The 57,671-nt window shown below is 61.2% G+C and carries 52 protein-coding genes (2 of these 52 cut by a window edge); 31 read left to right on the forward strand and 21 right to left on the reverse strand.

The genetic code is table 11. From position 1 onward, the window contains the following. Positions 1-122: the 3' end of a hypothetical protein gene (locus tag NAV33_RS13205; RefSeq protein WP_255980724.1), read on the forward strand. 457 nt of this gene lie to the left of the window's left edge; the window shows 122 of its 579 coding nt (coding positions 458-579); the start codon falls outside the window, past its left edge; the stop codon is at positions 120-122. A 161-nt stretch (positions 123-283) separates the two neighbouring features. Here NAV33_RS13205 and NAV33_RS13210 read toward each other — a convergent pair whose 3' ends face one another. After that, positions 284-1,135, reverse strand: coding sequence for a CAP domain-containing protein (locus tag NAV33_RS13210; protein ID WP_255980726.1), 852 nt, complete (start codon positions 1,133-1,135; stop codon positions 284-286). A 170-nt stretch (positions 1,136-1,305) separates the two neighbouring features. Between NAV33_RS13210 and NAV33_RS13215 the strand changes: the two genes are divergently transcribed. The 7 genes from NAV33_RS13215 (at position 1,306) to NAV33_RS13245 (ending at position 8,795) form a co-directional block, all read left to right on the forward strand. After that, complete coding sequence (locus tag NAV33_RS13215) at positions 1,306-2,007, forward strand: response regulator transcription factor (protein WP_255980728.1); 702 nt, start codon at positions 1,306-1,308, stop codon at positions 2,005-2,007. Continuing rightward, the gene (locus NAV33_RS13220; RefSeq protein ID WP_255980730.1) at positions 2,007-3,338 is read left to right on the forward strand and encodes a sensor histidine kinase; all 1,332 of its coding nucleotides are present in this window, start codon (positions 2,007-2,009) and stop codon (positions 3,336-3,338) included. Before NAV33_RS13215 ends, NAV33_RS13220 begins: the two co-directional genes overlap by 1 nt. Positions 3,339-3,476: 138 nt before the next feature. Then, the gene (locus NAV33_RS13225; protein ID WP_255980732.1) at positions 3,477-5,525 is read left to right on the forward strand and encodes a TonB-dependent receptor domain-containing protein; all 2,049 of its coding nucleotides are present in this window, start codon (positions 3,477-3,479) and stop codon (positions 5,523-5,525) included. A gap of 119 nt (positions 5,526-5,644) precedes the next feature. Beyond that, positions 5,645-5,947, forward strand: a complete 303-nt coding sequence (locus tag NAV33_RS13230) for an iron transporter (protein WP_255980734.1) — start codon at positions 5,645-5,647, stop codon at positions 5,945-5,947. Next, positions 5,944-7,509: a PepSY-associated TM helix domain-containing protein gene (locus tag NAV33_RS13235; RefSeq protein ID WP_255980736.1), complete on the forward strand. Its 1,566-nt coding sequence runs from the start codon at positions 5,944-5,946 to the stop codon at positions 7,507-7,509. Before NAV33_RS13230 ends, NAV33_RS13235 begins: the two co-directional genes overlap by 4 nt. Continuing rightward, complete coding sequence (locus NAV33_RS13240) at positions 7,506-7,841, forward strand: DUF3325 domain-containing protein (protein ID WP_255980738.1); 336 nt, start codon at positions 7,506-7,508, stop codon at positions 7,839-7,841. Before NAV33_RS13235 ends, NAV33_RS13240 begins: the two co-directional genes overlap by 4 nt. 165 nt (positions 7,842-8,006) lie before the next feature. After that, positions 8,007-8,795, forward strand: a complete 789-nt coding sequence (locus NAV33_RS13245; RefSeq protein ID WP_255981055.1) for an ion transporter — start codon at positions 8,007-8,009, stop codon at positions 8,793-8,795. A gap of 240 nt (positions 8,796-9,035) precedes the next feature. Here NAV33_RS13245 and NAV33_RS13250 read toward each other — a convergent pair whose 3' ends face one another. Then, positions 9,036-11,177 (reverse strand): TonB-dependent siderophore receptor, encoded by a 2,142-nt coding sequence (locus NAV33_RS13250; protein WP_255980740.1) that lies wholly within the window; start codon positions 11,175-11,177, stop codon positions 9,036-9,038. A 417-nt stretch (positions 11,178-11,594) separates the two neighbouring features. Here NAV33_RS13250 and NAV33_RS13255 point away from each other — a divergent pair, with 417 nt between their 5' ends. From NAV33_RS13255 to NAV33_RS13270, 4 genes are all read left to right on the forward strand, one after another. Further along, entirely contained in the window at positions 11,595-13,595 is a 2,001-nt protein-coding gene (locus NAV33_RS13255) for a peptidase U32 family protein (RefSeq protein WP_255980742.1), read from the forward strand. A 185-nt stretch (positions 13,596-13,780) separates the two neighbouring features. Further along, positions 13,781-14,560 carry a transporter substrate-binding domain-containing protein gene (locus NAV33_RS13260; protein WP_255980744.1) on the forward strand — a complete coding sequence of 260 codons (780 nt, stop codon included), beginning with the start codon at positions 13,781-13,783 and terminating at the stop codon, positions 14,558-14,560. A 155-nt stretch (positions 14,561-14,715) separates the two neighbouring features. Next, complete coding sequence (locus NAV33_RS13265; RefSeq protein WP_255980746.1) at positions 14,716-15,135, forward strand: septal ring lytic transglycosylase RlpA family protein; 420 nt, start codon at positions 14,716-14,718, stop codon at positions 15,133-15,135. A 209-nt stretch (positions 15,136-15,344) separates the two neighbouring features. Beyond that, positions 15,345-16,658, forward strand: a complete 1,314-nt coding sequence (locus tag NAV33_RS13270) for a methyl-accepting chemotaxis protein (RefSeq protein ID WP_255980748.1) — start codon at positions 15,345-15,347, stop codon at positions 16,656-16,658. Between the two features lie 69 nt (positions 16,659-16,727). Here the strand turns inward: NAV33_RS13270 and NAV33_RS13275 are convergent, their stop codons facing one another. The 3 genes from NAV33_RS13275 to mepA form a co-directional block, all read right to left on the reverse strand. Further along, positions 16,728-17,918: a sugar transporter gene (locus NAV33_RS13275; protein ID WP_255981057.1), complete on the reverse strand. Its 1,191-nt coding sequence runs from the start codon at positions 17,916-17,918 to the stop codon at positions 16,728-16,730. 411 nt (positions 17,919-18,329) lie between these two features. After that, positions 18,330-19,070, reverse strand: a complete 741-nt coding sequence (locus tag NAV33_RS13280; RefSeq protein WP_255980750.1) for a DUF72 domain-containing protein — start codon at positions 19,068-19,070, stop codon at positions 18,330-18,332. Positions 19,071-19,112: 42 nt separating this feature from the next. Beyond that, positions 19,113-19,943 carry a penicillin-insensitive murein endopeptidase gene (gene mepA / locus NAV33_RS13285; protein ID WP_255980752.1) on the reverse strand — a complete coding sequence of 277 codons (831 nt, stop codon included), beginning with the start codon at positions 19,941-19,943 and terminating at the stop codon, positions 19,113-19,115. Positions 19,944-20,198: 255 nt separating this feature from the next. Between mepA and NAV33_RS13290 the strand changes: the two genes are divergently transcribed. Then, complete coding sequence (locus tag NAV33_RS13290; protein ID WP_255980754.1) at positions 20,199-22,685, forward strand: helicase-related protein; 2,487 nt, start codon at positions 20,199-20,201, stop codon at positions 22,683-22,685. A gap of 78 nt (positions 22,686-22,763) precedes the next feature. Here NAV33_RS13290 and NAV33_RS13295 read toward each other — a convergent pair whose 3' ends face one another. After that, positions 22,764-23,072, reverse strand: a complete 309-nt coding sequence (locus NAV33_RS13295) for a hypothetical protein (protein WP_255980756.1) — start codon at positions 23,070-23,072, stop codon at positions 22,764-22,766. Between the two features lie 165 nt (positions 23,073-23,237). Here NAV33_RS13295 and NAV33_RS13300 point away from each other — a divergent pair, with 165 nt between their 5' ends. From NAV33_RS13300 to NAV33_RS13330, 7 genes are all read left to right on the forward strand, one after another. Next, positions 23,238-23,663, forward strand: a complete 426-nt coding sequence (locus tag NAV33_RS13300; RefSeq protein WP_255980758.1) for a DUF1810 domain-containing protein — start codon at positions 23,238-23,240, stop codon at positions 23,661-23,663. 98 nt (positions 23,664-23,761) lie between these two features. Continuing rightward, positions 23,762-25,417, forward strand: a complete 1,656-nt coding sequence (locus NAV33_RS13305) for an FMN-binding glutamate synthase family protein (protein ID WP_255980760.1) — start codon at positions 23,762-23,764, stop codon at positions 25,415-25,417. Between the two features lie 199 nt (positions 25,418-25,616). Next, positions 25,617-27,128 (forward strand): glycerol kinase GlpK, encoded by a 1,512-nt coding sequence (gene glpK, locus NAV33_RS13310; RefSeq protein ID WP_255980762.1) that lies wholly within the window; start codon positions 25,617-25,619, stop codon positions 27,126-27,128. Positions 27,129-27,268: 140 nt separating this feature from the next. After that, positions 27,269-28,027, forward strand: coding sequence for a DeoR/GlpR family transcriptional regulator (locus tag NAV33_RS13315; protein WP_255980764.1), 759 nt, complete (start codon positions 27,269-27,271; stop codon positions 28,025-28,027). A gap of 324 nt (positions 28,028-28,351) precedes the next feature. Further along, positions 28,352-29,887, forward strand: a complete 1,536-nt coding sequence (gene glpD, locus NAV33_RS13320) for a glycerol-3-phosphate dehydrogenase (RefSeq protein ID WP_255980766.1) — start codon at positions 28,352-28,354, stop codon at positions 29,885-29,887. A 104-nt stretch (positions 29,888-29,991) separates the two neighbouring features. After that, entirely contained in the window at positions 29,992-30,273 is a 282-nt protein-coding gene (locus NAV33_RS13325) for a peptidylprolyl isomerase (protein WP_025242533.1), read from the forward strand. A gap of 182 nt (positions 30,274-30,455) precedes the next feature. After that, entirely contained in the window at positions 30,456-30,827 is a 372-nt protein-coding gene (locus tag NAV33_RS13330) for an STAS/SEC14 domain-containing protein (protein ID WP_255980769.1), read from the forward strand. On the opposite strand, the gene NAV33_RS13335 is transcribed toward NAV33_RS13330, so the two are convergent. Beyond that, positions 30,824-31,597 carry a CAP domain-containing protein gene (locus NAV33_RS13335; protein WP_255980771.1) on the reverse strand — a complete coding sequence of 258 codons (774 nt, stop codon included), beginning with the start codon at positions 31,595-31,597 and terminating at the stop codon, positions 30,824-30,826. The genes NAV33_RS13330 and NAV33_RS13335 overlap by 4 nt on opposite strands. A 329-nt stretch (positions 31,598-31,926) precedes the next feature. Between NAV33_RS13335 and NAV33_RS13340 the strand changes: the two genes are divergently transcribed. From NAV33_RS13340 to NAV33_RS13365, 6 genes are all read left to right on the forward strand, one after another. Beyond that, the gene (locus NAV33_RS13340; protein ID WP_255980772.1) at positions 31,927-32,661 is read left to right on the forward strand and encodes a sulfite exporter TauE/SafE family protein; all 735 of its coding nucleotides are present in this window, start codon (positions 31,927-31,929) and stop codon (positions 32,659-32,661) included. Between the two features lie 360 nt (positions 32,662-33,021). Continuing rightward, complete coding sequence (locus tag NAV33_RS13345; RefSeq protein ID WP_255980774.1) at positions 33,022-34,305, forward strand: mechanosensitive ion channel family protein; 1,284 nt, start codon at positions 33,022-33,024, stop codon at positions 34,303-34,305. Positions 34,306-34,452: 147 nt separating this feature from the next. After that, complete coding sequence (locus NAV33_RS13350; RefSeq protein ID WP_255980776.1) at positions 34,453-35,625, forward strand: efflux RND transporter periplasmic adaptor subunit; 1,173 nt, start codon at positions 34,453-34,455, stop codon at positions 35,623-35,625. Then, positions 35,622-38,783 carry a multidrug efflux RND transporter permease subunit gene (locus tag NAV33_RS13355; RefSeq protein WP_255980778.1) on the forward strand — a complete coding sequence of 1,054 codons (3,162 nt, stop codon included), beginning with the start codon at positions 35,622-35,624 and terminating at the stop codon, positions 38,781-38,783. The genes NAV33_RS13350 and NAV33_RS13355 overlap by 4 nt, the downstream gene beginning before the upstream one ends. Continuing rightward, positions 38,776-40,245: an efflux transporter outer membrane subunit gene (locus NAV33_RS13360; protein WP_255980780.1), complete on the forward strand. Its 1,470-nt coding sequence runs from the start codon at positions 38,776-38,778 to the stop codon at positions 40,243-40,245. The genes NAV33_RS13355 and NAV33_RS13360 overlap by 8 nt, the downstream gene beginning before the upstream one ends. A gap of 113 nt (positions 40,246-40,358) precedes the next feature. Further along, a complete protein-coding gene (locus tag NAV33_RS13365) occupies positions 40,359-40,826 on the forward strand; it encodes a DUF3597 domain-containing protein (protein ID WP_255980782.1) in 468 nt (155 codons plus the stop codon). 158 nt (positions 40,827-40,984) lie between these two features. Here NAV33_RS13365 and NAV33_RS13370 read toward each other — a convergent pair whose 3' ends face one another. The 6 genes from NAV33_RS13370 to NAV33_RS13395 form a co-directional block, all read right to left on the reverse strand. Then, complete coding sequence (locus NAV33_RS13370; RefSeq protein ID WP_255980784.1) at positions 40,985-41,797, reverse strand: inositol monophosphatase family protein; 813 nt, start codon at positions 41,795-41,797, stop codon at positions 40,985-40,987. Positions 41,798-41,993: 196 nt separating this feature from the next. Continuing rightward, on the reverse strand, positions 41,994-42,245 hold the full coding sequence (locus tag NAV33_RS13375; RefSeq protein WP_255980786.1) for a DUF2789 domain-containing protein: 252 nt from the start codon (positions 42,243-42,245) through the stop codon (positions 41,994-41,996). Between the two features lie 201 nt (positions 42,246-42,446). Continuing rightward, positions 42,447-42,707: a hypothetical protein gene (locus tag NAV33_RS13380; RefSeq protein WP_255980788.1), complete on the reverse strand. Its 261-nt coding sequence runs from the start codon at positions 42,705-42,707 to the stop codon at positions 42,447-42,449. 317 nt (positions 42,708-43,024) lie between these two features. Then, a complete protein-coding gene (locus tag NAV33_RS13385; RefSeq protein ID WP_255980790.1) occupies positions 43,025-43,444 on the reverse strand; it encodes an HPF/RaiA family ribosome-associated protein in 420 nt (139 codons plus the stop codon). Between the two features lie 154 nt (positions 43,445-43,598). After that, entirely contained in the window at positions 43,599-44,384 is a 786-nt protein-coding gene (locus NAV33_RS13390; RefSeq protein WP_255980792.1) for a class I SAM-dependent methyltransferase, read from the reverse strand. A gap of 55 nt (positions 44,385-44,439) precedes the next feature. Continuing rightward, the gene (locus tag NAV33_RS13395) at positions 44,440-45,132 is read right to left on the reverse strand and encodes an extensin family protein (protein WP_255980794.1); all 693 of its coding nucleotides are present in this window, start codon (positions 45,130-45,132) and stop codon (positions 44,440-44,442) included. A gap of 495 nt (positions 45,133-45,627) precedes the next feature. Between NAV33_RS13395 and NAV33_RS13400 the strand changes: the two genes are divergently transcribed. Next, a complete protein-coding gene (locus NAV33_RS13400) occupies positions 45,628-46,236 on the forward strand; it encodes a ZIP family metal transporter (RefSeq protein ID WP_255980796.1) in 609 nt (202 codons plus the stop codon). Between the two features lie 56 nt (positions 46,237-46,292). Here NAV33_RS13400 and NAV33_RS13405 read toward each other — a convergent pair whose 3' ends face one another. From NAV33_RS13405 to ppc, 5 genes are all read right to left on the reverse strand, one after another. Next, entirely contained in the window at positions 46,293-47,162 is an 870-nt protein-coding gene (locus tag NAV33_RS13405; protein WP_272887346.1) for a DUF72 domain-containing protein, read from the reverse strand. A gap of 16 nt (positions 47,163-47,178) precedes the next feature. Continuing rightward, positions 47,179-47,469 (reverse strand): hypothetical protein, encoded by a 291-nt coding sequence (locus NAV33_RS13410; RefSeq protein WP_255980798.1) that lies wholly within the window; start codon positions 47,467-47,469, stop codon positions 47,179-47,181. A gap of 132 nt (positions 47,470-47,601) precedes the next feature. Continuing rightward, complete coding sequence (gene tsaB / locus NAV33_RS13415) at positions 47,602-48,279, reverse strand: tRNA (adenosine(37)-N6)-threonylcarbamoyltransferase complex dimerization subunit type 1 TsaB (protein WP_255980800.1); 678 nt, start codon at positions 48,277-48,279, stop codon at positions 47,602-47,604. A 142-nt stretch (positions 48,280-48,421) separates the two neighbouring features. Then, a complete protein-coding gene (adk, locus tag NAV33_RS13420; RefSeq protein ID WP_255980802.1) occupies positions 48,422-49,069 on the reverse strand; it encodes an adenylate kinase in 648 nt (215 codons plus the stop codon). 252 nt (positions 49,070-49,321) lie between these two features. Next, complete coding sequence (gene ppc, locus NAV33_RS13425) at positions 49,322-51,958, reverse strand: phosphoenolpyruvate carboxylase (protein WP_255980804.1); 2,637 nt, start codon at positions 51,956-51,958, stop codon at positions 49,322-49,324. 199 nt (positions 51,959-52,157) lie between these two features. On the opposite strand from ppc, the gene NAV33_RS13430 reads away from it, so the two are divergent. The 3 genes from NAV33_RS13430 to NAV33_RS13440 all read left to right on the forward strand — a co-directional run bounded on the left by NAV33_RS13430 (position 52,158) and on the right by NAV33_RS13440 (position 54,009). Then, positions 52,158-52,499, forward strand: a complete 342-nt coding sequence (locus NAV33_RS13430) for a pilin assembly protein (protein ID WP_255980806.1) — start codon at positions 52,158-52,160, stop codon at positions 52,497-52,499. A gap of 265 nt (positions 52,500-52,764) precedes the next feature. Continuing rightward, the gene (locus NAV33_RS13435) at positions 52,765-53,160 is read left to right on the forward strand and encodes a DUF4398 domain-containing protein (protein ID WP_423836668.1); all 396 of its coding nucleotides are present in this window, start codon (positions 52,765-52,767) and stop codon (positions 53,158-53,160) included. A 45-nt stretch (positions 53,161-53,205) separates the two neighbouring features. Continuing rightward, entirely contained in the window at positions 53,206-54,009 is an 804-nt protein-coding gene (locus NAV33_RS13440) for an OmpA family protein (RefSeq protein ID WP_255980808.1), read from the forward strand. A gap of 101 nt (positions 54,010-54,110) precedes the next feature. On the opposite strand, the gene NAV33_RS13445 is transcribed toward NAV33_RS13440, so the two are convergent. Continuing rightward, complete coding sequence (locus tag NAV33_RS13445) at positions 54,111-54,449, reverse strand: hypothetical protein (RefSeq protein ID WP_255980810.1); 339 nt, start codon at positions 54,447-54,449, stop codon at positions 54,111-54,113. A gap of 287 nt (positions 54,450-54,736) precedes the next feature. On the opposite strand from NAV33_RS13445, the gene NAV33_RS13450 reads away from it, so the two are divergent. Then, positions 54,737-56,302 (forward strand): class I adenylate-forming enzyme family protein, encoded by a 1,566-nt coding sequence (locus NAV33_RS13450; protein ID WP_255980812.1) that lies wholly within the window; start codon positions 54,737-54,739, stop codon positions 56,300-56,302. A gap of 81 nt (positions 56,303-56,383) precedes the next feature. Here the strand turns inward: NAV33_RS13450 and NAV33_RS13455 are convergent, their stop codons facing one another. Both NAV33_RS13455 and NAV33_RS13460 read right to left on the reverse strand, forming a co-directional pair. Beyond that, positions 56,384-57,313 (reverse strand): 2-hydroxyacid dehydrogenase, encoded by a 930-nt coding sequence (locus NAV33_RS13455; RefSeq protein WP_255980814.1) that lies wholly within the window; start codon positions 57,311-57,313, stop codon positions 56,384-56,386. 80 nt (positions 57,314-57,393) lie between these two features. Further along, positions 57,394-57,671, reverse strand: the 3' portion of a protein-coding gene (locus NAV33_RS13460; protein WP_255980816.1) for a class II aldolase/adducin family protein. It continues 469 nt past the right edge of the window; the window shows 278 of its 747 coding nt (coding positions 470-747); its start codon lies beyond the right edge, outside the window — the gene reads right to left on this strand; it ends in the stop codon at positions 57,394-57,396.

Here is a 57,671-nt window from a genome sequence, read left to right on the forward strand (position 1 = left end):
TGACGACGTGGATGCACTTGTTGCTGGTTTTTGCACTGCCGTTCAACGAGTCGGGCGATGCGCTGCTAAACGACCTCACCAAGAGCAATCTGGAAGAAGCGGCGAAGAAGAAGCTGATCTAGCCAGGTCCCGGTGACGATACGGTTGTCATGTATGTTTAAGCGTTCCCACGCCCCCGTGGGAACGCTTCCTTACCGGTTATCAGCAGGAACCTTGAATAGCGGCGCGGCGCATGCCCGTTCTCAACCGCTAACTCGAAACACTCCGCCTTTCGCTCCACTCGTCACGGTTCTCCAAATAGCCCCACCCAATAGATCCCCGCATCGCTCTGCGGGTCGACCGCATAAGCCGCGCCCAGCTCGCTGGACCGCGGATTCATCACGTTGGTGCAATGCCCGGGGCTGGCTAGCCAGCCCTCGACCACCCTGCTCGGCCGGTCCACCGCTGCAGCGATGTTTTGCCCTACCTGGGTGCCGCTATAACCCGCCAACTCCGCCCGATCTCCGGGCGTGCGGCCATCCTTGTCGAGCGGGCTGAAGAAATTGCCGTTGGCCATGGCCCGGCTGTGGGTTTCAGCGACGCTGGCGAGGGTCGCGTTCCAGGCCAGCGGTTTCGCACTAGCGAAAGGCTTGCCGCCACATTGCCGCGCTTGTCCGCGGGCACGGTTGATTTCATCGAGCAGCATCTGCCCTTCCGCCTGCCAGTCCTTTAAATGCCCGCCGAGCAGCGGTCGCGCGACGACGATTCGCCAGTCGCGGCCCTCTCGGCTGATGCCGATGTCGGCGTACTGTGGATCGAGCAACACGCGACAGAAGCTTTCCTGCAGCGCCTGCATGGCCGCTTGCGCATCGCGCGGGCCGGACAGGCTGATGGCTTGCACGTTGACCATCGGATAACCCGCGCGAGCAAGCGAGCCCTGTAGATCGCCGGCGCCAGTCGCCTGCAATACCAGACGTGGATCAGGCGAAAGCGGCGCTAGCTCCTCGCTCGCCTCGCTGTCGCAATGCTGCAATGCACTGCGATAGGCGTTGATCGATTCGACCAGCTGCGCCTCTTGGCTGCCGTTTGCCGCGACAGCGAGGCTGTTGCCGCTCAGTAGCACAGCCAAAAGCAGGGAGGATGAAAGGACGCGCATGAAATCTCCGAAAGCCCAAGTTGTGAGTAGTTTGACGATGCACCGAGAGCGCATCTCAAGTCGAGCCGCCGATGACAGTACGCCAGCGCAACCTTCTCAACTGTCGATGCCTATTGCCGCACCGGCACACCAGCAATCTATAATCATTCTTATTTGCACCGGTTCCTGTAATGCTCCCTTCCGCAGCCCGCCAGATTCTTGCAATCGAAGACGACCCGATTCTCGGTGCCCATTTGAAAACATCCCTGGAGAGCCGCGGCTTTCAGGTCACCCTTGCCGACGAAGGCCCGAGCGGGCTGGCGCTGGCCAGCGAGACAGATTACGACCTCATCCTTCTCGACGTGCTGTTGCCGGGCCTCAGCGGCCTGGAGCTGCTTACCCAACTGCGCACGAACTGCCGCACGCCGGTGCTGATGATGTCCGCGCTGGGCAACGAGGCGCATCGCATCCAGGGTTTCGACAGCGGCGCCGACGACTATCTGCCCAAGCCGTTCAGCATCGAAGAACTGCAGGTGCGTATCGCCGCCATCCTGCGCCGCGTCGCCTACGAGCGTAGCGTGCCACCGGCTGCGAATGACGACCTGCTGAGGTTCGACGATCAGCGCAGCGATCTACGTTACGAGAACCGCTGGACCGGCCTCACCGCCACCGAGTACCGATTGCTGAAGGTCCTTCACGATGCAGCTGGCGAGGTGCTGAGCAAGCCGTTCCTCTATCAACAGGCGCTGCGCCGTGGCTACTCGCAACACGACCGCAGCCTGGACATGCACATCAGTAATATTCGCCGCAAACTCGCACGCGAGCAGGTCGTCGCGCTGCGCCTGGAGTCGGTATGGGGCAAGGGTTACGTGCTGGAACTGCAGGCCGACTGATGCCCAACCGTCATTCGCTGTTCTGGCGCCTGGTGCTACTGGTCGCCGGTTTTTGCCTGTCGATGATCTGGGTCAGCGGCTATGTCGGTCGACAGATCGACCGGAACAATTCCTACCTGTCAGAGGACGCGCGCGAGGTCCTCTCCGGTTACGCCAAGGACGCTTACACCGCGTTGCAAGCGGGGCCGGAAGATCTGGGCCGTTGGCTCAGGACTATGCGGCAACGCGAGTCGAGCTGGATGGTGGTAGTGGACCAGCACCTGCAGCCGCTCGGCGGTCAGACATTGAGCGTCGAGGAGCGTCAGATGCTCACCTTCGTGAGGGATTATGAGTGGCCGATGAGCCGTCGCAACGCGGGCCTGCCGCTCGTCTCGATCCCGCTGAGTGAGGCGGGCGAGAAGCTGATCATGCGCCTACCCGAGCGTTTTCGCCCCTGGCGCAACCATGCGCTGCTCACGGCCGGCGCGGTGTATTTGCCTCCGGTACTGCTGTCAGTACTATTCTGCTGGCTACTCTATCGCCTGCTGGTGTCGCCATTGGATAGTTTGCGCCGGCAGGCCAATGCGCTGCGGGGCAATCGTCTCGACTCGCTGCTGCCCATGTCGATCGCCCGTCGCAGCGATGAGCTCGGTGAATTGGGCCGCTCACTCGAATATCTCACCCAACGCCTGCGCGACTCCATCACCCAGCAGCGACAGTTGCTACGCGACCTTTCCCATGAACTGCGCACGCCCCTTAGTCGCCTGCGCGTGGCCTGCGAAAGTGAGCTGAGCGTACAAGAGATGCGTTGCCGTACCGACCGCGAAGTCGTCTGTATGCAGCAACTGGTGGACAGCACGCTGGAGTTCGCCTGGCTGGACAGCGAGCAGCCGCGCTTCGAGTGCGAGCCGGTGGATGTCGAGGCCTTATGGGATGTGCTCTGCGAAAACGCCTGCTTCGAGGCGGGCTGGCCGCGCGAGCGTATTTGCACACGGGTGCCGGAGGGCTGCCAGGTGCTCGGCAATCTGAACGCGCTGGCGCAGGCGATGGAGAATATCTTGCGCAACGCCATCCGCTACTCCCCTGCAGAAGGTGCCATTTGCCTATCAGCCCACCGTGAGCCTGATTGCTGGCGTCTGTGCATTGAAGATCAAGGACCGGGCGTCCCACGGGAGCAACTGCCAGTCATCTTTCGCCCCTTCGCCCGCCTCAGTGCAGCGCGGCCCGGAGGCGATGGGTTCGGCCTTGGATTGGCCATCGCCCGCGGCATGGTGTTGATGCAGGGCGGCGATATCTGGGCCGAGAACGGCGCGCCCGGTTTGCGGATGAACATCCGCCTGCGAAGTGTATAGATTGTAAATGCGCTTTACTCTCAAATGAGAATACATAGCATTACGACCGACACGGCAGCCAGTAACACTGCTGCGCCAGGCACGCGGTTACCCAACGGACCGCAGACGACGTAACGCTTCTCAGGGAGACTGCTGTAAATGGTGATTTTCAATCGACACCGGCTGGCTTGCGCAATCGCTGTGGCAACCTGGATGAGCACACCGGCACATGCCGAAGAGCCCCTCGAGCTGCAGCCCACGACTGTGGTGACCGCTGCCGGTTATGAGCAGAACATCGCCAAGGCCCCGGCGAGCATTTCGGTGATCACCCGCGAGCAGCTGGAAAAGCAGTCGTACACCAACGTCGTCGATGCGATGAAAAACATACCCGGCGTCTACGTTACGGGCGGCGGCAACATGCAGGACATCAGCATTCGAGGCATGAGTTCGTCCTACACCCTGTATCTCGTCGATGGCCGCCCCGTTTCCGCTGGCCGTTCGGTGAATACCAACGGCAGCGACGGCGGCAAGCAGATCGGTCTGCCGCCGCTGGCGATGATCGAACGTATCGAAGTGATCCGCGGGCCGATGTCTTCGCTGTATGGCTCCGAGGCCATGGGCGGCGTGATCAACATCATCACCCGCAAAGGCGGCGATGCCTGGGCCGGTACCATTTCCGCCGAATACGGCCACTCGCTGAACGACATCAACGAAGACGAAGCGACCACCAACTTCTACCTGGGCGGCGCGCTGGTGCCTGGCTTGCTTGGCGCCCGGCTCAACGGCAGCTACACCCGGGCGGATGAAAGCGACTACATCGGCGGCGGCGACGGTGCCGCCAGCATGCCGGACAGCCAGCGCAAGCAAGGCGGCGTCGAACTCTATCTGACCCCCGACGAGCACAATCGCTTCTCGCTCAGTTACCAGGCCGCGCGCTTGAACGAAACCCATCACCCGGGCCAGAGCGTCGACATCACCGCGACGAAAAACACCACTGACTACGAAAAAGACATCTACGTGCTGGCCCATGACGGCCACTACGCCGATTGGCAGGTTAGCAGCTATCTGCAACACGACGAATCGGAGCGTGTCCAGGACCTGACCAAGCGTGAGGAGATCACTACGCTCAACACCCAGGCCAGCTATTTCTGGGGCTCGCATGTGTTTACCGTTGGCGGCCAGTACAAGTACGAAGACTTCGTCGACGAATCCAACGGCTTGCTGACCTCCAACGTGCCGGGCGCCGTGGCGAGCGTCGATCGCTGGCTGGCGGCTGTCTTCGCTGAAGCGGAATGGGGCGTGACCGAAGATCTGGCGGTCACCACTGGCCTGCGTTACAACGACGACGAGCTGTTCGGCGGCTACCTGTCGCCGCGCCTCTACGGCGTGTACCAATCCACACCGAACCTGACGCTCAAGGGCGGCATTTCCACCGGTTACAAGCAACCCGGTCTCGCCGATGCCACCGAAGGTTTCGGTCGGGGTACTGGCGGCGGCGGTTCGCCCGCGCCCTACCCGCGCGGGCTGATCATCGGTAACCCGGAACTTGATCCGGAAACCAGCACCAACTACGAGCTGGGCTTCAACTACGACAACCCGGAGCTGGGCTTCGCCACCAGCGTCATGGCTTTCTATACCCAGTACAAGGACAAGATCACCGAAGACCGTATTTGCGAAACCGACACCGACGGCTCCAGTACCAACCGGAACAACGTGGCGGCCTGGTCCTGCGATTTCGGCGGCAACAACTTCTACTTTCTCAGCACCCGGATGAACGTCGACGAAGCCGTCATGCAGGGCGTCGAATGGACCTTGGATTACGATTTTCTGCCGAACCTACATCTGAGCACCAGCTACACCTTCACCGACTCCGAGCAGAAGACCGGCGAATTCAAGGGCGATCCGCTGAACAAGCAGCCCAAGCACATGGCCAACGCCCTGCTCGACTGGCAGGCGACTTCCCGCCTCAACGCCTGGCTGCAAGGTAACTACCGCAGCGAAACCAGCACCTATCTCAGCCGCACCAGCATGTCCGACGGCACGCCCGGCTACGGTTTCTTCGACGCTGGCGTGGTGTACCAGTTGACTCAGAGCGTCGATGTGAAGGCCGGGGTGTACAACATCGCCAACAAGGAAGTCACCAATGACGACTACGAAGTGGTACTGGACGGACGCCGGCTGGTCGTGGGTATGACGGTCGATTTTTAAACGCGATGCGGCGCGGCCTGGCCTTCGCGGCTTGCCACACCCGCCTCGAACAGACTGCCCGCTGGCTTGCCTGGCGGATTTTTTGTATGACTTCAGCTGTTTCCCACCGGGAGCCTGTCGTGACTCGTTCCGTATCGCAATCGCGAAGTGCATGGCCTGACATTGCGGCGCGTACCGCCCTCGCCGTCCTCGGCGGCTATGCCTTCACCTATGCAGCCACGGCCGCCCTGGCACGACTGCTACCGATGGATCGCGTCGATGCCCTTGCGACGGCCTCGCTGCTGTCGTTCGTGGTTTATCTGGGGTTCATTCTCTGGGCTTTCACCGCAACCTCGGTGCGTCGTGTGCTGGCCGGCGTGAGCGGCGCCCTGCCCTTGGCAGCCATCGGCTTCTGGCCACAGCTGTTGGAGGCGTTGCAATGAAAGGCAGCCTGACGCAATCCATGTCCTGGCTGCATACCTGGTGCGGGCTTTTGCTCGGCTGGGTGCTGTTCGCCATATTCCTCACCGGAACCCTGGCGGTATTCGACAAGGAAATCAGCTGGTGGATGCAGCCGGAACTGACCGATCAGGCGCAATCGCCCGCTAAGGCCGCCAACGTCGCGCAGCGCTGGCTGATGGAGCATCACGTCGATGAGACGAACTGGAACATCAGCCTGCCGACCGAGCGTTCGCCGGACCTCGGCGTGTCGGTCGGGGAGCGGCGGCGTGGTGGTAGTGGTGGCACGCATCTGGACCCGCTCACTGGCGAGACCGTCGAGGCGCGGGAAACCATCGGCGGCAACTTCTTCTTCCATTTCCACTACACGCTGCATATGCCACGGCTGCTCGGCATCTGGGTGGTGGGGTTCGCGGCGATGGCGATGCTGGTGGCGCTGATCAGCGGGATCATTACCCACAAGAAGATCTTCAAGGAATTCTTCACCTTTCGCCCGGCCAAAGGGCAGCGCTCCTGGCTCGACGGCCACAATGCCAGCGCCGTCCTGCTGTTGCCGTTCCACCTGATGATTACCTACACAGGACTGGCGATTTTCTTCGTGCTCTATATGCCGGCAGCAGTCGATGCACTGTACGACGGCGATCGCCAGGCCTATTTCCGCGAGGCGCAACCGGCCCGTGCCGCCGCGCAGGTGTCGCGCGGCGAGGACCGCGGCAGCAAACCCGTGCAAGCGCAGGCCGCGCCGCTGCTTCCGCTAAGCGAGATAGTTACCCATGCCGAGGCGCACTACGGCGCGGGCATGATTGGCGGTCTGGCCGTGAGCAACCCGGGAAGGGCGAATGCCCAGGTCACGGCGCGACCGGTACTGGGTAATCGCATCGAGCTGACCAAGGGCGAAGGCATGGTCTTCAACGGTGTCACCGGTGAGCTGATCCAGGCGCCGGAGCCGTCGCGCACCAGCCAGCTGACCCAACGCGTGATGGCCGGCCTGCACTTCGCCCAGTTCGGCGGCTACCCGATGCGCTGGCTGTACTTCATCTGTGGCTTGGTCAGCTGCGCCATGATTGCCACTGGGCTGGTTCTTTACACCGTCAAGCAACGCAAGCAGGCCAAAGCCAACGCGCAGTTCCTGCGGATGGTGGAAAGCCTCAACGTGGCCGTGGTGGCCGGGCTTTCCCTGGCCTGCGTCGCGCTCTTGTGGAGCAATCGCCTGCTGCCGGCTGAGTTGGCCAATCGGCAGGATTGGGAGTTGCGCCTGTTCTTCGGCATCTGGGCCCTGAGCTGGCTACATGCCCGGGCTCGCAAGCCGTTACTTGCATGGCGCGAGCAACTCTTCGCCGCCGCGGCGTTGGCGATGACACTGCCGCTGCTGGACCTGATGACAATCAACGCAGCCCTGGACGGCATCCGGCTGTCCGTTCTCGCAGCCGTGTTTGCGATGGGCCTGCTGTCGGGCTGGACCGCCTGGAAAATTCCGGCGGTCGTCGCCGCCAGGAAATCGCGCCAAGCTTCCCTCAACCACCCGGTTCCGGGAGTCTCGTCATGAACGGTTCGGCCCTGCTCGCCAGTCTGCTGCTGGCCTACGCCGGTATGCTCGGCTTCTGCCTGGGCAAGGAACGCCACTGGAAACAACTGGCCCACCCACACGTTCCCGCTCGGCTACGCCGTCTCTGCGTACCGGTAGGCGCCCTTCTGCTCGGCCTCGCCGTGTATACCGCTACCCGCGTATGGCCCGGCGGCATGGCGCTGGTCGGCTGGTTCGGTCTGATCTCGCTTACCGGCTTCGCTCTGCTTCTGCTGATCCCCTACGCCCCGCGTTTGGCGACGGGGTTACCCTTGTTAGGCGGGATGATTTGGGCGGTTTGCGTACTGATTTGAGCGAAGCGACACCTCATCGAAGTACTGCTGAGAACCTGAAGAAAATTATTTCAGGCTCAATCCCCCCAACCGAGCTCGCCTGTCAACGAAGGCGGATGCGGTGTGTAAGGGAGCCGCCGCATGCCTTAAGCTGCGGCCCATCTCACGCCCATGCTTGCCATTACCATGACCAACCGCCCTGTTTCGCCCTTCCAGCTTTTCATTCTTGTGCTCTCGTTGTATGTCGTGGGGGCGCTGATCGCCGACCTGCTGCTCGACCTGCCGCCCGATGTGTCCGAGCTTCTGGGTTACATCGACAACATCGTCTGCGTGTTCTTTTTCATCGACTTCGTCAGACGTCTGCAAATGGCCGAAGACAAATGGCGGTTCATGCGTTGGGGCTGGATCGACCTGTTGGCCAGCGTGCCGGCGGGAGGCCTGCAGGCGGCGAAATTGGTGCGTGTCGTGCAGGTTCTGCGTGCGCTGCGCGCGATCAAGTCAACGCAGATCATATGGCGCCTGCTGTTTCGCAACCGGGCTGAAAGCATTGTCGCGTCTGTCGCCACAGCCACGCTGCTGCTGGTCGCGTTCGGAGCAATTACGATGTTGCTGGTCGAGGCGCCTAACCCGCAAAGCGCTATCAATACGCCGGAAGAAGCGCTCTGGTGGGCAATCGTGACCGTCACGACCGTCGGCTATGGCGACTACTACCCGGTCACGACCGAGGGTCGCATCGTAGCGGTGCTGCTGATGGTGTCCGGTGTCGGGCTGTTCGGTAGCTTCGCGGCTTACGTTGGCTCGCTGTTCACCGCTGACAAGAGCGATGAGAGTGCCAAACAACAGGAAGCCGACCGGGCAGTGATGCAAAGCCTGCTGAAACAGGTCGAACAGCTGAACCACGAGGTTCAGGGGTTACGCGCGCAGTTGGGCGCTCAGGAACGGCTGTCAAAGGAAGGGACCGAGCCCTCCTCTTAAGCAGCATTTAGCCGACAGGGTCGGTAAGAGGCGAAGCCGTACGTCGACTTGGAGCCTCGCTGTGCTGCGCAGTAGCGAGGCGGCAGATGGCAAGTCGGAATCATCGTTTGCGCGGAGATGGGCATCGCCGGCCAAGCAACCCGACCGGCAAATTCCACAATTTTGCAGAGGCAGAACCTGCTTCCGCTGTCTTGCCTCGGAGAAGCGAGACAGCGAGATTTGAACCGCAGACCGGCCTGTTTACCAGTTGTAGCTAACCTTTGCCGTGATCTCACGGCCGGGGTTGTAGTAGTCCGCAGTACCAGAGCCGACCACGTGCTGCTCATCCAGCAGGTTGCTGACGTTAACGGCCAGCTCGGTGTCTTTGAGGATCTGGTAGTTGAAGGCGGCATCGAAGAGCGTGGTGGCATCGCTTTCGGCGGTATTGGCGGCATCGAACTGGTAGGAGCCGGTGTAACGGGCGCCTAAACCGATGCTCATGTCGTCGCCCGGCAAGCTGTAGTAAGTCCATAACGAAGCGGAATGCTTTGGCGCCGCAACGAAATCATTACCCTTGATTGAGCTGCCGTCGAACAACGTACCGCGCTGAACCTCTGAATCCATATAGGAGTAGCCACCGACCACGCTCACATTCTCGGTGACTTCCGCCTTGGCTTCCAAATCAAGGCCACGCGCACGCGACTCGCCAACGACTTGTTGATCGATTCCGCTGCCATCGGGTCGCACAACGGCGATGGTGATGTTTTCCTGGGTCAGGTCATAAACGGCTGCCGAGAAAAGCGCATTCATTCCCATAGGCGCATATTTCACACCCACTTCGTACTGCCTGCCGGTCTTGGGCGTTACGCCAACTTCGGGTGGCGACACGGACTCCACCATGCTGACATAGGTGGATACTTCGTCAGAGACGATATAGGTCAACGCACCGCGGTAAGAGGTTTCGGAGATATCGTCACTCTCATCAATCGGCCCGCCATCAAAATCGTTGAAGCCCTTGCTGGACAGTTCCATGAAGTCCCTGCGCGCACCGGCAGTGACGATGAAGCGCTCGTAGAACGAGAGGTTCTGCTGGAGGAACACGGACGCGGTTGTGGCGTCGTTTTTCAGAACGCTATAGGGCGTGGCTCCGCTCGCGACGCCAGTAAACACCGGGTTGGCTATGTCGATAGAGGACGCACCGGTATATATGGAACTGGCTTCGGTCGAAGAGTCGAGATACTCGATCCCCACCAAGGAGCTGCTGTCGATATTCTCGAAGCGGTGATCGTATTGCAGCATCACGTTGCCGTTGAGCTGATCGGCGTCACTGTCTGTGCCGAATTGAACACGGGGAATAGTGGTTCCAGTACGACCGGCAAAATCGCTCAGATAAACGTAGCCAAAATCATCAGTGAGCTCGCTGTACCGTAGGTTGCTGCGCAGCACAAAGCCGTTGTCGAAATCATGAGTGAAATTGCCGCTTAGGCTGGTGCGCTCGACATCGTGAAAGTTGTAGCTAGGCTCGCCAAAGAAATCGTCGCGATCATATTCCTGGTCCAGCGGATAACCACCGCTGTTAGGCGAACTTTCAGTTTTCAGGTAATCCAGAATAACGGTGGCCGAGGTGAAGTCCGTCGGCGCCCAGGTCAGACCACCCATTACCAATTGCGCGTCATCCTGCGAATGGTCGTATTCGCGCTCACTATCTTGCGTCTTGGCGGTGAAGCGGCCGGCCAGCGTTTTGCTGTCATTGAGCGCATCGCCCACATCGATGCCGACTTCCTTATGATCGAAGGAGCCATAGGCTACATAGCCTTGGCCAAACGAATTGAAGCGCGGCTGTTTGCTTACAAAGTTCACCGAGCCACCTGGGTCAGCCGGGCCAAACAGCGTGGAGTTGGCCCCACGCAGAATCTCGATGCGCTCGTAGGCGAACGGGTCTTCGCGCACACCGCGCATCGAACTTAGCGTCAACCCGTCACGGTAAGTGGTGGCCTGGAAGCCGCGAATCTTGAAGTAATCGTTGCGGTCATCGGTACCGTAAAAATCGGTGATGACGCCGGGGGTGTATTGCAGCACCTCCTCTGTGGTGCTGGCGCTGCGTTGCTCGATTTCCTTCTGGGTAATCACGGACACCGAGGCGGGCGTGTTGAGGATGCTGGTGGGCACCTTGCCGCCAACCCAGAGCTCCTGAGCAACGACGGTGCTTGCGTCGTCACCCGCAGATGCGTTGGCGTTGACGATGATAGGTGCAAGGCGATATGGCTCCTCGCCCTCCTTGCGGCTCGACTCCTGCGCGTTACCGCTCAGGGGTGCAATCAACGGCGCACAGCACAAGAACGCGGTGGTGGTGCGTCGCCAAGATGCCTGCGCTTTGTCAAGCCCGGCCTTGCTACCAGTCATACGTGAATTCCTCATTGTTGTGGGTGGATGTCAGCCGCGCGCCTGATGGGTCTTTTTTTTGCAAGCACGCCATGTTTCGGTCGAGATAATAATCAATCTCAAATAAGATACTTAATCATTTTAACAGCAATAGCAAAATCTTCGGCGAGCAAGCTAGCGCATGGACTTGCCGGGCGTTCTGGCCTCTCTGTTGATACAGGCTCACCGAGGACGGTTTTCGAACGGTGTGTCAGAAAGCTTTTTGCAAAGGCACTTGAAGTCGGCTAAACGGGCCTCGCCAAGCACAAGCGTTCGGGGAACGTGGCTCTCGGTCATCTACAGTGCAGGATCAACTGGCTGACACGCCCAGCGGCCAACCCAAAACAGGCCGCAAGCCATTACAATGCGCGACTTTCGATTCACAGCCGGTCCGCGCTCATGTCCCTACCCCAGCACCACCTCGAACTGCTCAGCCCCGCGCGGGATGTGTCCATTGCCAGGGAGGCCATCCTGCATGGCGCCGATGCGGTGTACATCGGCGGGCCGAGTTTCGGCGCGCGGCACAATGCCGAGAACAGCGTGGCGGACATTGCCGAGCTGGTGACCTTCGCTCACCTGTTCCATGCGCGGATATTCGTCACGATCAACACCATTCTTCATGACGACGAGCTGGAAGCTGCGCGCGCGCTGATCTGGCAGCTGTACGAGATCGGCGTCGATGCGCTGATCGTGCAGGACATGGGCGTAATGGAAATGGACATCCCGCCGATCGAACTGCACGCCAGTACCCAGACCGACATTCGTACCCTGGAACGGGCCAAGTTCCTCGACAAGGCAGGCTTCTCGCAGCTGGTGCTGGCGCGCGAGTTGAACCTGCAGGAAATCCGTGCGATCGCCGATGAGACCGATGCCGCCATTGAATTTTTCATCCACGGTGCGCTGTGTGTCGCCTTTTCCGGGCAGTGCAATATTTCCCATGCGCAGACCGGACGCAGCGCTAACCGCGGCGATTGCTCCCAGGCGTGCCGCCTGCCCTACACGCTGAAGGACGACCAGGGCCGCGTGGTCGCCTTTGATAAACACCTGCTGTCGATGAAGGACAACAACCAGAGCGCCAATCTGCGCGCGCTGGTCGATGCCGGCGTGCGCTCGTTCAAGATCGAGGGGCGCTACAAGGATGTGAGCTACGTGAAGAACATCACCGCTTACTACCGCCAGCGCCTGGACGAGATTCTCGAAGAGCGCACCGACCTGGCCCGTGCTTCCAGCGGTCGCACCGATCACTTCTTCGTGCCGGACCCGGACAAGACCTTCCATCGCGGCAGCACCGACTATTTCGTCACCGACCGCAAGATCGACATCGGCGCGTTCGATTCGCCGACCTTCACCGGCCTCGCCGTGGGTGAAGTGCTCAAGGTCGGCAAGCACGACCTGACCGTCCAGACGCGCGAACCGCTGTCCAACGGTGACGGCCTCAATGTGCTGATCAAGCGTGAAGTGGTGGGTTTCCGCGCCAGCGTGGTCGAGCCGCTGGGGCAGTTTGAAGAGGACGGCCAGCAGCTCTTGCAGTACCGCGTCGAGCCGAACGAGATGCCAGCGGCGCTGCGCCAGTTGCGTCCGAACCATCCGCTGAACCGCAACCTGGACCACAACTGGCAGCAAGCACTGCTGAAGACATCCGCCGAGCGCCGTGTTGGTGTGCGCTGGTTGGCCAAGCTGCGGGCGGACGACTTGGAGCTGCACGTGACCAGCGAAGAAGGCGCCTATGTCACGGTTTCGCTGTCAGGCCCGTTCGGCGAAGCGAAGAAGCCTGAGCAAGTACCCGGTCAGATCGCCGACCTGCTGAGCCAGCTGGGCACCACGATCTACCACGCCGAAGAAGTTGACGTAGACGCTCCTCAGGCGTTCTTCATCCCCAACTCGCAACTCAAGGCCCTGCGCCGCGAAGCCATCGAGGCGCTGACCGAGGCCCGTGAGGCGATTCGTCCGCTGGGCGCGCGCAAGGCCGTCAGCGTACCGCCGCCGGTCTATCCGGAGTCGCATCTAAGCTTCCTCGCCAACGTCTACAACGAGAAGGCACGCGCCTTCTATCAGCGCTACGGCGTGGAGCTGATCGATGCGGCCTACGAGGCCCACGAGGAAACCGGCGAAGTGCCAGTGATGATCACCAAGCATTGCCTGCGTTTCTCCTTCAATCTCTGCCCGAAACAGGCCAAGGGCGTCACCGGCGTGCGCACCAAGGTTGCGCCGATGCAGCTTGTACACGGTGACGAGGTGCTGACCTTGAAGTTCGACTGCAAGCCCTGCGAGATGCACGTGATCGGCAAGATCAAGGGCAACATCCTCAACCTGCCACAGCCGGGCAGCGCCGGTAGCGTGGTCGGGCACATCACGCCAGCCGACCTGATGAAGACCATCCGCAACAAGCCGCACGCCTGAGTAGCATGCCACGTGCGATATGAGCCGGACGCCGTCATGGCGTCCGCAGCTCAACCAGCCGCTGATTCGTTTCGTAAAAACCTTGTGAGCCGAGGCCGCCGTCCGGTACGTTCGATACGCCCGCCCGTCAGGCGGCTAGAACAACAACCGCGGCCTCTCCAGGCATGCCCTTGTAAGGAACAACCATGAGATATCTGATTGCGGCCGGTGTCTTGCTGGCCAGCGGCGCCAGTTTCGCTGCGCCCTCGACTTCACTGCTCGACAACGTTCAGCAGCGCGGCACCCTTAAGGTCTGCACCACCGGCGACTACAAGCCCTACACCTTCCTGCGCGACGACAAGCAGTACGAAGGCATCGACATTGCCCTGGCCGAGTCGCTGGCCAAAACCCTTAACGTGAAGATCGAGTGGGTGCCGACCACCTGGAAGACGCTGATGCCTGACTTCCTTGCCGGCAACTGCGATATGGGCGTGGGCGGAATCTCGATCTCTCTCGAACGGCAAAAGAAAGCCTTCTTCAGCGACCCGATCACAGTGGACGGCAAGATTCCCTTCGTCCGCTGCGATGAGGTCGAGAAGTACCAAACCATAGCCCAGCTCAATCAGCCCTCGGTGCGTCTGATCGAGCCGCCGGGTGGCACCAACGAAGCCTTCGTTCACCGCGAATTGCCCAAAGCGCAATTGGAGCTGTTTCACGACAACACGGTGATCTTCCAGTCCGTCGCCGATAACAAGGCCGACGTGATGATCACCGATGCCTCCGAGGCGCTGTACCAGCAACGCAACTACCCGACGCTATGCGCGGTCAATGCCGACAAGCCGTTGCAGTACAGCGAGAAAGCCTTCCTGTTGCCGCGCGACGACGTTGCCTTCAAGGCATACGTCGATCAATGGCTGCATCTGGCCAAGGCCACCGGCGAGTACCAACGCATCGCCGATACCTGGCTGGCCAAGCCAAGCAAGTAAGGATCTTCGCGCGGGACGAACGCTTAGGCGCCCTAGCGCTGTGCCATCTGGGGAACCTCGGGCGATTCGTCCACTAACCCAAACAGCTTCAACGGGTTGCCGCTGACCATCCATCAGCGGCCGCGTGGCTTCTTCAATTGCAGACAAGGATCAATATGCGTCATAGACCAACCCACTGGAACTGGATCATTGCCCTGTCGTTGGCCGCTGTGCTTGCCGGTTGCTCGACGGCCCCGTCCATAGAGCCAACACCCAGCCAGCAACCGCCCGCCGTGACGGGCGAGCATATCGGCTCGGGAAAGGCTTCGTACTACGGCAGCCAACATCACAACAAGCTGACCGCCAGCGGCGAGCGATTCGATCAAGGCTCGCTCACCGCCGCCCATCGCACCCTGCCTTTCGGCACGCGAGTGAAGGTCATCAATACCCGCAACGGCAAGAGCGTGGTGGTGCGCATCAATGACCGTGGGCCGTTCGTGCGCGGCAGAATCATCGATCTGTCCAAGTCCGCCTTCGAGCGTATCGGCAGCACGCGCTCGGGGGTGATCCCGGTGCGGCTCGAAAAAGCTGAGTGATTGATTGGAAAACGTGCAGAAACAGGCGTCTCGCAACTGCTGAAACCGAGCCCGCACAGCCGTGTAATTCGCGAGTGCGCCAGTGTCGGTCAACCGCCTTCACGAGCCAGACCAATGGCCGTCAAAACACCGAAAAAAGTAACCAGACACTTCAAGAAGCCGCTAGTGGAGCCGATATCGAATCCAAGCAAACCCACCTTGGTGCAACCATGTTCAACAGCGGCCTGAAAAAACAACTCCAAGAGCAAACCGCAGAACTGTCCACCCTGCGCCAGCTGCATGACCACATGAACGCCACGATGCTCGCCATCACCCTCGACCCGGAATTCAGGATGGCGACGGTCAATCAGAAATTCGCCCAGACGCTCGGCTACAGCCCCGAGCAGCTACAGGGCCGTGCCATGGCCGATATCGTTCCGGCTTACGTGAAAAACCTGCCCTGCTTTCATAATTTCAGAGCTGCCATTTCCAAGTTTGAACCGATTAGCGATGACTATCGCTACTTGCGCGCCGACGGCAGCCTCGCGTGGCTGCGCATCGACTGGTATCCGATCAAGAATGAGAGCGGCGGACTGCTGCATATCAGCGGTTACGCGCGGGAAGTCACCAAGCAATTGCAGCTGGCGAAGGAGAACGAGGCATTTATCAATGCATTGCTTCGCTCGACGGCGGTAATCCAATTCCGCCTGGACGGCACAGTCGTCACCGCCAACGACCAGTTCCTGCAGGCGATGGGTTATTCACTCAACCAGATCGTCGGCAAACACCACAGAATGTTCTGCACGACGACAGAGGCGGCGTCCCCGCAGTACAAATCCTTCTGGCAGACGCTCAACCGTGGTGAGTTTATCGCTGATCGCTTCAAGCGCGTCGACAGCCGCGGCCGCGAAGTATGGTTGGAAGCAAGCTACAACCCGGTGCACGACACCGAGGGCAAACTCTGCCAGATAGTCAAGTTCGCCAGCGTCGTCAGCGACCAGGTCGCTCGTGAAGGAGACGTCAGGGAAGCCGCCAGCATCGCCTTTGAAATTTCCCGGCACACCGACGCCAGCGCCGAACGCGGCGCCGCGGTGGTCAAGGACACCGTTAAAACCATGCAGCGCATCGCCGAGGACGTCGAATCGGCTACCAAGGGAATCGAAGCGCTAGGCCAACAGTCACTGCTGATCAGCTCGATCGTCCAAACCATCGGCGGTATCGCCGCGCAGACCAACCTGCTGGCGCTCAACGCGGCCATCGAAGCGGCACGCGCCGGCGAGCAAGGTCGGGGATTCGCGGTCGTGGCGGACGAAGTGCGGCAGCTCGCGGGCCGTACCAGTGCCGCTACGGAAGAGATCGTCAACGTGGTGCAGCAGAACCAGACGCTGGTTGAAGCGGCTGTCCGCGAGATGGCCAACAGCCGCGAGCAGGCCGCTCAGGGTCTTGCACTCGCCAAGCAGGCCGGCGAAGTGATCGTCGAAATTCAGGACGGCGCCAAGCAGGTGGTGGGCGCGGTTGGCCGCTTCGCCAGCGAACTCAAGTAAAGCCGCTGGATCAAGCAGATCGGCGGATGGTAGCCCATCCGCCACACACCGCTCCGCCAAAGCGCGCCCTCAAAGCGCCGTGCTGCCGACCGGCCGGGCGAACCGATAAGTCGCGAAGCAGCACAGCACCAGCCCGCTTAGTGCGAGCAACCCACCGATTATCCCAACATCGCTCAAGCCAAGGTGGACGGTGACCAGACTGCCAAGCAAAGCACCGCCGCCAATCCCGATGTTGTAGATGCCGGAGAACATGGCCATGGCAACGTCCGTCGCATCGGACGCCAGGTTCAATACCTTTGACTGCAGCGCAAGGCCGAAGCACATCCCGGCAATACCCCAGACCACAACCAGCGCGCCGAGCAGCGATGCGTTGCGCGAGGCCGGCAACAGCAACAGCAGGCACAGCGACATGGTGGCGATGGCGACGATCAGGAAGCCTTTCGGATAACGGCCGCTATAACGGCTGAAGAGAATCGAGCCCAGGAGACCGGCGCCACCGAACATCAATAGCAGCACGGTGGTCATGCCGCCGCTCAGATGGGCGATGGTCTGCGCGAAGGGCTCGATATAGGTATAGGCAGTAAATTGCGCGGTAATCACCAGCGCGGTCAGCACATAGGCAGCGATCAATGCCGGACGTTTGAATAGCACCGGCAGGCTTCTGAGCGATCCGGAATTCTGGCTGGGCAGCAGCGGGAGCGTCTTCGCCAGGCAAACGACGGCCAGGGTTGCGATGGCTGCAATCGACAAAAAGGTAGTGCGCCAGCCTAGCGCTTCGCCCACCACTCGCCCGAGGGGAATGCCCAGCACCATGGCCAGCGCACTGCCGGTCGCCAGCAGACTCAGGGCCTGCGCCTGCTTGCCTTGTGGCGCCACGCGCACGGCCAGCGATGCGGTAATCGACCAGAACACCGCGTGCGCCAGGGCAATACCGATGCGGCTGAGCATCAGCATGCCGAAGCTCGACGCCACGCTGGAGACCAGATGGCTGCCGACGAACACCGCGAAAACCACCATGAGCAAGGTGCGCCGCTCGATATTGCGCGTCAGTAGCATCATCGGCAGCGACATCAGCGCCACCACCCAAGCATAGATAGTCAGCATCAGCCCGACCTGCGAAGGCGGCATTTCAAACGAGCTGCCGATATCGCTGAGCAAGGCCACCGGCACGAACTCGGTGGTGTTGAAGATAAAGGCAGCCATGGCCAGTGCGACGACACTGAGCCAGCTCCCGGCGCGGGTAGTTTCCGATTCGTTCATGTAGGCGATGTCTGGTGTGCGATTCATCCACCAATGCGTCATGCCAGGACGGCGTAACGGGCAGGTGAATGATGAAGAAAATGAGAGGCCGACCTGAGCCTGACAATGCCGTCGCCTCCACGGCTTCGAAGAAGCGCGGGATTCAACCGGAAGAAGCAGTAAATAGTCAGGCGGCACGGGCCAAGCGGCGCGGATTCTACGCCTGCGCCATGCCTCTGTCAGGCGCGGAATGCAATCTGCGACCAGCGGCCAACGCTTCGCCAGCAAGCTCGCTCCTACAAAAAGCGAAACCGAGCCAAGTCTGCAGGAGCGAGCTTGCTCGCGAATGCTTTCACGCGATCAATGAGCTATTGGGCGTCGGCAACCACCATCTTTAGAGGCGGCGATGCGGTATCAGCTCCCGTAGCCAATTCAAGCCTGATGGAGGCGCTTCTGTAGATCCAGCGCGTTGGCCGTCGCGGCACCGCTGGCGGTGTTGTCGAAAATGCACCAGCTGACGCCCTGCTGCCGATCTTCCATCAGCCGCGCGGCAAGCCTGTCGAGCCAGCCGTCGTCATAGGAGGAGTAATAAATACGCGGCGAGCCGTGCAGCCTGTAGTAACGAAACCCTGACCAACCGCCCGGCTTGGCGGCTTCGGGGAATGGCGCCGGATCTGCCGCGACGCGGGCGATTCGCTGCTGCTTTAGCAACGGCTCGGCTTCGAGCCAGCTTCGATGCCGTGGTTCGATGGCGACGAAGCCGTTATAGCGAGCCCGTAACGCCGCGAAAAAAGACGTTGCGCTGGTCGTGTCGAATGCAAGCGATGGCGGCAATTGGACCAGCAAGCAACCGAGCTTGTCGCCCAGATGACCGCATTCATGAAGGAAGCGATCAAGTCCCTCGTCGCAATCAACCAGACGGGCTTCGTGGGTAAGCTGTTTGGGCACTTTGACGCAAAAGCGAAACGCCTCCGGTACGCTCTGCGCCCATTTGGCATAGGTCGCGGGCCGGTGCGGGCGATAGAACGAGCTGTTGATTTCCACCGCACCGAAGCGGCCCGCGTAGCGCTGCAGATGAGTGCCGTCCGACGGGAATGCAGGCCACCGTTCACGCGGCAGGCTCCAGCCGGCACAGCCTAGAAAGATCGGTTCGCTACTCGCAATGACGTTCATGCAAACCAACCTCCCAGCGGCTTCATCGAAATAGCTTTCCGCTTACTGGCCGAATACCGCCTCGCAGGCGGCTGGCAGTGGCCGAGGGGGACTCGCCGTCGTGATCGTGCGCGGTGTCGGAACAATGCCCTCGCACCCTTCTCCCGGTGGTGGCGGAGACTGGTCGATACAATCGGACAAGTCCGCCGGGCAGCGCAGCCGCACATGAAAATGTTCGTCATGGAATGGCCAGGGTCGAATGCGCTGCAGCCAGGATCGGTCCTTCCATTGCCGCTCGCAGAGGTCGCGCTTGATCGCACCGTCGACGAATATCCGCGTCACGCGTGGATCTAGCGCGGCGAGGCGAACGAGTTCGACCTGCTGGTCGGTCCAGCGCGCTCTGTCGAGCTCGCCTGTCTGCGCACTCACCAGAATTGGCTGCTCGATGTCCTTGCGCTCGCTGCGCTCCAGCGGTGGCAGATCCAGTCGAAACCAGATATCCACATCCAGCCCTGTCTGATGACTTGCATGGCCATAAGGCATGGGACCGCCGCGCGGTTGAGCCATGTCACCCACCAGCATCGGACCGAAGCCTGCCTGATCGACGCGACGGCCCAACGCCTGGATGTAATCGACCAGATCGGGATGACCATAATGGCGGTTGCGTTGCAGCTCCACTGCCTGATAGCCGATGCCTTCGGGTGCTAGCGGCTCGGCACCGATCAGACAGCCAGCAGCATGCTGCCCGAGGATTTGCGGTGGGCCTGGTAATGGCTCGGCAAAATCTGACCAGTCTTGATGAGCGATGCACGCTGTAAGTGTCGCGATAGCCGAGGGAACACATAACGCGACCCTAATGAATCGCACCGCGGCGGCCGAGCGAGAGCCATGCATTTTATGAAGCGTCCTCGATAGCGAGCACGGATGGAATCACCACGCTGCCGGGCGAACCAGCCCAGCCCTGGCGTCTCCCGCTGTGTTTCGGTAAGGCTTATTGATCTGCGACTCTGCGCTGTCAGAGACGTTCATCGCGGCACCGTTCGCCTAGATCAGGACGCGTGCTCACGCAGAAGATCGCAAACAGCGATCGGAACTGGCGATAGGGTTGTCCATACTCTGTAGCAGAACCTGATCAGAGAGGCGTCGATCATGCGCAAGGCCGAAGTCAAACACCGCAACACAGTCAAACTCGAAAGGCTCCAGCGCTTCCTGACATGGGCTACGGAGCGCCATCCAGACTTCGTACCGAAGAAGAACCATCAGGAGAAATGGTTCAGCACCTACATTGGCCATCAACCGCCGGAGATCGGTCGCGCGGCGCGGTTGTTCTGGTTGGGATTGGACGAGCCGACAGTCGATGCCAACCTCGAGAGAGCCGACCCCCAGAGCCTGATTGGTCGATTGCTGAATCGGGATCTGAACGACTACAGCTGTGACGTCGATATCTTCGGCGTCGAGAAAACGCTTGACTGCGGCCCAGTACAGAACCTGCTGGAACCTGACTTCACGCTGCGCATTGCCGACAGCACCTCCAACGACGAATTCGAAGCCAACGTGGACAGCGCCATCGAGGCACTGGTCCGGGACCGCCTGCATGTCCTGGAGCAACCCTTCGCCAGCATGACCGGCGAGCAGAAGTCGCGCTGCCTGGATCGCCTGCCAGCAAAAGTCTCCCGGCTCGATGATTTCGCCGCCAAGGCCATCGATATTCTCAACGAGGTGAAGCACGAACTGCGCTATGTCGTGGAGCTGCACCACGGTGATCTGGCGCTGGACATGCAGCGGCGCATTACCGGCGGCCAAGGTCACGTGCTCAGCGAGCGCGAGGTAGCCGAACTGAAGGAAGAGGACCGCCAAGCGGTCGCCGCCAAGTTCGAGATGATGGTCGAGGAAGCCGGCGATTTCGATCTGCAGCTGCTGGGCGAGAAGCGCCTGACCGAGATTTTCATGATGGAGCCGAAGAAGCTCCGCCGTACCATCCGCTTCGCCCGTGAAGACAACCGGGAAAAAATGGCCTTTGCGGTGCTGCTGGAGAACAACCCGCGCTTCGTGCATTACCACAAGCTCTACGCCGCGCGTCGCATCACCCGCACCTGGACCGCCCTGCTCGGTCCGACTAACAGCGGTAAGACGCACCAGGCAATAGAAGCGATGACGGGCGTCGAGCACGCCATCTACCTGTCGCCCCTACGGTTGATGGCCCTGGAAAACCAGGAACGCATCGAGTCCATGGGCGTGCCCTGCTCGCTGGTCACCGGTGAGGAGGAAATCATTCGCGAAGGCGCCACGCACTACTGCTGCACCGTCGAAGAATTCGCCCGCTTCCGCCATCAGCCCTGGGATGTGGTGGTCATCGATGAAGTACAGATGATGGCCGACTCGCAACGCGGTTGGGCCTGGGTCGATGCGCTGGTCAGCGCCTATACCCAGGATCTGATCATGACCGGCCCGGAGCTGATCCAGCCGTCGCTGAAAACACTGTGCGACCTGTGCGAAGACAAACTGGAGGTCAAGCGCACCAAGCGTCTGTCGCCCGTCGAAGTGGCGCGGCGCTCGACCACGCTCAAGCAGCTCGACGAGGGCTCGATGCTGGTTGCCTTCAGCCGCAAGACGGTGCTGGAACTCAAGGCGATGCTGGAGATGACCGGCAAGAGCGTCTCGGTGGTCTATGGCGCGCTGTCGCCAGAAGTGCGCCGCGAACAGGCGCGGCGGTTCCGTGAAGGCGAGGCGGACATCATGGTCGCCACCGATGCCGTCGGCATGGGCCTGAACATGCCGGCGCACACGCTGTGTTTCTATACCGACGAAAAGTACGACGGCATCCAGAACCGCCAGCTGAAGGTGCAAGAGGTCAAGCAGATCGGCGGGCGCGCTGGACGTTTCGGTCACCACGACAGCGGTCTGATCACCGCGCTCGATGCACAGACCCTGCAGTCGATCAAGCGGCTGTTCCACAGCGCGGACTTGCCAGTGGATCTATCGCAATTCCAGGTCCGGCCATCGATCGAACATCTGCAGGCCATCGCCGAGCTGATGGACGAACCCAGCCTGTTGCGTGCCTGGCTGACCTTCAATCGCAACATCAACTACGGCGATGAATTCATCTCGGTGCTGCCGGACGAGCTGGCCGAGTGGATCAAGCTGATCGATGACCCGACCATTGATCTGCCTCTGCGCTGGATCTTCGCCTGTACGCCGATCCGCGGCGGCCTGGACAGTCCCGCCAGCATCTTCGCCCAGCAGTGGCTGAAGAAGGTCGCGCAGGACAAGGAAATCCCACTGCCGCGGCTGATCATCGATGCCGACCTGGCGACATTGGAAAGCTCGCTGCATGTCATCGAAACCTACCTGCACTTGGCGCGGACACTGCCCACGCACTTTCCTGCGTTGGAACAGGCCGAACAGCACCGCAGCCTGCTCAACGGCGCGATCACCCGTGAGCTGTCGCGCCAACGCAAGCCACGCAGTTCGGACCGCCGTCGTTTGTCTGGCGAGGCCCGCAACTGCAAGCAGTGCGGCAAGGCGATGCCGATGGCCGAGCGACAATTTCGTTTGTGTCAGCACTGCTTTAAGGAACAGCGGGCCAAGGAGCAGCCAGGCGCAAAAAGACGTTCTTCGAGCCGGGTGAAAACGTAGTAAGACTTGTCTGGGTGAGCGTCCCGTCAGCTCAAACCGTTATGAGCTGACGGGCGCCCGCCTCTCTGCTTTGGCAAATTAACGATGGCCTCTTCGCCAATCCCGACGCTCTACCGGAACCATGACGTACTCGACGCGGTTTGGCCGGTAGTTGACTACGCGTGGAGGGGCCCGGTGATAACGGGCGTGAGGGCGATGCTGAGCGTGCCGAGGCTGCCGATATTCGTGATGGTCATCATCGGACTTCGATAACACAGCAACCAATACCGCTCCCACCGCTGCGCCCGCCAGTACGGGAACCACAACGTTGCGATCAGAGGCCGAAGCGGTGCCAGCCATGATCAGGCAGCCCGCGAGCAAACCCACCTTGATTATTCGACCGAACATAAAAGTCTCCTTTTGCGGATGGGGCTCTTTCCCCGTAGCCATCAAACAACGCCGCTCGGTCAGCGTGCGTCAGTGCGGTGTAAACAAGGCGTAAAGGGCAGTCACATCGAATCCGGCGCGGCGCGGTCTGATGAGCAAGGCAGTTGCAAACGTGAGGGAATTCTTATGCACGACCCATACGACTTGAATCGATTCGTCACCGCCCAGGACGGCATCTACGACCGAACCCTGGCGGAACTGCGCAGCGGCCGCAAGCAAAGTCACTGGATGTGGTTCGTCTTCCCCCAGATCGCCGGGCTCGGCCACAGCGAGATGGCGCAGCGCTACGCCATTTCCAATGCGGGCGAGGCGCTCGCCTATATGCAGCATCCATTGCTGGGAGCACGGCTGGAAGAATGCGCGCAGGCGATGCTGCAGCACACTGACCTCCCGGCGCGACACATTCTCGGCTCGCCAGACGATATGAAGTTGCGTTCGAGCATGACCTTGTTTGCCTGCGTCGCGCCCGAGCGGCCCGTTTTTCAGGCCGTACTGGACGCCTTCTTTGCTGGGCAGCTCGACCCGGCGACAACCTCGCGCCTGCATCCTTGAGCGGGACGCCCTCGGCCTGCCGTTAGGCGGGCCGAGGCCAGTGCGATAGGCTTGTCGCTTTCTGGCAGGCCACGCCAACCCTCTAGACAGGTTCATAGATGAATATCTCGCTGCTCAGCCGCTACGCATTTTTCGTTCTCTGCGCGTTGACCGCCCTGCTCTGCCTGCCGTTTCTGAATCACCCTTGGGTGTGGCCGCTATTCGGCATCACCGCCCTGCTGACACTGCTGGGCATCTACGATCTGCGCCAGCACGAACATGCGGTACGCCGCAATTATCCGATTCTCGGCAACATTCGTTACCTGTTCGAAGGCATCCGTCCGGAAATCCGCCAGTACTTACTGGAAGGCGATCAGGATCGCGTGCCGTTCTCGCGCGCACAGCGGTCGCTGGTCTATGCGCGGGCGAAGAACGAGATGGACGACAAACCCTTCGGCACGCTGATCGATGTCTACGAACCCGGATACGAGTGCATCGGCCATTCGATCCGCACCGCAGCGGTCAGCGATCCCGAGACCTTCCGCGTGTCTATTGGCGGGCCGCAGTGCGCGCAGCCCTATTCCGCTTCGGTATTCAACATTTCGGCGATGAGCTTCGGCTCGCTCAGCGGCAATGCGATTCAGGCGCTGAACCGAGGCGCCAAACTTGGCGGCTTCTACCACGACACCGGTGAAGGCAGCATCAGCCGCTACCATCGCGAACACCGCGGCGATCTGGTCTGGGAGCTGGGCAGCGGCTATTTCGGCTGCCGCACCGAGAACGGCGAATTCGATCCGGATCGCTTCGCCGTCCAGGCGCGAGACCCACAAGTAAGGATGATCGAAATCAAGCTGAGCCAGGGCGCCAAACCCGGGCACGGCGGCATCCTGCCGGGGCGCAAGGTCAACGCCGAAATCGCCTCCACGCGAGGCATCCCGGAAGGCTTGGATTGCATCTCGCCAGCGAGCCACAGCGCCTTCACCACACCATTGGAGCTGATGACCTTCATCGCTCATCTGCGTGAGCTATCCGGTGGCAAGCCGGTCGGCTTCAAGCTGTGCATCGGCCATCCCTGGGAGTTCGTCGCCATCGTCAAAGCCATGTTGCAGAGCGGTATCTATCCCGACTTCATCGTGGTCGACGGCAAGGAAGGCGGAACGGGTGCAGCGCCTGTCGAGTTCACCAATCACATCGGCATGCCCCTGCGTGAAAGCCTGTTGTTCGTGCATAACGTGTTGGTCGGCTGCAACTTGCGCGAACATATTCGCATTGGCGCCAGCGGCAAGATCGTCAGCGCTTTCGACATTGCCAGCGTGCTGGCCATGGGCGCGGACTGGGTGAATTCGGCCCGCGGCTTCATGTTCGCGATCGGCTGCATCCAGTCGCAGCATTGCCACACCAATCGCTGCCCCACCGGCGTCGCCACCCAGGACCCGTTGCGCCAACGCGCGCTGGTCGTGCCGGACAAGGCGGAACGGGTCTTCAGTTTCCACCGCAACACCGTGCATGCTCTGGCTGAATTGCTCGCGGCCGCCGGCCTGTCACACCCTGCCGAACTGGGGCCACATCACCTGATTCGCCGTATCAGCTCGACCGAAATCAAGCTGTTCTCACAGCTGTATTACTTCGTCCAACCGGGAGCGCTGCTGAAGGAGCGGATCGACAGCGAATTCTTCGCCCGCATTTGGAGCATGGCCCAAGCAGACGGCTTCGAAGCCATGCCGCAGAAGACCGAGCGCGGCGCCGCGCAGGTCGAGGAACCGCTGATCAGCTGAGCGACGGATGTCGAAAAGCCCACGGTTTCGTCTGGACCGCCTACTCTTTTGACTTCAGTTTTCGCAAACGAACATAGCTGTGCTAGCGCCACGTTCGAGGCATGGGCTTCTCTCGCCAACATGTCGTGCGTGAGTAAGCCACGCCAAGCGCTGTAGCCCACACGATGTCCGAGCACCAGAGCTCGTTAAGGAATCGACCATGAGCACTCAGAACAACAAGCAATTCATCGTCGCCCTCGACCAGGGCACCACCAGTTCCCGAGCCATCGTGCTGGACCGCAACGCCAACGTGGTCACCATCGCCCAGCGCGAATTCGCGCAGATCTACCCGCAGCCGAGCTGGGTCGAGCATGACCCAATGGAGATCTGGGCCACCCAGAGCGGCGTGTTCGTCGAAGCCTTGGCGCAAGCGGGAATCACCAACGAGCAGGTCGCGGCGATCGGCATCACCAACCAGCGTGAAACCGCCATCGTCTGGGACAAGCTCACCGGCCGGCCGATCTACAACGCCATCGTCTGGCAGAGCCGCCAGAGCACGCCGATCTGCGATCAGCTCAAGCATGACGGCATGGAAGACCATATCCGCAAGACCACCGGCCTGGTCATCGACCCCTATTTCTCGGGCACCAAGATCAAGTGGATCCTCGAGCACGTCGAGGGCAGTCGGGAGCGCGCCCGTCGTGGCGAGCTGCTGTTCGGCACCGTCGATTGCTGGCTGATCTGGAAGATGACCCAAGGCAAGGCGCACGTGACCGATTACACCAACGCCTCGCGCACCATGCTTTACGACATCCACAAGCTGGAGTGGGATCCGGTGATGCTGGAGGCGCTGGATATCCCGCGCGAAATGCTGCCGGAGGTGCGCTCGTCCTCGGAAGTTTACGGCCACGCCTATCTCGGTTCCGGGCAGAGCACTGGCATTCCCATCGCCGGTATCGCGGGCGATCAGCAGGCCGCGCTGTTCGGCCAGATGTGCGTCGAGCCGGGCCAGGCGAAGAACACCTACGGCACCGGCTGCTTCCTGCTGATGAACACTGGGACCAAGGCCGTGCAGTCCGAGCACGGCCTGCTCACTACCATCGCCTGCGGGCCAAAGGGCGAGGTCAATTACGCGCTGGAAGGCGCCATCTTCAACGGCGGCTCGACGGTGCAGTGGCTGCGCGATGAGTTGAAAGTGATCAACGATTCGCTGGATTCCGAATACTTCGCGACCAAGGTCAAGGACAGCAACGGCGTTTATCTGGTGCCGGCGTTCACCGGCCTCGGCGCGCCTTACTGGGACCCGCGTGCGCGTGGCGCACTGTTCGGCCTCACACGCGGTGTGAAGGTCGACCACATCATTCGCGCCGCGCTGGAATCCATTGCTTACCAGACCCGCGATGTGCTCGACGCCATGCAGCAGGACGCTGCTGAGCGTTTGCGTTCACTACGCGTGGACGGCGGCGCGGTGGCCAACAATTTCCTTATGCAGTTCCAGGCCGACCTGCTCGGAACCCATGTCGAGCGCCCGCAAATGAAGGAAACCACTGCGCTCGGCGCCGCATATCTGGCAGGTTTGGCGACCGGGTTCTGGAGCAGCCTGGACGAATTGCGCAGCAAGGCGACCATCGAGCGCGTCTTCGAGCCGGCTTGCGATGACGAGAAGCGCGAAGCGCTCTACAAAGGCTGGAAGAAGGCAGTCGGTCGTACCCGCGATTGGGAAGAGGAATAAGCCCGCGCGGATTGGAACCAAACAGCGCCCGGCCCGGATTCGATTCCGCGCCGGGCGTTTCGATTCACAAACGAACAATTCTTTAATCAAAGACCAGACTGCGGCATCCTTCGCCACATATTGATAAGAAGGAAGCCTTCATGAGTCTGGCCCCAAGACAGCAGAGCATTCTCGAACTAGTGCGCGAGCGCGGCTACGTCAGCATCGAAGAGCTGGCGCAACAGTTCGCGGTGACGCCCCAGACCATCCGCCGTGACATCAACCAATTAGGCGAAGCCGGCCTGCTCCGCCGTTACCATGGTGGCGCTGCCCACGACTCCAGCGTGCAGAACACTGCCTACACCCAACGCGCCCGGCAGATGCGCGACGAGAAACGCCGCATCGCCGATGCCATGGCCGCGCACATCCCCGATCAGGCTTCGCTATTCATCAACATCGGCACCACCACCGAAGCCATTGCACACGCGTTGCTCAACCATCGCGACCTCAAGGTCATCACCAACAACCTGCATGTGGCGAGCATCCTCAGCCCGAAGGAAGACTTCGACGTGCTGATCGCGGGCGGCAACGTGCGCAGCGACGGCGGCGTGGTCGGCCAGGCCACGGCGGATTTCATCAGCCAGTTCAAGGTGGACTTCGCCCTGATCGGCATCAGCGGCATCGACGAGGATGGCACCCTGCTGGACTTTGATTACCAGGAAGTCCGCGTTTCCCAGGCCATCATCAACAACGCCCGCAAAATCTTTCTCGCTGCAGATTCGAGCAAATTCGGCCGCAACGCCATGACCCGCCTCGGTTCACTGGAGCAGATCGACATGTTGTTTACCGAAGCCCAGCCACCGGAAGCCTTTCTCGAACTGCTCGCCCGGCATGACGTGAAGCTGGAAGTCACGGGGTGATCGTTGTTTAGCAAAGGCCGACGCCTGAGCCTGGTGGGCTGAAGCCCACCCTACGAAGCTGAAGCCCACCCTACGAAGCTGGTGGGCTGAAGCGGAACGCCGCCCGGCCCACCCTACGAACTCCGAGCCACCGTAGGGTGGGCTTCAGCCCACCAAGAAAAAAACACAACTCGATCCGTACAACCTCAGCACCAACAAGCAGCTCACTTCTGTTCGTTTATTTTCTTTTGATATAAAAATCGAACATGCGATCTGGAGAATAGAATTCTTCTGCGCTACGATGTTCATATTCGAAAATATATATTCGTTTTTGAGGAGAGCACAGTGACCGACACCGACCGCCCCGTCTCCGAGCTCTATGACATCGCCGTCATCGGCGGAGGAATCAACGGCGTGGGGATCGCCGCAGATGCGGCAGGTCGCGGGCTTTCGGTGTTCCTTTGTGAACGTGACGACCTTGCCAGCCACACGTCTTCGGCCAGCAGCAAGTTGATCCATGGTGGTCTGCGCTACCTCGAGCACTACGAATTCCGTCTTGTACGTGAGGCGCTGGCCGAGCGCGAAGTGTTGCTGCGCAAGGCGCCGCATATCGTCAAGCCGATGCGTTTCGTCTTGCCCCATCGCCCACATTTACGACCTGCCTGGATGATTCGCGCCGGGCTGTTTCTTTATGACAACCTCGGCAAGCGGAAACAGCTTCCCGCCTCGCGCAGCCTGACATTTGGCGATGACAGCCCGCTGAAACCGGCGATACGGCGCGGTTTCGAATATTCTGATTGCTGGGTCGACGATGCGCGACTAGTCGTACTCAACGCCATGGCCGCACGAGAAAAAGGCGCGCACATCCATACCCGCACCCAATGCCTGAGCGCCAAGCGTGCCGGCGGCATCTGGCATGTCGAGCTGCAGCGCCAGGACGGCACGCGCTTCTCGCTGCGCGCTAAGGCACTGGTCAACGCGGCGGGCCCTTGGGTCGCGCAATTCATCGGCGAAAACCTTCAGCAACGTTCGCCTTATGGCATCCGCCTGATTCAGGGCAGCCACGTCATCGTGCCCAAACTGTACGAAGGCGAGCAGGCGTACATCATGCAGAACGAGGATCGGCGCATCGTCTTTGCCATCCCCTACCTGGGTCGATACACCATGATCGGCACCACCGATCGTGAATATCACGATGACCCGGCCACGGTCAGTATCAGCGAAGAAGAGATCGCCTATCTGCTTGGCGTAGCCAACACTCACTTCCGCAAACAGCTGGAGCCGGAGGACATCCTGCATACCTTTGCTGGCGTTCGCCCGCTGTGCGACGACGAGTCCGATAACCCCTCGGTCGTTACCCGCGATTACACCCTGTCGCTGGAAGCCGAGCATAAGCAGGCGCCGCTGCTCTCGGTGTTCGGCGGCAAGCTGACCACTTACCGCAAACTGGCCGAATCGGCGATGGCTCAGCTCAAACCCTTCTTTCCGGCCATGGGCCCGAGCTGGACGGCCAGCGCCGGCCTACCCGGCGGCGAAGGCATGAGCACCGTCAAGGCACTGGCTGAAGAGCTGGCAGCGAAGGTGCGAGGTTTGGAGCTGCCGCTGGCGCAGCGCTGGGCGACCCTATACGGCAATCGGGCATGGCGCATGCTGGGCGAGGCGCGCTGTGTAGCCGACCTGGGCGAGCAGTTGGGGCAGGATCTATACGCACTGGAGGTGGACTATCTCCGCCGGGAAGAATGGGCGGCTCGGGTGGACGATATCCTCTGGCGCCGCACCAAGCTCGGCCTTGCCTTCACCGCTCAGGAAAAGGACCGGTTGCAGCAATATCTGGATGCGCAACCGGCCATGACAAAAGCGGTAGATGTGGACGCGGCCTGATCGGCCGCGGCGTTTGCAGCTCGCTCCACGAACGCTTTACCGGCGTTTGAATCGCCACCCGATTGCGGTAGGCTCAGCCACTTCTCAAGACGGAGTAACGCCCCATGGCCCGAGCCACTGCCCGCCACATCCTTGTTCCCACCGAAGAAAAGTGCAACGAACTGAAAGCTGCCATTGAAGGCGGCGCCGATTTCGCCCAGGTTGCCAAAGACAACTCCACCTGCCCATCCAGCCGTCAAGGTGGCGATCTGGGCTCGTTCGGCCCCGGCCAGATGGTCAAGGAGTTCGATACCGTGGTGTTCAGCGCGCCGATCAATGTCGTGCAGGGCCCGGTGAAGACCCAGTTCGGTTATCACCTGCTGGAAGTGACCAGCCGCCAGGACTAATCATCCCCGTCCCCGCATCCATATGCGGGGACGCCGCAACATCTCTCCTCGAAAAGCGCATCAAAGCCACCGACACGTTGATAGCCCACACGACCGTACAGGCCCGAACGGGTCAAAAGGACTATGGTCAGGTGACGGTACAGCCGTTCTTACCGGATGGCATAACGAGAGGAGAACTCACCATGTTCCATGTCACTCGCATAGGCGACAAACGCATCGATGTAGATTTCTCCGGCAAGCTCGATAGCAGCGAGATGCGCTTCGCACTCGATGAGCTGATGAGGAAATCCGATGGCATTACGCACGGACAGATGCTCTACCGAGTGGGCGACTTCGACATACCGACCTTGGGCGCGGTGGGCGTCGAGCTGTCGCGAATTCCACAGCTGTTTCGCTTCATCCGCCGTTTCGACCGCTGCGCCGTGGTTTGCGCCAAGGAATGGGTGCGCAAGGCCAGCGAAATTGAAGGCGCTTTGATTCCCGGCCTGACGATGAAAGCGTTCGATGAGCATCAAGGCACCGAAGCGCATAACTGGCTGGAAGGTCAGGGCTAGCGCGGCGTACCGAATACCTGTGTCCAGTAGCTGACGGCCGCGCTGTCCGGGTTCGTGGCATAGGCGGCGCCCATCTCGGTGAAATCCGGTCGCATGATGTTGGCGCAATGCCCAGGACTGGCGAGCCAGCCGGCCACGGCCTGCTCCACCGAGCCCTGCCCGGCCGCGATGTTCTCGCCGATCCGGCTCCATTTGTATCCGGCGCGACTGGCGCGATCGCTCACCTGGCTGCCATCCGGAGCCTCGTGACTGAAGTAATCCTGATTAGCCATGTCGCGGCTATGGTCCAGCGCGGCCTGGGCCAGCTGATCGTTCCAGCGTAAAGCCGGTGCTGCTTCGAAGGTCTGGCGGCCGCATTTACGCGGGTTCGCGCGCGCCTCGTTGACCCGTTCGAGCATTGCCTTGCCAGCTTCTTGCCAATCGCCCAAATTCGGCGATAGCAGCGGCTTGGCAAGCAGCACCTGCCAGGTACTGCCTTGCCTCGACACGCCGATTTCGGCGAATTCATCACTACGCAGCGCGCTGCAATAGCGCTGCCTGAGCGCGCTCATGGCAGCCTGCGCATTCGCCAAGCCGGACACCGAGATAGCCTGCAATTTCGCCGGACGATAGCCAGACGCCTGTAAATCCCGCTGCAGCTGCGCCCCGCTAGTCGCTGGCGACACGGCGAGCGCATCAGAGGGCGCAAGCGGCCCCACCGCTTCGCCTTCGCCACCGCTGCAGGTCTGGGTGGATCTGCGAAAATCGTTAATCAGGCTGACCAGATCCATCGGCTCGTCCGCCCTGCTCCCGGCCGCGAAGACAACGACGAGCATCAACACGGTGCCAACCCTCAACGGTTTGCCCCGCGCTCGGTGCGTGCGGACTGGAGAAACTACGAATGCTTGCGACGCTGTCATGGATAACCCTTGTTTCGGCTCTCGGTTCTGTCCTGGGCCAGCGCAAGAGCGCGCCCTACGGGTCGTTATATTCTGCTGACCACAGCCAGCCGAGACCTATCCACGGGCGCACGCGAAACAGGCGGGCAAACGTGCGATCATCACGCGGCGAAACCGAACGCCACACGCTGCATTTCGATTGGTCCTGAAAACACCCAGCCATGACCCTATCCGACTTTCTGCTGTTCGCCCTGCCTGCGATCTTTCTTACCGGCGTCTCCAAAGGTGGTTTCGGTGGAGCCCTCGGAGGCATTGCCGTGCCGCTGCTGGCGCTGGCCATCTCGCCGAAACAGGCGGCCGCCGTGATGCTGCCGATTCTTTGCCTGGCAGATGTGGTGGGCCTGAAAGCCTATTTCGGCAAATGGGATGTGGCGAACCTGAAAGTCATGCTGCCAGGCGCGCTCATCGGCATCGCGCTTGGCTCACTGACCTTCGGCATGCTCGACGAACGCATGATCGGCCTGATGATGGGTGCCATCGCGGTGAGCTTCGTGATGCTCGGACTGATCACCAACAACGACAAGCCACGGCCGCTACAACGTGGGCGCGGCACGCTGCTCTCCTCGATTGCCGGCTTCACCAGCTTCGTCGCCCATGCGGGTGGCCCGCCGATCCTCATGCATCTGCTCCCGCAGCACCTGGACAAGCTGCGCTACGTGGCGACCATCAACCTGTTCTTCCTGATGACCAATGCGATCAAGCTGATTCCCTACGCCGCGCTCGGCCAGTTCAGCCGCGAGAATCTGCTGCTGAGCCTGACGTTGGCGCCCATCGTCCCCTTCGGCGTCTGGACCGGCCTCTGGCTGCACAAACGCATCGATCACACCTGGTTTTACCGAATCGCCCGCATAGGCATGTTGCTGGCCGGTTTGCAGCTGATCTGGAAAAACCTTTGAGGCACCGCGATAGCCGGCTCCCGTCAACCCGGCCAGTTTTTTATGAACGATCGCAACCCACTCCAGTCGGAATTAGTGAACCCACTGCAACAGGAGTCATCTTCATGCTGAAGTTTCTGGGCAGCACTATCGGAATCATTTTCCTGATCGGTTTGTTGGTGGTAATCGGCTTGTTCATGCTGGTGTTTTGACACCGTTTTTGCAGACGAGGAACAAGCGCATGACTAGACGAACCGCAGCCTGCGAGCCCGTCGCGCCGAACTGACAAGCCATTATCGAAAGGCCGCCGAGCTTCCCGGCGGCCTTTCTCATATCTGCAGTGACACATCGGCCTCACCCCACAGATGCCCGAATGCTTTCATGCAAAAACCTATAGCCATCTTGCCGTCACGTCAGCCGATCTGGCTGGTCTTGCTGCCATTCGTCTGGCTGTTGTTAGCGTCGCCTTCATTGCAGGCGCAGGAAAGCGTTGCCACGGTGCGTCTCGATGGCCGCGCCTTATTCCGCATCGGTCCCAATGAAGAGCTCGAAGCCAGACCGCGCGCGAGAGAGGTCGAAAAGCAGCTGGCCGCTGTACTGGAAACGCCTCAAGGCATTACCCGCGCACGCATCGCAAAGGCTGGCGAGCAAAGCGATCGCCGCCAGATCAGCGTGGCCGGGCGACCGCTGGTATTGGTCACGCCAATGGACGCCGAAGCCAACGGGAAAGTCATCGATACGCTTGCTCTGGAATGGGCCTCGCTGATCGACAGGGCACTGATTACCGCGGTGGCACGTCGAGATTCGGAACGCGGACGCTTCGTCACATCTGTCCAGGCAAGCGTTGAAACGGCGTTTGCCCGTCTGCTCGAATCGGCCATCAACATCATCCCGCGCATTCTCGCGGCGGTACTGGTGCTGCTGCTGTTCTGGGTGCTGGCGACGGCCGTGCGTGCTCTGATGCGAATGGTCTTCAGCCGCGTGGTCACGGACCTGACCGTGGAAAATCTGGTCCGCCAGGTCAGCTATTACACGGTCTGGTTGCTGGGCCTTATCGTGGCGGCGAGTGCATTCGGGCTGGAACCCAGCACGCTTGCGACTGGCCTGGGCCTGACCAGCCTGGCGCTGGGGTTTGCCCTCAAGGACATTCTCTCCAACTTCGTCAGCGGCTTGCTGATTTTGACGCTGCGGCCTTTCGAGCTGGGCGACCAGATCATCATCGGCGAAACCGAAGGCAGCGTGGAGCGCATAGAACTGCGCGCCACGCAGATACGCACTTACGATGGCCGCCGCGTATTGGTGCCGAACGCCGAAACCTTCACATCGCGGGTGACCAATAACACCGCCGCCCCGATCCGTCGCGGCAAGGTGATTTGCAGCCTCGGCTATGAAATCGATATCGGCACAATCAGCCATGTCATGCGTGAGGCTGCGCAGGCCACGGCCGGTGTACTGGCGACGCCGGAAGCCTCGGTGCGGCTCAGCAATCTGGGCCAGACCGAGTTGGTGTTCGATGTGGAGTTCTGGTGCGATTCGAGCCGATCGGATTTCGTCATCACCGCCTCCGAAGTGCGCAAAGCTCTGGTTGAAGCCCTGCGCGCCGCCGGTGTTTCACTGCCTGACCAGGCCCGGCAGAACGTGGTGCTGCACGCACCGGACACCTGATGCCTACCGGCATATCGCTGACTACCAGAGGCGCTTTGCTCACGAACGAGACTTTGCCGGAACCGCACCCGCGCCGCTGCGGTCGAGTGTAGGTCCGCGCGCTATACCGCAGCGGGGGCCGTGCGAACGCCAACGAAGGTCAGATTAATGAGGCAGTTACTGCTGAACAGTGCGCTAGTCAGCGCCACGGTGCTATTGCTGGTCGCCTGCTCCGACGACAAGAACGTTGAACAACCTGCACCGCCGCCACCCAAGGTGGAGGTCACGACCGTCGATCCTCATCCGGTCGCCAACATCGTCGAACTGCCGGGACGGGTCCAGGCAGTCAGGGTTGCGGAAATCCGCGCGCGGGTCGATGGCATCATCCAGAAACGCCTGTACGAAGAAGGCACGGATGTCGAAGTCGGAACGCCACTGTTCCAGATCGATCCGCGAGAGATGCGCGCCAATCTGAAGGCGGCTCAAGCGGCGCTGGAGCGCGCCGAAGCCACGGCGCAGAACGCCGCACAGGATGTGAAACGCTATAAGGGACTGGTGGCCAAACAGGCGATCAGCCAGCAGGAATACGACACCGCCCTGGCCACGCTGCGGACGGCCAGGGCCGATGTGTCGCAGGCTCAGGCGAACGTTCAATCGGCTGAGCTGAACCTGGAGTACACCCGAGTCGATTCACCAATCGAGGGTCGTGCGGGCCGTGCGCAGGTCACCGAAGGCGCGCTGGTGAGCGGCACCAACGGCACCCTGCTGACCACCGTGGAGCAGTTCGATCCGGTCTACGTGAATTTCTCCCAATCCAGTTCCAATCTGCTGCGGATCCGCGCGCAAATCGCCTCGGGCGCATTGACGCTGCCGGAACAAGACCGCTTCGAGGTGAAACTGATACTGGAAAATGGCAATGAGTATCCGCACCCCGGCTACATCGACTTCTACGCGATGAGCATCGACGAAACCACTGGCACCGTGGCCGTACGCGCCGAGTTTCCCAACCCGGACAGATTGTTGCTGCCTGGCCAGTTCGTTCGCGCCCGGATAAGTGCCGGCACTCGCCCGAACGGTGTGCTGATTCCGCAGCGTGCGGTGATGGTCAACGAGCGCGGCGCCCGCGTGCTGCTGGTCGGTGAGGATGGCAAGGTCGCCACGCGGGATATCGAACTGGGTGAACTGCATGGCAGCAACTGGGTAATACGCGACGGGCTGCGAGCCGGCGACCGCGTCATAGTCGAGGGTGGACAGAATGCGCGCGACGGCCAGCCGGTGCACACGGTGCCTTATAGCGGCCCAGAGGATGGCGCCCCGCCCACCGGGCCTTCTCAACAATGACGCCAACATTTTTCATACGCCGCCCCATATTCGCCTGGGTCATTGCGTTGGGCATTTTTCTAGGTGGAGCGCTCGCTCTGCGGAGCCTGCCAATTGAACAGTACCCGTCGATCGCGCCGCCCGTGCTCAACATCAACGTCACCTACCCCGGCGCAGACGCCTCGGTACTGGAAACCAACGTTACCCAGGTGATCGAAGAGGAGCTCAATGGAGTCGACGGTTATCTGTATCTGGATTCGACCAGCCGGTCGAACGGCAGCGCGTCGATCGAGCTTACCCTGGAGCCCGGTACTGACATCGACGTCGCGCAGATGGAAGTACAGAACCTCCTGACCCGCGTCGAACAGCGTCTCCCTGAAGAGGTTCGTCGCCAAGGCATTCGGGTCTTCCAGGCCTCGTCCAACTTTCTACTGATTGTGTCGATCAACTCGAAAAGCGGCGCAATGAGCAGCCTGGAGCTGGGCCACTTCGCTACTACCAACATCGTTGACGAGTTACGTCGCGTAGAAGGGGTTGGCGATATCCGCGACTTCTACACGCCTTACGCCATGCGCATCTGGCTTGATCCTGACCGCATGGCGAGCTTCAATATTTCCGCCAGTGAGGTGCTGGCGCAAGTGCAGGAGCAAAACAGCGAGGCCGCAGGTGGCTCCATAGGTGCCCTGCCGCTGAGCGAAGGCACCGATATCAATGCGCCTATCGAGACGCAAGGGCGCTTCAGCTCACCGGAGGAGTTCGAAAACATCATCCTGCGGGCCGATCCGGATGGTTCGGCGGTGCGCCTGGGCGACGTGGCGCGGGTGGAACTTGGCGCCGAAGACTACACAACAAAGAGCGAACTGAACGGCCAGCCCACAGCCGGCTTGGCCATTCAGCTTGCGCCAGGAGCCAACTCGCTGGATACGGCCAATGGTATCAAGCAACGGATGGCCGAGCTCGAGTCGAGTTTTCCCGATGATGTCGCCTGGTCAATCCCCTACGACTCCACGCCTTTCATTTCGGCCTCGATCAAAGAGGTGCTGGTAACGCTGGGTCAGGCAATGATTCTGGTGATATTGGTCATGCTGCTATTTCTGCAGAACTGGCGCACCACGATCATCCCCACCATCATCATTCCCATCACGCTGACAGGCACTTGCCTTGGGCTTTGGCTGGCAGGTTTTTCCATTAATCTGCTCAGCCTGTTCGGCATGGTGCTGGCCATCGGCACATTGGTGGACGACGCTATCGTTGTAGTAGAGAACGTTACACGGATCATGGATGAAGAAAAGCTGTCGCCCTCCGAGGCGACGGTAAAAGCCATGGGGCAGGTAACCGCGCCGGTCATCGGTACCACGCTCGTGCTGATCGCCGTGTTCGTGCCACTTGCCTTCTTTCCTGGCTCCACCGGCGCCATCTATCGACAGTTCGCGGTGACACTTTCTATCGCGGTAGCGATCTCGACCCTGCTCGCCCTCACGCTTACGCCGGCCCTTTGCGCGACTGTGCTGAAGCCCCGCGCGAACGAATCGGGGAAGCGTGGATGGAGCCAACGCATTTTCGGGCCTTTCAACCGCGGGCTCGACCGCACGACACGCCACTACCACCATGCCGTTAGCGGCGTTCTCGCAAGGCCGCTTTGGTTTCTTTTGCCGTTTGCGGCGTTGATGGTGATCACCGCCTTCCTGTTCCTGCGCATGCCCGGCGCCTTCCTGCCGGACGAGGATCAAGGTTCGGTGATGACGGTCGTACAGGCGCCGCCTGGTTCCACCGTCAAGCGCACCACCGAGGCAGTGGAGCAGGTCAGTGCGTTCTACGCCGAACAGCCGCATGTGGCGAATACGCTCGTCGTCTATGGTTTCAGTTTTTTCGGCCAGGGCCAGGCCAACGCGATGGCCTTCGTCACGCTGACGCCATGGGACGATCGACCTGAAGAGGAACAAAGCGCACCGACACTGGTGCGGCAGGCCATGGGCGCGTTCTCGCAGATCACAGAAGCGAGTGTCTTTGCGCTGAATCCACCGTCTATTCCCTCGCTCGGTGTCTCCGGCGGGTTCACCTTCAAGCTGGAGGATCGCGGCAATAACGGCTATCAGGCGTTGGTCGATGCGCGGGACCGGTTAATCGGGGAAGGAAACCAAAGCGCGATACTCGAAGGGGTGCGGCCCGAAGGGGCTGATGACGCTCCCCGGCTGCGCGTGGATGTCGACCGGATCAAGGCCCGCGCGCTGGGGCTTTCGATCGCCGAGGTCAACACCACCCTGAGCACTCACTTCGGCAGTGCCTATGCCAATGACTTCAACCTCGACGGCCGCGTGTTGCAAGTGCTGTTACAGGCCGATTCACCCTATCGCATGACACCTGAGGATGTGCTCAATCTCAAGGTCCTCAACGAACAGGGCGAGAACGTGCCTTTTGGGGCCTTCGCCACGGTGAGATGGACGCAGGGGCCGACCCAACTGGTGCGCTACAACGGCTACCCGGCCATGACTATTTCAGGCAACGCCGCGGATGGCCGTACCACTGGCGAGGCCATGGAGGAGATGGAACGGTTGGCCGGCGAGTTGCCGGATGGTTTCGCCTTCGAGTGGACCGGAATTTCCTATGAAGAGCAGCAGGCGTCCGGACAGGTGGGCATGCTGCTGGGTCTTTCACTCCTGATGGCGCTAATGGTGCTGGCGGCGCTCTATGAAAGCTGGACGGTGCCCATCGCCGTGCTGCTGGTGGTGCCGTTCGGCGCGCTCGGCGCGGTGCTGTTCGCAATGCTTCGCGATCTACCGGCGGATGTGTATTTCAACGTCGGCTTGGTGACCATCATCGGCCTGTCGGCCAAGAACGCCATCCTCATCGTCGAATTCGCCATCGAAGAGGAAGGCCACGGGAAAAACCTCACCGATGCGGTGATGAACGCGGTACGGCTGCGCTTCCGGCCGATCCTGATGACCTCGCTGACCTTCATCCTCGGCATGCTGCCGCTGGTGCTCTCCACCGGTGCCGGGGCGGCCGGTCGCGTGGCGGTCGGTACCGGCGTGATGGGCGGAATGATCATCGGCACCCTCCTCGGGCTGTTCTACATACCGCTGTTCTACCTCAGCGTACGCCGCTGGCTGAGCAGGCATCGACCGCCTACCAGCGAAGACATGATTCGCAAACACGACGAGGAGCCGGACCATGCGTAGGCCCGCGTCGGTACTACTGGTCAGCCTGCTTGCCGGATGCCAGTTCGCACCGCCCCATGAGCGTCCCGAATCGCCAACCGCGCCGCGCTATCCACAGGCGTACAACAGCGACGCAGGGGGCGTCGCTCCGGCGAGTATTGGCTGGCGCGACTTTCTGCTCGACCCTCGCCTGCAGGTGCTCATCGAATCGGCACTGGAGCGCAATCGCGACCTGCAAGTGGCCGTGGAACGGATCGAGGAAGCGCGCGGCCAGTTTCGTGTTCAGGACGCGGATCGCTACCCCAGCCTCGGTCTCAATGCCGACGCCAGCCGTGGCCGCTTTCCCACCGGAGCCAGTGGCGCACTGGGCACTTCTGCAGGCGCAGGCGCACAAGGTAGCAGTGCCGCCGCCGCGGGGAGCGGCGGTGTGATCGAACGTTACTCGCTGGGCATTGGCATCACTGCCTTCGAGCTGGACTTCTGGGGCCGCGTGCGCAATCTCAGCGAAGCGGCAAGGGCGCAGTACCTGGCCACCGTCGAGGCGCAGCGGGCGTTTCGTTTGTCGTTGATCGCCGATGTCAGTGCCACCTATCTGGCGGTGCGCGAGGCCGACGAGCGTATCGCACTGGCGGAGGCTACCGTACGCAGTCGCCGCGATGGCCTGCGCATCGCCCAGGTACGCTTCGATGCGGGCATTACCTCGGCGCTGGATTTCAACCAGGCCCAGGCCCTGCTCACCCAGGCCGAAACCGAGCTGGCCGCGCTGCGCCTCACCCGTGCGCAACAGCTGAATTTCCTGACTCAGCTGATCGGCGGCGAACCGCCCGCCCCGTTACCGGACGCCAACGCGTTGGCGCGGCAAACCAACCCGGTCACGCTGGCTGCAGGCCTGCCATCGGAACTGCTGCTGGTGCGCCCCGACATTCTCGCTGCCGAAGAACAGTTACGTGCGGCCCGCGCGAACATTGGCGTTGCACGCGCCGCGTTCTTCCCGCAGGTGTCGCTGACCGGCAGTGCCGGCTATGCCTCTACGGAACTGAACAACCTGATCGGCAGCGATAACCGCACCTGGAGCATCGGTCCGTCAATCAGCCTGCCGCTGTTCGACTTCGGTCGGAACCGTGGCAACCTGACCGTCGCCGAAGCGCGCGAGAACATCGCCATCGCCGAATACGAGCGCGCTATCGAAGTGGCCTTCCGGGAGGTGGCCGATGCCCTTGCGGGTCGCCGATACCTGGCCGAGCAGGTCGCGGCGCAGCAGGAGAACGTTGCTACCCTGCGGCGCATCGCAGAGCTGGCTCAGGAGCGCTATGCCGAAGGCGTGGTGAATTATCTGGAAGTCCTCGACGCCGAACGCAACCGCTTCGATGCCGAGCAGGCTCTCATTCAGGTGCAACGCGCGCAGGTGCAGAACCTGATCGAACTCTACGTAGCCCTCGGCGGCGGCACGGCCTCAACGGCCAATGAAACCGCCGCACGTTAGCTGGCCTCACCAGACGGACGGTTGTTCCTACGCACCGCTTCCGACCTGCGGGATTGAATGTCCTGCCCGCAACAAGAGTCAAACAGCTACCTACATCAACCGAGGATCATGCAATGGGCCTGTTCGACACGATCAAGGACAAATTGGGCATGGGCGGCGTCAGTAACGAGGCGCACAAACCCGTCGACCCGAACAACACGCCGAACCAGCACGCGCCGGATACGATCGTCGATTCCGAGCGCCCAACGGCCGCTCACAACGCCACCACCACCCCGCCAGGCGCCGGAATGAGCAATGAGGCGGGAGGCCCGACGACCGCCGCGGTAGACGTCCCGGCCAAGCTCGACGGCATGGCCGCAAACCACCCCGAACAGTTGAACTGGCGCACCTCGATCGTCGATCTGCTCAAGCTGCTGGGTCTGGATAGCAGCCTGGAGTCACGCAAGGAGCTGGCAACCGAGCTGGGTTGCCCGCAGGACAAGATGGCCGACTCGGCGCAGATGAATACCTGGCTGCACCGCACGGTGATGCACAAGCTCGCCGAACATGGCGGCACCGTTCCACCCGAACTGCGTACCTGAGGAAAACCTGCCGGCCCTGTCCGGTCGTTGCTCGGCGAGCCGCTGATGGCGAACTGGCACCAAACGCTTCGCCAGCAAGCTGGCTCCTACGAAAGCCATTCTGTAGGAGCCAGCTCGCTCGCGAACCGGCACTAAAACTTCGCAGCAAAAGATCGAGTTCAGCCGTCCAGCGAAGGTCCGATCATTTCCGCCAGCTGCGGGTACACGCCCGGGCACGCAACAAGATAAGGATTGCCAAGCAGCAACCCATCGTTACGGAAGAAGTCATTCACTCGTCCACCCGCTTCTTTCACCAGCACCAACCCAGCCATGCAGTCCCAGCTCTTGAGCTCGGTCTCGTAGTAGCCGAGCAGGCGCCCGGCCGCTACGTAAGCCGTCATCAGCGCACCGGAACCGTTGCGAAAGAACATGCCGCCTTCGGCCAACAGCTTTTCCAGAAAGGGAATGAAGTGCTCCTTGCCGCGCGGGTGGAAGGTGCCGGTCGCGGTCACGCCCTGTCCCACATGAGTCGCGCCGCTGACTTTCAGCGGCGTGTCATTGACGAAAGCGCCCTGGCCCAGGCATCCATGGAACAGCTCGTCGTGGTTGGGATCGGCAATCGCGCCCAGGTGCGGTTCGCCGTCGATCAGCAGGCCGATCGACACGCACCAGTTATGCAGCCCGTTGACGAAGCAGGCCGTGCCATCAATGGGGTCGATTACCCACACGCAACGGGCGCCCAAATCAGCCGAGCCACTCTCCTCGCCGAGAAAGCCATCCTCGGGAAAGCGTTCGCCAAGCCGAGCGCGAATAAAATCTTCGATCTGTTTGTCGGCGATGCTCACTACATCCTGTAGATCGTCACCCTTGTGTTCGACGGTCAGGGTGTTGCGCTTTCGGTAGTACTCCATGCCCAATTGCGCCGCCTCGAGGGCGAGGGCTTTGGCGCAGGCGTAGCGCGCGTCGATATCGAGTGGTCGCTCGGAACTCATGGCTTTCCTATGGAGGGGCTGCGCAATTGCGCGGAACGGCAGATTTTAGTGAATGGTGCGAAACAGGCATACCGAACAGGACGCCGCAGCCCTACTTGTCCACCGCGGCACTGTTCCGCCTGACGCGTTACGCCACGGCAAGACTTCAGCTATCGAACCGATATGTCAGTGATGCATTCATTCGGTCCGAGGCGATTCAGGACAGCTCGTCACCCTGCTCATGCAACCGTACATTGAGCTCATCGACGATTGGCGCCCACTCAGCGTCGTCCATCAGCTGCTCCTTGAGAAACGAGCCTTGCGCCTCGTTCCAGAATGGCGCTTCGGAGACCTTGATATGGTTGGGTATAGGCCGGTGACTGGCGATGAAGGCATCAATGCTGGCCGGATCCGAGGGCAGCCCCAGTTGTTCGAAGAGAGTACCGAGATCTTTATTGGGTAGTTCCATGAAGGGCTCCGTCAGGCTATCGAGAATACCGAAGCGCCTTTCTGGCGATCCGGCTGTTCTTAGATAGAGAGGATCGGACCGCACTCAGTTCAACCCGGCTTCTGGCGATCACGTTTCAGAACGGAGTCAGCCACGAGCAATGACAAACGAGACGCTGAAAAGCCTGCCACACCTGAGACGGCGCGACAGGCATGAAGAGAATTACGCCGCCTTGTCGAACAGCTGCCTTCCCTGACCCAGATATTGATCTACGAGCCACTTGCCGTGCGCGATGGATGCCCGTTGCGCTTGTTCGAGTTCCGCCATGAAAGCGTGTCCGACAGGGAGCGCCATACGCCGGGTGGTCTGCCCCTGAAGATTGCTTATTCGGCAACCGCCGGCCCAGGGAGTTGGTGTGCCCGGATGCTCCATTACTTCGGCGGTAATGACGTGATCGCGGTATTCGCATTGCATCATGGTCATGGTGTCACCTCACTAGCTGATGGCAATGGGCGGCCACTCGAGCCCTTCCCACGCGCTTGGTCCCCCTCTCGTCAAGGTCTGCCGCGAGCCTAGCGCGCCAGCATTCGGCGCTCCTCGTGCAGTACCTCAATGGGGTATAGCACAGGCGCCAGGGATCGATAGGCCCGGTGGTCGTGTTATCGATAATCGGGCAGCGATAGGGTCAGGTGGGTTGAGCGATAACTGAAGCGAGGGCAGGCACCGCGGGACGATGCCTGCCTGTTTCGATGGGAGATGCTGTTCGTCCGAGTTCGCACAGACGGTAAACGGCCGACGGTTCAGGAGGTGCGCAGTTGCTCGTCGGCGAGGAAGTCTTCCTCCAGCAGTGCATCCCGACCTTCGACCTCAAGGGTCTCGCCTTCCATTGGCGTCGGCGCCGATACCCGCTTGCTTCGCAGCTTGCCGAATTGATGCCTGAGGGCGTTGTTGAGTTTATCGATAGCGCCGTCGACCGCCAGTTCAAGGGATGCCGCCTTGTGCGTAACGGAAAGAGGCTGCTGGCCTTTCGGCCGGGCCTCGATCTGGCATCGTTTGTCGTGGGCACCGGCCTTGATGCCGTTCTCGTCGTTCAGATGCACAACGACGCGGGTGACTTCGTCGTCGAATCTATCCAGCTTGTCGGCAACATTGCCGCTGACCCAGTCCACAAGACGGGCGCTTCCTTCGATGTGGTTATCGCTATGTACTTGGATCTGCATATGCTCTTCCTTCTACGCGATCTAGGTAACCACCGTTCAGCCACAAACGGCCTGAACTAGGAATGCCACTCTTGGCGAGATTAAGCAAGACCAACGCAACGGTACTTGCCGGGCAGCGGGCAACCAGCGGCGGCGGCACTGGCGACTCCGGGGATTACTGCCCGGCAGGCAGCAGCTTCTTCTTCGGGTAGATATCGTAGCGGCTGGACTTGCCTTCCAGGCTGTAGCCGGGCTTGGGGCCGTCGATGGCAGGCGCCTTGCGCGGGCGCTTCACCACGACGCGGTGGCTGGCCAATGCCAGCGCCTGTTCGAGCAGCGCGCCGGCGTCCAGATCGTCTCCGACGAAGGGCCGGAACAGCCGCATCTCCTTTTTCACCAGCGCGCTCTTTTCCCGGTGCGGAAACATCGGATCGAGATAGATGACCTGCGGTGGTTCGCCCTGCCATTGCCTCATCAGCTCGATGGCATTGCCCTGACGCAAGCACATGCGTTCGACGATAGGGCGCACTTCGGCATCCTCGCGACCACGCGCCAGGCCATCCTCCAGCAGCGCGGCGACCAGCGGCTGACGCTCGAACAGGATCATTTCGCAGCCCAGCGTCGCCAGCACGAAGGCATCGCGCCCAAGCCCGGCCGTGGCGTCCAGTACGCTGGGACGAATACCGGGCTGGATACCGACCGCCTTGGCGATCATCTGCCCGCTGCCGCCACCGAACTGACGACGATGTGCGGCGCCGCCTTCGATGAAATCCACCCGAACCGGACCCGGAGCCTGTGCGCCGAGCAGTTGTAGCTGCAGCCCGGACTCGCCCAGTTGCAAGGCAAATTCCGCTTCATCCGCATGGCCCGGCAAGCCCAGTCGCGACGCCCAGGCATCGGCCCGCTCAGCGAACTGCGGAGCAAGGGCTTCTACACGGACCAATGGAAGGGAAGCAGTCATGGGCAGCTCGGTGATGGAAAACGCCGCATTCTGCCAGAGCCGGCGCTGGCATGCCTCAGCGGCACATGCCAAAGCCGCCCATGTCCACATGGAAATGATCGTGATGGGCGGCGTTGTATTCGGGGCTCAGAGTAATCTTGAACGCATCACAGGCGGCCGCCTTGACCTGCCGGAGGAAGCGCGCCTTGTCATCGTCGCCCTTCCAGTCGCGGGCGACGGTGATCCGCGTGCCGTCTTGCAGCCGGAAACCTGCCAGATCCAATGCGTTGGCCGACGCGTGCTGGCTGCGCCTGTTACTTCGGGCGATATTCCGGCAGGCGAAGCTGCCGAAGTGATCGACGCGTACCACCGGCTGGCCGAACACCTGCTGCGCCGCCGGCTGCAAACCATGCCGCTCGAACAGCGCATAAGCCGCTGCCAGCGGACAGGTGGCAAGGAACGCACCGTTGAAGCGCACCGCCGATCCGGTGACACGTACCGCGTTCTCCACTGGGCAGCCCGCTTGCGGTGTGCTGTCGGGCACGGCGAAATACTTGAGATCCGAGGTCGTCAGTGCCTGCTCGCAGAGGGCACGGTCGCCCTGCAGACGCTGCAGTTTGAACGACGTCAGCAGGTTCGGCGTCTCGCGGATATCCAGCGGCGCCCAGGGGTTCCATTTCGCGGGAACGTCAACGTGACCGCGCCATACCGCGTAGATGAACCCGGCGAATGCGAGCAGTAGTAACAGGAAGAAACGGCCAAAAGTCATGCTGGGTTTGGCAACGCGAGCGGTTCAAGGTTGCAAACCCCTTCGCCGACTTGCCGGCCCCTTCGTATCGCTTCGGGAGCGCCGGGTTAGCGGTGATTAAGGCGCAGACAACCAGGCCGTTCACGTATAGACGCGTTTTGCAGACCGATGGCTCAGTGCCCGTGCGGCGGTCGTAAACAGTGCCACGCTGTACAAATGGTTTCGCTGGCCGGGGGCAGAATCACTCCTCCGCTTTCAACACTTTCCCTTTGCAGGCGGTCCATGCTTCTGAGTCCCGTCATCATGTCGTGCCAAACAGGCTGCATGCATCGCGCATCACGACCAGTCATTTGAAGAAGGAGCGCGCGAATGCCGAGTTGGTTAGAGGCGGGTCTGTGGGGTCTGCTCGCCGGGGGCGCCCTGCTCCTGGGCGCCGGAACCGGCTTTTTTGTTAGGGTGCCCCAGCGCCTCGTGGCCGCGATAATGGCATTCGGCAGCGGCGTCCTGATCTCCGCATTGTCGTTCGAACTGATGGATGAAGCGTTCAAACGTGGCGGTCTCGATTCAACCAGCCTGGGATTTCTCGCCGGGGCGCTGGTCTATACAACCGCGAACTGGGGGCTGTCCCGGTATGGCGCGAAACATCGCAAGCGCTCCGGCGGCCAACAAGCGTCGGAAAAGGACCAGGCAGGAAGCGGCCTGTCGATTGCGCTCGGCGCGTTGCTCGATGGCATTCCAGAGTCCATCGTCATCGGTCTGAGCCTGTTGCAAGGCGGCGCAGTCAGCATGGTTGCCGTCGCTGCCATCTTTTTGTCGAACCTCCCCGAAGGGCTTTCGAGCTCCGTCGGCATGAAAAAGGCTGGCCGACACGCAGGCTATATTTTTGGCGTTTGGGGCGGCATCGCGCTCGCTTCGGGTCTTGCCTCGATCGCCGGCTACGTGCTCTTCGCCGGCAGCTCGCCAGATATGGTGGCGGCCACGACGGCGATCGCCGCTGGCGCCATTCTGGCCATGCTGGTGGATACCATGATCCCCGAAGCATTCGATGAGACCCACAATTTCGCCGGGCTAATCACTGTCGTGGGCTTCCTTGCCGCATTCGCGCTGAGCAAGCTGGGCGGCTGATACGTTAACGGCGGTCGGCTCCCGCTCGCTGCCGACTATCGTCACGCAGCACTTGATCAGCCTTCGTCTTCAAGCAGCGACAGCTGCGATTCGCTCTGCAGTGCAGGAGCCGCCAGCGGCGGCAGGCCTGGCAGGCGCGCTGCGAGCCGGTCATGGAAGCGCATGGCCAGATCGGGCGCCAGACGATTGTCTGGCGTGTGCAAGTAAACATGCGGGCGCTTACCCGACTCGATCCATCCCGCGACTTTCTCCAGCCAGGGCGCGAGAAAGCGATCATTGGCTTCCAACTCAGGGTGACCGACGAAGCGCAGCTGTGGCGACTCGCTGAAGGCAGCGGGCCGAACGGGCAGGCGCGGCTTTTTGCTTTGCGCATGCAGTAACGCCGGATCGCGTGACTGGCAGCTGAACAGCGCACGGGTATCCATGCAGATACGCTCCACGCCACGCGCGTGTAGCAATCGATTGAGCGCACGCTCCTCCTCACCCTTCGCGAAAAAGGCGGCATGGCGCACTTCGACGGCAATCGGGCGGTTCAGCGTCTCGATCAGATGCGCCAGTTCGCCGAGGCGAGCCGGGCCAAAGCTGGCCGGCAACTGCAACCAGAACGGGGCGACTCGTTGGCCCAGCGGTGCAAGCAGCGAACGGAACGCCAGGATCAGCTCCGACACCTCGTGCAGATTCGATGCCTGACTGATTTCTCGAGGAAGCTTGGCGCAAAAGCGAAACCCTTCGGGCATCAAGGTCGCCCAACGTTCGATCTTCTGCGCCGACGGCCAGGCGTATAGCGTCGTGTTGCCCTCAACGGTGTTGAAGACTGAGCAGTAACGGGATAGAAACCCGTCAGACGGCAACCCAGGCGGATAGAGCGAACCGCGCCAGGCGGCATCATTCCACGAAGGGCAACCGAGAAAATAGGGAAGACTCAACGGGATTGTCTACGCCTCAAGCGTAGAGATCCAGGCCAAGCACTTCATGGGCATCGATATCGGCGCTGAAACTGGCGGTGGTGCCATAACTTTGCAGTGCCTGTGCCGCACGGTTGGTCAGCGGGCGCTCCATCATCGCCTCGAAGCGCGCCGGCATGAAATCGCCGGACACCACTGAGGTGTAATCGGTGGGCTCGCTCTGGGTGCGTCGGGAGAGATGTTCGTAGGTTGAATCAGCCTGGCCGGCCGGGATGACGTTGGACTTGCGCGCCTGCTCGGCCGCCTTTTCGCTTTCGCGATAGGGCACGGGCGCGTTTTCCCGTGGGGAAACGCGTTCGATGGGATAGGCTGAGGGAGCAAGACCGTTGAGGCGCATCATTCACCTGTACGAAGTGATACCGACTCTAGCGAGCCGCCCAGGGATTGGCAATGCCGTCCGTCACCGCGCGGTCTTCGGCGTGGCGACGTTGTCCCGCAGATAGATCGGCTGCGCCTGATCGGCCTCCAGCGCTTCCCCTCGCTGCCAGGCAAAACCGGCTAACCGAAGCAGGTCTTCCGCATGCGGCAGCAGCGCAGCATCGGTCGCTGCCGGGCTGACGGCGATACGTGCACCATAGCCCCACCCAGTGCCGGCACCGAACCACTGACCCTCGCTACCACGCGGCAAGCTGGCCTGTTCCGGTGGCAGCACCGCTTCGATACCCGCCAATTGCATCTCGCCTCCATGGAGTCGATAGCAGCCCCAGTAAACCTCGTCCATACGCGCGTCGATCGCTGTGGCTACTTGCTCAGCGCCGTGTTCCCGATGCGCGCGTTGGGCGATGGTGGCCAAGGTCGACACCGGCAGCACCGGACGTTGCAGCGCGAACGCCAACCCCTGAACCACGCCGACAGCGATGCGCACCCCCGTGAAAGCACCCGGACCACGACCAAACGCCAGGGCATCGACTGCCGATAAAGCGATGCCGGCCTCGCCCAGCAGGGCCTGGATCATCGGCAGCAGCCGTTGCGCATGCAGCCGCGGGATCACCTCGTAATGGCTCAGCATGCGGCCGTCATGCAGCAGCGCGACGGAGCAGGCTTCAGTGGCGGTATCCAAGGCCAGCAGCGTGGTCATCGGCGGTTCCGGTCAGTCGAAAAAGGGCGGCGATTGTAGCAGCTGCGCCATGCCAGATCCTTTTATGGACAACTCGGCTCGACGTGAATGCGATACAAACGAAAACGGCCCGCAAGCGGACCGTTCAGTTTGCCTAGGTGAATCAGCTGAGCGCAGCCAGCACCTTGGCGGTGATCTCTTCTACCGAGCCGACGCCTTCGACGCGGCTGCACTTGGGGGTGCCCTGGGCGGCTTCGAGGTTCTGGTAGAAGGCTACCAGCGGCTTGGTCTGCGAGTGGTAGAGGCTCAGACGGTGACGAACGGTTTCTTCCAAGTCGTCCTTGCGCTGGATCAATTCTTCACCGGTGAGGTCATCGATGCCGGTCACTTTCGGCGGGTTGTGCTCGGTGTGGTAAACACGCCCCGAAGCAGCGTGTACCCAGCGGCCAGAAAGACGACCGACGATCTCTTCGTCGTCTACGGCAATTTCCAGTACGTGGTCGAGCTTCACTCCGGCGTCGCGCAGTGCTTCGGCTTGCGGAATGGTGCGCGGGAAGCCATCGAAGAGGAAGCCGTTGGTGCAATCGGCCTGCTGCAGACGCTCTTGAATCAGCGCAATGATGATCTCGTCGGAAACCAGACCACCGCTTTCCATCACGTCCTTGACCTGCAGCCCCAGCGGCGAACCGGCCTTGACCGCTGCGCGCAACATGTCACCGGTGGAAATTTGCGGGATGGCGAATTTCTCGGTAATGAAGCGTGCCTGTGTGCCTTTCCCGGCACCGGGTGCTCCCAGCAAAATTACGCGCATGGATGAGTCCTCAAGTTTGCAAAGGGATGCCGCCAGGGCCGATTGACTGCAACCCTACCGCTGGCGAATCAAAAATTCTGGTTTGCCGCCATGCGACAAAAGGTTGAACACGATACACAGCGCACAGAATGCAGACAAGCAGACCCCACCGTGCTGCTCATGGACGGTTTATCGGCGCATGGAGACGATAAAACGGCGCCGGCCGGCCACGATGACATTAGACCGGCGCGCCGTAATCTGCTTTGTTTCGGCTCAACCGGTGTTGCGCAAACCCGCCGCAATACCTGCCACGCTGACCAGCAGGGCTTGCTCCAGAGGGCTTTCCGCCGGGTTCTGTTGTCGCCGTGAACGGGCCAGCAGCTCGGTCTGCATCAGGTGCAAGGGATCCAGATAGGTGTTGCGCAAGCTGAAAGCCTCAAGGGTCTCGGGGCTATGCGCCAGCAGTTCGGACTGGCCGGTCAGCCTAAGCGCCGCCTCCACCGCCTGCGACAATCTGTCACGCAAATCGCGACCCAGCGACTGCAGTTGCGCTGAGACCAGGCGCTCGTCGTAACGCTTTGCAATGTCCGCGTCAGCCTTGGCCAACACCATTTCGAGCATGTCGATGCGCGTGCTGAAAAACGGCCAATGTTGACGCATGGATCGTAGCCGCTCGCCTTCGCCGCGCTCCAGTGCGACCTGCAACGCCTGTTCCCAGCCCAGCCAGGCGGGGAGCATCAGCCGGGTCTGGGTCCAGGCGAATATCCAGGGAATCGCCCGCAAACTCTCGACGCCGCCTTCGCGACGCTTCGAGGGCCGGCTGCCCAGCGGCAACCGGCCGAGTTCCTGCTCGGGCGTCGCCTGGCGGAAATACTCGACGAACTGCGGGTGATCACGCACCACACCGCGATACGCCTCGACGCCCTTCCCGGCCAATTGGTCCATGGTTTCGCGCCAGTCCGGTTCGGGCATCGGCGGCGGTAGCAAAGTCGCCTCCAGTACTGCTGCCAGATACAGATTGAGGTTCTGCTCGGCGATATCCGGCAGCCCGAACTTGAAGCGGATCATCTCGCCCTGCTCGGTCGTGCGGAAACGCCCCGCCACCGATCCGGGCGGCTGCGACAGGATCGCCGCATGGGCCGGACCGCCGCCTCGTCCGACAGTGCCGCCACGGCCGTGGAACAGCAGCAACTCGACATCGTGATCACGACAGATTTCGACGAGGCTTTCCTGAGCACGGTACTGGGCCCAGGCCGCCGCGGTGGTACCGGCATCCTTGGCGGAGTCCGAATAGCCGATCATGACCTCCTGCGGGCCGTGCAAACGCTGGCGATAACCGGGCAGTGCCAGCAGGCGATCAATGGCCGGGCCGGCATTGTTCAGATCGTCCAGCGTCTCGAACAACGGCGCTACGCGCATCGGCCGCCGCAGGCCGGACTCCTTGAGCAACAGTTGTACCGCCAGTACATCCGACGCACCCTTGGCCATGGAGATGACGTACGAGCCGAGCGATGAACCCGGCGCCTGCGCCACCACGCGACAAGTCGCCAGTACCTCTGCGGTCTCGGCCGACGGTTGAAAATGTGGCGGCAGCAGTGGACGGCGATTGCTCAGCTCGCGCTGGAGGAAGTCCAAGCGCTGCTGCTCGTTCCACTGGTCATAGTGGCCTATCCCCAGATAATCGGTAATTTCCGCCAACGCCGCGACGTGCCGAGCCGAGTCCTGGCGGATGTCGAGGCGCACCAGAAACAGCCCGAACGCGGCGACCCGACGCAGCGTATCGAGCAAAGCGCCGTCAGCGATCACGCCCATGCCGCAGGCATGTAATGAGCGATAGCACAGTTCGAGCGGCTCCCGTAGCTCACGGTTTTCCTGCAATACCGCGAGCGGCGCCAGCTGGTCGTGTTCGACAGCGCTACTCGCCCAGTCTCGCGTGGCCTGAAGGCGCCCACGCAAGCTCTTGAGCAGCGTCCGGTAGGGCTCGGCCGATTCGCCGCTGTGATGCAACAGCTCGTCGCTGGCGGTTTGCATCGACAGCGCGGTGATCAGCCCCTCGATATCGTGCAGGAATAAATCAGCCGCGACCCAGCGCGCCAGCAATAGCACCTCGCGGGTCACTTTCGCCGTCACGTTGGGATTGCCGTCGCGATCGCCACCCATCCAGGATGCAAAGCGAATCGGCGCAGCATCCAGCGGCAAGTGCAAGCCAGTGCTGCGACTAAGCACCTGATCGGTATGCCGCAGCACATTCGGCAACGCCTGCCAAAGCGAGTTTTCGATGACGGCGAAGCCCCATTTCGCTTCTTCCACCGGCGTCGGCCGACTGCGGCGAATTTCCTCGGTGTGCCAGGCCTCGGCGATCAGCCGCTGCAGGCGCAGTTCGATTTGGGCCAGCTCCGCCGCACCGAGATCGGTGTGGTCACGTGCTGCCAGTTGCGCGGCGATGGCGTCGTATTTTTGGATCAGGGTGCGCCGCGAGACCTCGGTCGGGTGGGCGGTCAACACCAGCTCGACTTCCAGCCGGCCTACCTGACGCGCGAGCAACTCCTGACCGAAGCCTTCTCCCTTGAGCCGCTCGAGCAACCCGGACAGCACGCCGGCTTCGAAGGGTGCCGACTCGCCGGGATGTCGACGACGTACCTGGTGATACTGCTCGGCGATATTGGCCAGATTGAGAAACTGATTGAAGGCACGGGTCATGGGCAGCAGCTCATCGTCTGCCAACCCGTCGAGGGTTTCCTGCAACAGTTTGGCCCCGTCGACAGAACCGCGGCGCGCACCCTTAGCACCCTTGCGGATGCGCTCGATCTTATCGAGGAAGGCATCACCGTGTTGTTCGCGGATGGTGTTGCCCAGCAGTTCGCCGAGCAGATGAACGTTCTCGCGCAGACGCGCGTCGATCTTCGCCATGTTCGTATCTCCCAGACCGCACCATCGAAGGCTCGCAGCCAATCTGCAATCGATGCTGAACGGCTACGCTGTTAGAACCCTCCAAACAGAGTGCCCAGCGCGTTCGTCGATGACAAGGCATGGCGCAAGAGCGCACGTTCGACAACCGCTCGCATTTCACGCAAATGTCGCTCGCATAGCGGGCTAAGGATGGAGCTTGATGAAAATCTCAGAACTGGTCCACGAGTGGGAAAGCACTGCCACCGGCCGTATGAGCAGCACGCAATACACCATTCCGCTGGATGTCGAGAGCGCTGCGCGGCTGGCCGCACTGGCCGAGATGTATCCCAAGCGCAGCACCGATGAGCTGCTCGGAGAGCTGGTGGGCGCCGCGCTGGAAGCTATCGAAACCAGCCTCCCTTACAAGCAGGGTTCCAACGTGATTTCCACCGACGAGCAAGGCGACCCGATCTACGAAGACGTCGGCCCGACACCGCGTTTTCTGGCGCTTTCGCGAAAGCATCTGGAGCGCTTGCTTGCTGAGCGTTCGGAACAGTCCTAAGGCCAAGCCTTTGCGGCGGTCGCGCCTCGCAATGCGCCGCATAGCTGAGCCAAGGCGCTCATCCAGCGCGGCTTAGGCCCGGTCCAGACAGCTCTAAAAAGCGGCTTCCAGGCGCTTCGTTTATCTCTTTACTGGAACGTTTGCGGCGAGATGGCCTCACAAAAACATGCCCGTTCTATTGCAGGCCGCTCAATTCCAGGCCGAGCGCAAAGCGTGCGGGCACTGTTTCCCATCCGTCAGGCAAAACTTCCATCGGAGACTGACCATGAAAATGAACGCCATCGAAAGCCCACTGTCGCGATTTCACTTACCCAAACTTGCAGCCGTTGCGCTCGGAGGCCTGCTGCTGGTTGGTTGTGCGGGCAACCCGCCGAATGAACAGTTCGCCGTCACCGAGTCCGCGGTACGTAGCGCGGTAAGCGCGGGCGGCACCGAATACGCGGCGGTTGAAATGCGCAACGCGCGGGAAAAATGGAAACAGGCCGAGTTGGCCATGCAGAAGGAAAATTACGACGAAGCCCGCAAGCTGGCCGAGCAAGCCGAATGGGATGCCCGAGTGGCCGAGCGAAAAGCTCAGGCAGCCAAGGCGCAAAAGGCAGTAGAGGAAGCCAACAAAGGGATTCAGGAACTGCGAGAAGAAAGCATGCGCGGCCTCCAGTAATCACGACGTTCAACTCTCAACGCCTTCACAAAAGGATGACCCGTTATGAATAAATTACTGACTCTTCCAACAGTCCTGGCCATGACCATCGGGCTGGCAGCCTGCTCTTCTCAGCCCAACCAGAACCTCGAGCAGGCCCGCAGCCAGTATTCACAACTGCAGGCCGACGCCCGCTCCAATCAGTTGGCCGCATTGGAAACCGAAGATGCCGGCAACATGCTGGAGAAGGCCAATCAGGCCTATCTGAACGATGCGGATGAGGAAAAAGTCGACCAGCTCGCCTATCTGGCCAAGCGTCGCATCGAACTCGCCGAGCAGACGATCGCCTTGCGCACTGCCGAGCAGCAAATCGAGAAGGCATCGGCCAAGCGCGCCGAAGCCCGTCTCGAATCGCGCGAGCAGCAGCTCCAGCGGCAGCAGGAGGAAATCCGCCAGTTGCAGCAGGACCTACAGGCCAAGCAGACCGAGCGCGGCACGCTAGTGACCTTCGGCGACGTGCTGTTCGATCTGAACAAGTCCGAACTCAAGCCGTCTGGCATGCGTGGCGTGCAGAAGCTTGCCGACTTCCTCGTTGAGAATCCGGAGCGCAAGGTGGTGGTCGAGGGGTACACCGACAGCACTGGCTCCGATTCCTACAACCAGCAGCTCTCACAGCGTCGCGCGGAGTCCGTGCTTCGTGCATTGACCCGCGCCGGTGTCGATCCACAGCGGATCCAGACCATTGGCTACGGTGAGGAGTATCCGGTCGCGAGCAATGACTCACCATCGAACCGCGCCATGAACCGTCGTGTTGAAGTGACCATCTCCAACGACAACCAACAGGTCGCCCCGCGCTCGTCGATGGAATGACCGCAACAGCAGTATCGGAAAACCGGTACTAACGACGCTTCAACTAGAAAACCCGCCATGATGGCGGGTTTTCTAGTTGAAGCGTCAGCCGAATTGTCGCGTTATTGCTCGACCGCCGAATTGCCAGCGGCAGGCACTCGCTGGCCCATGCAACGAATCGCACGCTTGCGGTTATCCACCAACACACCGGTCAGGCCCTTCTGCTCCGTGTCGAACAGCACCAGCACGCCATCGATGCATTCCGCCACCTGCGGCGCAGGCTTGAGCGAGACGCGGTAGTCCTCGCCTGGAATGGTCTTGAGCATGGTGTAATCGGCCAACAGCAGCGCGTCTTCTGGCTTGGCGACGTGCATATAGCCGTAATAGGACAGCACCGCTACGGTGCCGATGACACTGCCGATGGCAGTGAGGATCAGCGGGATGGGGTTACGTTCGGACATGGAGGGGCTCGCCTGATCAAATAGGCGACATTGTCGCAAAAATAACGCGCCTGGGGCGAAGGCTCAGCCGTCCGACTGAATACACGGCTGGAGGTCGCAGCGCTGAGCAGAAAAGGCCTCGCTTTCGTTGTGACAGCAATGTCTGATCCTATTGATTGCCTGCCATAGCCGGCGCGAATAACACTTCACGCGCGCGCAATTACCGCTGAAGGTTGATCCAATCCGATGCACTGCCGTGCCTGCTATTGCATGGCACAACCTCTCTTCTTCGACAGGACGAGCCAGCCATGGATATTTCTGCCCGCCCCGACGCCATCGATCTCGAACAACCCTTTGCGGCCATCCCCGACCTCATCAAGCACTGGGCAAAGCATCGCCCCGATCATCGCGCCTTGATCCAGGGCGAGCGTAGCCTGAGCTTCGCCCAACTCGACGCCCATATGAACAGGGTCGCCGCCGCAGTGCAGCGCGACGGCATGAAACCCGGTGATGTGTTGGCAATCTGTGCGCTCAACTCCATCGAATACGCCACGGTTTTTCTCGGAGCGCTGCGCGCTGGTGTGGCGGTAGCGCCCTTGGCGCCCTCGGCCAGTGCAGAAAGCCTGTTGACCATGCTGGCGGATGCCTCGTCTCACCTGCTATTCATCGACGAGCATGCCGCGCAGCATCTGACACCCGTCGCAGCGCGATTGCCCTGCCCGGCTTTGCGGCTGGACCAGACCGCGAACGGATTGTCCGCATGGCTGTGCGATACACCGCCACAACCAGTAGCGATCCAGCCTGATTGGGCGTTCAACGTTATCTATTCCTCCGGCACCACCGGCGAGCCCAAGGGCATCGTGCAGTCCCACGCCATGCGCTGGGCGCACGTCCGCCGCAGTGCCGGCTACGGCTATGGCGAAAATGCCGTCACGCTGATCTCTACGCCGCTGTACTCCAACACGACGCTGGTGGCCTTCCTACCTACAGTGGCGCTGGGCAGCACCGTGGTGCTGATGGGCAAATTCGAGGCGGGCGAGTACCTGCGCCTGGCACAGCAGCACGGCGTCACCCATACGATGCTGGTGCCGGTGCAATACCAGCGGATCATGGCGCGCGACGACTTCGATCAGTACGACCTAAGCCGCTTCCGCTACAAGATGTGCACCAGCGCCCCGTTCAATGCAGCGCTGAAGGCAGATGTGCTGGCGCGCTGGCCGGGGGGACTGATCGACACCTACGGAATGACTGAAGGCGGTGGCACCTGCATCCTCGCCGCACACGAATATCCGGACAAGCTGCACACCGTCGGCAAGCCAGCCGAAGGACATGACATTCGCGTGATCGACGACCAGGGCGTTGAACTGCCGGAGGGGGCCATCGGCGAAATCGTCGGCCATTCGCCGGCCATGATGACCGGCTATCTCAACAAGCCAGAGAAGACCGCCGAAGCCGAATGGTTCGATCCCAGCGGCAAACGCTTCATCCGCACCGGGGACGTTGGCCGCTTCGACGACGAGGGCTTCCTGACGCTGCTCGATCGCAAGAAGGACATGATCATTTCCGGCGGCTTCAACCTTTACCCCAGCGATCTCGAGGCCATACTGCGCGAGCACCCGGCAATCGCAGACGTCGCGGTGGTTGGCGTAGCGTCCACGCGCTGGGGCGAGACGCCGGTGGCCTTCGTCGTGCGCACCGCAGGAGCGACGGAAACCTCGGAAGCGCTACTGGATTGGTTCAACAGTCGTGTTGGCAAAACCCAGCGCCTGGCACGCCTGGAACTGGCTGACGAGTTGCCGCGCAGCGCCATTGGCAAGGTGCTCAAGCGCGAGCTGCGCGACCGCTATCTGGAAATGCACGGCATTTTGGATTGAAAGCCGAGTTCAGCGTCTGGAAAGGCGCTGCTCGGTACAAGCAGCGTCCCTTGCGAGCGTACCTACGCTTCACGCCCGCCCTCAGTAACCACGCTGTACGTCGACGATACCGCTGATGGCCTGGCCCTGTTCCAGCGCGAGAATCTTGTCGCCGATCTGTGTGATGGTCGCTTCGCGCAAGGTACGTGCCGAGACATGCGGCGTGATGCTGACTTGCGGCATGTTCCAGAACGGATGGGTGGTTGGCAGCGGCTCCTCACGGAAGACATCGAGCACCGCTCGGGTCACACGCCCCTCCTCTATGGCCCGAACGAGATCCTCATCTACCAGATGCTCACCACGACCGACGTTGATCACCACCGCGTCGGGTCTGAGCCGCGACAGCAGCGAATAGTCGATCAGATCCCGCGTACTGTCGGTCAGCGGCAGCGTATTGATCAGCACGCGGGTTTCGCCGAGAAAGCCGTCCAGTTCGGCCTCGCCAGCAAAGCTGCGCACGCCCTCGATATCGTAAGTGGAGCGCGACCAGCCGCAAACCGGATATTCCAGCCCAGCCAGTGTGCAGGCGACACGCTGGCCGATGTGGCCGAGGCCCAGCACGCCCACCGGCCACTCGCTGCGCTCGATGGGCCGGCGCAGTTTCCATTGCCCGGCAGTCTGCTGTTCGCGGTAGGCGTCCATGTCACGGGTGATGCCGATCACATGATAAGCGACGTATTCGGCCATCTGCACTGCCATGCCAGCATCTTCCAAGCGTACCACCGGGACATTGCGCGGCAGGTTCGGCACCTTCACCAAGGCATCTACCCCTGCGCCAAGATTGAAGATCGCCTTGAGCTGCGGTTCCTTGTCGAACAAGGCGGCCGGCGGATGCCAGACGATGGCGTAGTCGGCGCCGCAACTCGGGCTGTCCGGATGCCATACCTGAATCTCTGCGTCTGGAAGGTGCTGCTGAATCAGGTTGGTCCAACGCTCGGGCTTGGGATCGGCGGCGACGAAGAGGATTTTCATGGGCGCTCTGCTTTTTGTTCTGTTCGAAAGATGCCCGCCTGCGCTGGCTGGCAGACGGGCCATGATGCCAGCCGAGGCGCTTATATCGCGTAGACGTGGCCGTTGGCTTCCAGCAGGCGCAACAGCGCCGGCCAGGTCAGTTTGGCCGCTTTGCCCAGTTCGGCCGATTGCTGGCGAGTGGTTTCGATGGCGGCGTCTGACGGAAGGTGGGTCGGGCCGCAAGACTGGGCTCGCACCTGGATCTCGCACGCCTTCATCAGGAAATAAAGGTACGTGAAGGCTTCGGCGACTGTGCTGCCCGCCGTAAGCACGCCATGGTTGCGCAGGATCATTATCTGCTTGTCGCCGAGGTCGCGGA

This window comes from Stutzerimonas stutzeri, assembly GCF_024448715.1.
GTDB classification, from domain to species: domain Bacteria; phylum Pseudomonadota; class Gammaproteobacteria; order Pseudomonadales; family Pseudomonadaceae; genus Stutzerimonas; species Stutzerimonas stutzeri_AR.

Excerpts from the sequence above, each read along its gene's own strand:
- NAV33_RS13210 (WP_255980726.1), bottom strand. The coding sequence starts at position 1,135 with ATGCGCGTCCTTTCATCCTCCCTGCTTTTGGCTGTGCTACTGAGCGGC.
- NAV33_RS13215 (WP_255980728.1), top strand. The coding sequence starts at position 1,306 with ATGCTCCCTTCCGCAGCCCGCCAGATTCTTGCAATCGAAGACGACCCG.
- NAV33_RS13220 (WP_255980730.1), top strand. The coding sequence starts at position 2,007 with ATGCCCAACCGTCATTCGCTGTTCTGGCGCCTGGTGCTACTGGTCGCC.
- NAV33_RS13225 (WP_255980732.1), top strand. The coding sequence starts at position 3,477 with ATGGTGATTTTCAATCGACACCGGCTGGCTTGCGCAATCGCTGTGGCA.
- NAV33_RS13235 (WP_255980736.1), top strand. The coding sequence starts at position 5,944 with ATGAAAGGCAGCCTGACGCAATCCATGTCCTGGCTGCATACCTGGTGC.
- NAV33_RS13240 (WP_255980738.1), top strand. The coding sequence starts at position 7,506 with ATGAACGGTTCGGCCCTGCTCGCCAGTCTGCTGCTGGCCTACGCCGGT.
- NAV33_RS13245 (WP_255981055.1), top strand. The coding sequence starts at position 8,007 with ATGACCAACCGCCCTGTTTCGCCCTTCCAGCTTTTCATTCTTGTGCTC.
- NAV33_RS13250 (WP_255980740.1), bottom strand. The coding sequence starts at position 11,177 with ATGACTGGTAGCAAGGCCGGGCTTGACAAAGCGCAGGCATCTTGGCGA.
- NAV33_RS13255 (WP_255980742.1), top strand. The coding sequence starts at position 11,595 with ATGTCCCTACCCCAGCACCACCTCGAACTGCTCAGCCCCGCGCGGGAT.
- NAV33_RS13260 (WP_255980744.1), top strand. The coding sequence starts at position 13,781 with ATGAGATATCTGATTGCGGCCGGTGTCTTGCTGGCCAGCGGCGCCAGT.
- NAV33_RS13265 (WP_255980746.1), top strand. The coding sequence starts at position 14,716 with ATGCGTCATAGACCAACCCACTGGAACTGGATCATTGCCCTGTCGTTG.
- NAV33_RS13270 (WP_255980748.1), top strand. The coding sequence starts at position 15,345 with ATGTTCAACAGCGGCCTGAAAAAACAACTCCAAGAGCAAACCGCAGAA.
- NAV33_RS13275 (WP_255981057.1), bottom strand. The coding sequence starts at position 17,918 with ATGAACGAATCGGAAACTACCCGCGCCGGGAGCTGGCTCAGTGTCGTC.
- NAV33_RS13280 (WP_255980750.1), bottom strand. The coding sequence starts at position 19,070 with ATGAACGTCATTGCGAGTAGCGAACCGATCTTTCTAGGCTGTGCCGGC.
- mepA (WP_255980752.1), bottom strand. The coding sequence starts at position 19,943 with ATGCATGGCTCTCGCTCGGCCGCCGCGGTGCGATTCATTAGGGTCGCG.
- NAV33_RS13290 (WP_255980754.1), top strand. The coding sequence starts at position 20,199 with ATGCGCAAGGCCGAAGTCAAACACCGCAACACAGTCAAACTCGAAAGG.
- NAV33_RS13295 (WP_255980756.1), bottom strand. The coding sequence starts at position 23,072 with ATGTTCGGTCGAATAATCAAGGTGGGTTTGCTCGCGGGCTGCCTGATC.
- NAV33_RS13300 (WP_255980758.1), top strand. The coding sequence starts at position 23,238 with ATGCACGACCCATACGACTTGAATCGATTCGTCACCGCCCAGGACGGC.
- NAV33_RS13305 (WP_255980760.1), top strand. The coding sequence starts at position 23,762 with ATGAATATCTCGCTGCTCAGCCGCTACGCATTTTTCGTTCTCTGCGCG.
- glpK (WP_255980762.1), top strand. The coding sequence starts at position 25,617 with ATGAGCACTCAGAACAACAAGCAATTCATCGTCGCCCTCGACCAGGGC.
- NAV33_RS13315 (WP_255980764.1), top strand. The coding sequence starts at position 27,269 with ATGAGTCTGGCCCCAAGACAGCAGAGCATTCTCGAACTAGTGCGCGAG.
- NAV33_RS13325 (WP_025242533.1), top strand. The coding sequence starts at position 29,992 with ATGGCCCGAGCCACTGCCCGCCACATCCTTGTTCCCACCGAAGAAAAG.
- NAV33_RS13330 (WP_255980769.1), top strand. The coding sequence starts at position 30,456 with ATGTTCCATGTCACTCGCATAGGCGACAAACGCATCGATGTAGATTTC.
- NAV33_RS13335 (WP_255980771.1), bottom strand. The coding sequence starts at position 31,597 with ATGGATCTGGTCAGCCTGATTAACGATTTTCGCAGATCCACCCAGACC.
- NAV33_RS13340 (WP_255980772.1), top strand. The coding sequence starts at position 31,927 with ATGACCCTATCCGACTTTCTGCTGTTCGCCCTGCCTGCGATCTTTCTT.
- NAV33_RS13345 (WP_255980774.1), top strand. The coding sequence starts at position 33,022 with ATGCAAAAACCTATAGCCATCTTGCCGTCACGTCAGCCGATCTGGCTG.
- NAV33_RS13350 (WP_255980776.1), top strand. The coding sequence starts at position 34,453 with ATGAGGCAGTTACTGCTGAACAGTGCGCTAGTCAGCGCCACGGTGCTA.
- NAV33_RS13355 (WP_255980778.1), top strand. The coding sequence starts at position 35,622 with ATGACGCCAACATTTTTCATACGCCGCCCCATATTCGCCTGGGTCATT.
- NAV33_RS13360 (WP_255980780.1), top strand. The coding sequence starts at position 38,776 with ATGCGTAGGCCCGCGTCGGTACTACTGGTCAGCCTGCTTGCCGGATGC.
- NAV33_RS13365 (WP_255980782.1), top strand. The coding sequence starts at position 40,359 with ATGGGCCTGTTCGACACGATCAAGGACAAATTGGGCATGGGCGGCGTC.
- NAV33_RS13370 (WP_255980784.1), bottom strand. The coding sequence starts at position 41,797 with ATGAGTTCCGAGCGACCACTCGATATCGACGCGCGCTACGCCTGCGCC.
- NAV33_RS13375 (WP_255980786.1), bottom strand. The coding sequence starts at position 42,245 with ATGGAACTACCCAATAAAGATCTCGGTACTCTCTTCGAACAACTGGGG.
- NAV33_RS13380 (WP_255980788.1), bottom strand. The coding sequence starts at position 42,707 with ATGACCATGATGCAATGCGAATACCGCGATCACGTCATTACCGCCGAA.
- NAV33_RS13385 (WP_255980790.1), bottom strand. The coding sequence starts at position 43,444 with ATGCAGATCCAAGTACATAGCGATAACCACATCGAAGGAAGCGCCCGT.
- NAV33_RS13390 (WP_255980792.1), bottom strand. The coding sequence starts at position 44,384 with ATGACTGCTTCCCTTCCATTGGTCCGTGTAGAAGCCCTTGCTCCGCAG.
- NAV33_RS13395 (WP_255980794.1), bottom strand. The coding sequence starts at position 45,132 with ATGACTTTTGGCCGTTTCTTCCTGTTACTACTGCTCGCATTCGCCGGG.
- tsaB (WP_255980800.1), bottom strand. The coding sequence starts at position 48,279 with ATGACCACGCTGCTGGCCTTGGATACCGCCACTGAAGCCTGCTCCGTC.
- adk (WP_255980802.1), bottom strand. The coding sequence starts at position 49,069 with ATGCGCGTAATTTTGCTGGGAGCACCCGGTGCCGGGAAAGGCACACAG.
- ppc (WP_255980804.1), bottom strand. The coding sequence starts at position 51,958 with ATGGCGAAGATCGACGCGCGTCTGCGCGAGAACGTTCATCTGCTCGGC.
- NAV33_RS13430 (WP_255980806.1), top strand. The coding sequence starts at position 52,158 with ATGAAAATCTCAGAACTGGTCCACGAGTGGGAAAGCACTGCCACCGGC.
- NAV33_RS13435 (WP_423836668.1), top strand. The coding sequence starts at position 52,765 with ATGAAAATGAACGCCATCGAAAGCCCACTGTCGCGATTTCACTTACCC.
- NAV33_RS13440 (WP_255980808.1), top strand. The coding sequence starts at position 53,206 with ATGAATAAATTACTGACTCTTCCAACAGTCCTGGCCATGACCATCGGG.
- NAV33_RS13445 (WP_255980810.1), bottom strand. The coding sequence starts at position 54,449 with ATGTCCGAACGTAACCCCATCCCGCTGATCCTCACTGCCATCGGCAGT.
- NAV33_RS13450 (WP_255980812.1), top strand. The coding sequence starts at position 54,737 with ATGGATATTTCTGCCCGCCCCGACGCCATCGATCTCGAACAACCCTTT.
- NAV33_RS13455 (WP_255980814.1), bottom strand. The coding sequence starts at position 57,313 with ATGAAAATCCTCTTCGTCGCCGCCGATCCCAAGCCCGAGCGTTGGACC.